Consider the following 57,671-nt stretch of genomic DNA (forward strand, 5'->3'; position numbering starts at 1 on the left):
AACTTTTATGAAAAGACTTTTACTTCGAGATAATATTTGCAAGGCATGTGCCAAAACATGTTTTTTTGCTTATTTATTAAGTATGACTTTTATCAATCTTTTAAATTCAATAGGTGTAAAGCATCCGGAGGTAGTGGATTGCTAATTTTGGTTAGGTGTTTTTGAGTTTATTGCAACAAAAAGCCCCTCACTTCTAAGGGGCTAATTATTCAACTTTTATGAAAAGACTTTTACTTCGAGATAATATTTGCAAGGCATGTGCCAAAGCATGTTTTTGGCTCATTTATTAAATATGACTTTTGTCAATCTTTTAATAATTAAGTTCTAACTAGTTTGAAATTAAGTCATTTGCAGTAATTCGGATAATATTTAGGATTAATGCAAAAAAAAGACCCCTCATTGCTAAGGGATCTTTGTTTAACTTTTATGAAAAACTTTTACTTCAATTTTATATTTACAATTGGTGTGCCAAATACACTAAGTCCTTATTTTTTAACTTTAATTCATGTTATAATTATTAAAGCGGCGCTAAAGCTTAAAATCTATATATACTAAGTAGAGAAGTCTAAGAGATGAAAATTTATCAAACTGTTAGACTATTTTTAATTAGAATTAATCACAACATATTTTTTATATTTGTACGGCAAAATTATAACTATGAAATATCAACGAGTATTACTAAAATTGAGTGGAGAAGCGCTCATGGGTTCAAGAGCATACGGAATAGATCCACAACAAATTGTTTCTTACTCCAAGCAAATAAAGGAAATTGTTGATATGGGTTGTGAGGTAGCGGTTGTGATTGGTGGTGGAAATATCTACCGCGGTATAGCAGGAGCGGCCAACGGAATGGATAGAGTGCAAGGAGACTACATGGGAATGTTGGCAACTATTATTAATGGTATGGCGCTACAACAAGGTCTAGAAGACGTTGGAATGGAGCCAAGATTGCAAACTGCTATTGAAATGGAGCAAATTGCTGAACCATATGTTAGACGTAGAGCTATTCGTCATTTAGAAAAGAAAAGAGTTGTTATCTTTAGTGGAGGTTTAGGAAATCCGTATTTTACAACAGATTCAGCGGCAGTTTTGAGAGCTATTGAAATCGAGGCTGATGTAATTCTAAAGGGAACACGTGTAGATGGTATTTATACGGCGGATCCAGAAAAAGATAGTAGCGCAGAAAAATTCTCGAACATTACTTTTAAAGATGTTTATCAAAAAGGATTGAAAGTAATGGATATGACGGCCTTTACTTTAAGTGAAGAAAATGAATTACCAATTATTGTATTTGATATGAATACAGAAGGTAATCTTAAGAAAATTATTTCGGGAGAAGATATTGGAACTTTAGTTAGTAAATAAATATTAAAAAAATATAAAATGGATATCGATAATATTGTAAAGGAAACGGAAACCGGGATGCAAGATGCAATTGCTCACCTTCAAAAAGCGTTTAACAACATTAGAGCAGGTAGAGCAAATCCAGCGATGGTTTCTATGGTGATGGTCGATTACTACGGAAACCCAACGCCGCTTAGTCAGGTGGCTAACGTGAGTGCTCCAGATGCGATGACTTTGAGTATTCAGCCTTGGGAAAGCGCAATGATTCAGCCTATCGAGAAAGCTATTATGGAGGCAAATCTTGGATTTAACCCTTCTAATAACGGAAATTCGGTTCTTATCAATGTTCCGCCATTAACAGAGGAAAGAAGAAGAGATTTGGTAAAGTTGGCAAAGTCTGAAGTTGAAAATGCTAAGATTAGTATTAGAACTTGGAGAAAAGACGCTAACCACGAAATCAAAAATTCAGATTTATCAGAAGATTTAAAAGCAAATCTTGAAAATGAAGTTCAAGCACTTACAGATAAATTTGTGAAATCAGCAGACGACCACTTTACGGCTAAGGAAGCTGACATTATGAAAGTTTAAATTTTTCAATACTATAATAAATCGTCCATTACTAGCGATGAGTAGCATTCTATCTTCGGTGAATGTGAACTATTGAAAGTAATGGACATTTTAATTTTAACCATAACCTAGATCTCTTTCCATTGAAAAATTCATTCCCATTATTTTTTCTGCTTTTCGCTAGTTATATTTTTGGTCAACAAACTTTTCTAATTAAAGATAAAGCTTCCGATCAAGCATTGGAACAGGTTAAGATTTATAATCAAAATCGAGAGGTTCTTTCCATTAGTAATGAGGATGGAGTATTTATGTTGAACGATAAGCAAGAGCTTATTTATGTTGAACATCCGGGATTTCCTTCACAGAGTTTTCAACTTCCCGTAGAGCAAAACATAATTTATCTAGATTCAGACTTAGTCAACTTAAGAGACATTCAGGTTGTTGCGAATGACGATAAATCATTGAAGTTGATTAAGAAAGTCATTGAAAATCAAAAGAGAAATAATCCTAAGTCCTTAGGAAATTTCAAGTATAAATCCTACACCAAGCTTTGGGCCGATGGACAGGGAGATTCGATTGCTTATATTCCTAACCCAAAAACATCTCAAGACTCTGCTCAAAATCAAGCTAAAAAACTATTAGAAAATAGTATGCTGTTCCTTAGCGAAAGAGCTATTAGTCATTATTATGACAAGAGAATGGGAATCAAAAATAAGGTAGAAGCCGCAAGGATTTCAGGTTTAAATACGCCTTTGTATGAACTAATTGCGCTACAACCTATTTCAACAGAGTTTAATGAAGATGAATTTAATTTTTTCTTCAGAAAGTTTACAAACCCCTTGTCTTTAGCTGGTTTGAAGGCTTATAACTATATTATAACAGATAGTATACAACAAGAAGGTAGAAACTTAGTTGAGGTTAGTTTTAACACTAAGAAAAAAGAGAAAAAATCCTTACAAGGTTATGCTTTGATAGATTTAGAATCTTTTGCCTTATCTAAGTTTTATGCTGAGAATAAAACCAAAGCTGGTTCTTATACTTATATCGAAATGATATATGAACCTTACAAAAATGTTTGGATTCCTTCAAGACAAGTGTTTAAAATTGATGCTGATAATCTAAGCTATTATGTGAAGAAGGATTCAATTAATGAGAAAGGAGAAAAGGTTGAATACAATTTAAATAAAACAGCTAGATCTTGGTTGAACTCACATACTACATTTTCGGATTTTGAGGCTCCAGTCGAATTAGATTCCAAAGTTTTTAAAGGATATGAAAGTGAAGTGAATAAAAAAGCTTTCACAGAGTTTAATGAAAAGATTGATTCTTTTAGAGAAAGCACATTAAATGAAAGAGAACTTAATACCTATGTTAAAATAGATAGTATTGGTAAAGCTCAGAATGTAGATCGAAATATTCAATTGCTTAGAGTTATTACTCAACAAGCTTGGTTAAACTTCGGAAACTTCGATGTGTATTTATTGGATTTATTGCAATTTAATGATTACGAGGATTATAGAGTAGGGTTGAACTTAAGGACAAGTCATAAATTTAGTCAAAAGTTTGGCTTAAACGCAAGAACATTTTACGGAACCACAGATAAAGTTGTGAAGTACGGATTAGGAGCATGGCTAAAGGTTAATCCTAATAATGATGCTGAGGTGTATGTGGATTACTCCGACGATATTGCATCTGCAGCTAGGTTTTCCCACCCAAATTTAAATTTACTAAACGCCATAAACGAAAGAACCGAAAAATCTTCTGATTATTTATTTATTGATAAAATAAATGCACAAGTAGGTTATCGTCAAGACTTTTTCAGAAACCTTAAACTCGATTTGAGTCTTAATATGGCAAAGGAGAGAAGTCTTTTCGAATATACTTATAAAGATAATTCAGAGGATAAAACTTATAAAAGTAATACACTTCGTGCTGCTTTCAGATTTGCTCCGAGAGAAGAAAGCATTCAGACGCCAATGGGTAAGTTCGCGATAAAAGGTGGGCTTCCGACTTATTATTTAAAGGTGGAAAAAGGATTAAATTTATTAGATGGAGAAACAGACTTTACGAGGTTAGAATTCTCAACCAATCAAAAATTAGATATTTTTAAGACATCTACTTTGGTAAACTTGAGAATGGGTAAGGTTTTTGGGGAGGTACCTATTTGGCATTATTTCGGTGGATTGGGTCGCGGCAGGGACAAAGAGCAATTTTGGCAACGTGCCCGAATGGGAGGTAGTCAGATTTTTGAAACCATGGCGCAAGGCGAATTCATCTCAGACCAATATGTTTTTGGTAGCATCAAACAACGTGTGTTGAATTTAAAATTAGTAAAAGATAAAAATATTCCGATTCATATGCTTTATAAGGCAGGTTATGGTAGCTTAGATAAAAAAGAAAATCATACCGGTTTAATCTATAATGAAATGGATCAGGTGTATCAAGAAGTTGGTCTTGAAATCAATAACTTGGTGATGAAAGTGTTTGGACTTGGACTATATTACCGTCTAGGTGCTTACAACACAGGAGAATTTAAAAATGACTTTAGCGTCAAGGCAGTATTTAATTTTGGTATTTAAGGATTATGTGGAAAAAGATAGCATCTCTCATTTTAAGGAATAGACTTACGATTTTAATCTCTTTGGTGGTTATAATCTTAGGTTTAGTTGGAATTACCCTGCAAAAGGGAGTGAGATTTACTACATCAAATGCGCAATTATTGCCGTCTAGTGATCAGACAATGATTGATTTCACTGATTTCCAAAACACCTTTGGAAGTGAGGACAATGTAATCGTAATTGGATATGATGATCAAAAAATGGCCAATCCGGTCTATCTCAAGAAATGGCAGCAGCTTACTAAGTCTATCACAGACTTACCAGGGATAGATGGGATTTTCTCGATGACAGAGGCGCAGAAAATGACGCGCGATACGCTGAATGGTGGTTTCAAAACAGAGAACCTAATCCCAGAAGAGCACTTGGATAGTTGGATTGATATGCGAACGGATATCAATAATTTCCCTTTCTACGAATCCATGCTATACAATAAGAATAGCGATGCTATGCAGGCGGTGATTTATATGAATCCTGCAATTGTAGATTCTAAACAGCGAATTCAGGATGTTTTAGAGATAAATAAAATGGTCAATCAATTCACAAAAGAAACAGGAATTAGCCTGTATCTTTCTGGAATGCCCGTGATTAGAACCATGAACTCGGAGCAAGTAAAAGGAGAGACTATTAGTTTTATTTTTGCTTCACTAGGAGTAACGTGTTTGATTTTCTTCCTGTTTTTTAGATCATTTAGAGCTACAGCTGTTGCCGTTTCTGTAGTGGTTTCGGCGGTAGTTTTATGCTTTGCGATGTTGAGTTTATTTGGTTATGAAATTACTTTATTGACCGCGCTAGTACCGCCTTTATTGATTGTAATTGGAATTCCAAATTGTATTTACTTAATTAATAAATATCAAGGTGAATATGCTATCCATAAGAATAAAATCAAAGCTTTGCAGCGAATGATTATGCACGTGGGTAATACCGCGATGTTGACCAATCTTACTACGGCCTTTGGATTCTTTACCTTTATATTTACTCAAAGCTCAACATTACAAGAATTTGGTACGATTGCTTCCCTCAATATTGTGGGTATTTTCGTGTTTTCACTTTTAATTATTCCTACGGCTTATAGTTATTTCCCAGAACCTAAGAAAAGACATTTAAAGCATCACGAGGAAAATTGGACCAGTAGTTTGCTGAAGTGGATGGAAAACGTGGTTTTAAATCACAGACCATGGGTTTATCGTACGACAGCAGTGGTGTTGTTAGCAGCAATTATCGGAATGTTCCAAATGACTCGAAGTGGAAACTTGTTGGATGATATGTCCAAAAATGCCAAGTTCTATCGAGATATTGCCTTCTTTGATGAAGAATTCGGAGGAGTTTTACCTTTAGAAATTGTAATCGATACCAAACAACCGAACGGCGTTACATCATTGAATACGCTAACTAGAATGGATCGGTTGAATCAATATATAGATTCTCTTGGGAGATCTTCTAAAACTTTATCCATTACAGAATTAATTAAATTCTCTAAACAAGCTTATTATAGCAATGATTCGGCGTTTTATAATCTGCCTACCAATCAGGAAAGAGCATTTATTTTAAATGAAATAAAGAAAACGCAAGGAGATGCTAACTTGGTGAATAACTATGTTGATTCTACGGGTAGAAAGGCTAGAATGACCACCTTGCTGAGCAATATGGACAGTAAGGATATGGAAGTCTTAATCGACAATGTAAAAGCAGCACTTGTTGATTACTTTCCAGAAGAACGCTATAACACCTATGTATCGGGGATGGCTTATGTCTTTATGAAAGGAACCGAATATTTAATTAAAAACTTATTGGTTTCGCTATCCTTGGCTATTCTTATGATTGCCATTTTTATGGCCTTTATGTTCCGTTCGCCACAAATGATATTAATTTCTTTGATTCCAAACTTAATTCCATTATTGGCAACAGCAGGATTAATGGGTTACATAGGTGTGCCAATTAAACCATCTACGATTTTGGTGTTTAGTATTGCATTTGGTATTGCTGTGGATGATACTATTCACTTTTTAGCGAAGTATAGACAAGACTTGCATCTGTACAAAGGAAATATTAAAAAATCTGTGAAACTTTCTATAGAAGAGGTTGGGAATAGTATGTTATACACATCTATTGTGTTATTTTCTGGGTTTGCGATTTTCTTATTCTCTGGTTTTATGGGGATTGTAGCTTTAGGGGGATTAATTTCATTTACCTTATTGATGGCGATGTTGAGTAACTTACTAGTTCTGCCATCTTTACTACTTACCTATGAGAGATTAACAACGAAAGACTTTACCGATCCAGATGTAGATTATTTTGATGAAAGTGATGAAGATGATGATATTGAAGAGATTAAGTTAGAAGCCTAATCTCTTCAAGTTCAACTTAATTTTTTAATCTTTCTTCCTACCCGTGAAGTGTTCCATGGTTTTATAAATACCTAAGACATCACCTGCAAACCAATCAAATAGTTTGATAGGCATAAGACCTTGTCCTATTCGTGTTAAGCGATAAATATAACCAGGAATAGTTACCATTTTTTTGTTTCTTTCAATGGCTTTAACGATTGTTAGGGAGGCCGCCTCTTCATCTAAAATTGGAATCTTGGAGCGAACGCCGTCAAACATTCCTGTGTTAATGTAATAGGGCATAATTGTCGTTACATGAATGTTTTTCTTCAACTGTTCCATTTCTAATCTTAAACTATCAGACCAGCCGATTAAAGACCATTTGCTCGCGGCATATACCGACATTTTTGGGTTAGAAACCAAACCTCCAGAAGAAGCGATATTACAAATATGACCAGCATTTTGTTTCATCATATCTTCTAAGAAGACATGAGTCATATGCATGGGAGCAGAAGCGTTAATATCCATGGTTCTGTCGATATCGCCTAAGCTATGTTCATGGAAGTATTTGCCTACAATTATTCCGGCGTTATTAATTAAAACGTCTACAACACCAATTTCCTGTTTAACTTTTTGTGCAGTTTCTTTAATTTGCTCAATATTAGAAACATCGACTTTGTATCCAAAAATATTGGGATTAGAAAGTTCGGATAAGGTAGCGTCAATATTTTCTTGACTAATATCCCAAATAATTACTTTGGCTTTTCGTTCTAACATCAAGCGCGACATGATTTTACCGATACCAGAACCTCCTCCGGTAATTAAAACAACTTTGTCTTGTAGGTTTCTCATAAATAGTTATTTAGAATTTTAATTAAATATCGTTTTTATTGTCTGTTTTGTTTAATAAACAAAGTTGGATCAACATATCCTTGAGTATCACTAGAATATCCACCCCCTAAAGGTAAGCCAACTTCATCTCTAATTTCCAAATGAAGATGAGCATAATATATGCCATTAACATTACCAATTGTAGCAATTTGTTCGCCTTTTTCTATATAATCACCCTCGTTTACAAGCATGGTATCACAATGTGCATATAAAGATTCAACTTCAGTGTTTTCATCGATATGATGAACGATTCTGATGACATTTCCCCAGCCGCCGCCTACGTCTTCAGCAAAAGTCACATAACCATTCGCGATATTGTAAATTGGATCACCTAAATCTGTATTTCCTCCACCAACACCATTCCAGTCATCTCCTAAATGGTTGTTTTCTGTGAATTTCTGAGCATTATAATAACCTTTAGCATCTGGTTTTCCTACAGGGAAATCAAATCCATCAGTGTAGATGATGTCTTTTTTTGTTTCTTCTTGAGCTTGGTTTTCATTTTGGCTGCATGCTATCATAGACATTAACATGCTGAAAATTAGAACGGTTTTTTTCATATAAGATTACATTTATTAATTATTGGATTTATTTAAGTTTAAAATCCGCTGCTATAAAGTTTTGAAGTTTATCGCAGCGGAGTAATTTGTTTTAAGGTTTAATTTTAAACCTTATTAAGATTTTTATTTTTTAATGATTTTGAAGCTTTGCTGATCGCCATACTCGTTAATTAATTTTATGATGTAAGCACCAGATTTAAGTTTTGAAATGTCAATTTGAATGTTTTTTCCTTCTGCATTTCTGGTTAATACTTTTTGACCTATTAAATTATAAACCTCAATAGATTTTAAGTTAGATTCAGACTTAATATGCAATAAATCCTTCGTTGGAACTGGGTATGCCGAATAAGAATTAATGGCGTAATCTTTCACTCTTAATGTTCCAATATTTAAAGTAAAATCAACGGCTTGACCATATCCTGCAAAAACTCCATAATCTAGTATTGACATTGAAATTGCACAAGGATCAACCACGGCAACCGAGTCGGTATCTGTATAAACTTTTGTGATTCTAATTCTAGTTTGGCCTGGTACAGCATCCGTAGGAACACTTATTTCCATACTTACACTGGTATCATCATTACCTGTTGAGTTACTAATGGTTCCGATTTCATAAATCTCATTTTCATCATCTAATACCCCATTTTGATTCCAATCGATGAAAGCAACTATATTATTGTCAAAATTGCCATAAGTATTTCCTTCGACAGAAAGCGTGTAAGTTTCTCCTGGCGTAACATCTGCTACTGTATCTGTGTGATCTACTAAAATTGAATCCGTGTTTAAGTTGGTAATAGTTGTTGTACCAAAATTAATAACACTAATCTCTTCAACTGTAGTGTCTGCGATATCGCAATAGGGTGCTGGAAATTCTGGAGTATCAACTTCAAGGTTTAAAGTAAAATCAACAGCTTGACCATATCCTGCAAAAACTCCATAATCTAAAATTGACATTGAAATTGCACAAGGATCAACCACAGCAACCGAGTCGGTATCCGTATAAACTTTTGTGATTCTAATTCTAGTTTGGCCTGGTACAACATCGGTAGGAACACTTATTTCCATACTTACACTGGTATCATCATTACCTGATGAATTGCTAATAGTTCCGATTTCATAAATCTCATTTTCGTCATCTAAGACACCATTTTGATTCCAATCAATGAAAGCAACTATATTATTGTCAAAATTGCCATAAGTATTTCCTTCAACAGATAGTGTGTAAGTTTCACCTGGCGTAACATCCGCTATTGTATCTGTGTGATCTACTAAAATTGAATCAGTGTTTAAGATGGTAATAGTTGTTGTACCAAAATTAATAACACTAATCTCTTCAACTGAAGTGTCTTCAATATCGCAATAAGGAGCTGGGAAGTTTTGAGCTTGCAACGTAAAACTTGCAAGCAAAAGAAGTAAACCTATCTTTTTCATAATCGATGAGTGTTAATTAATTAGCAAGATATGAAAATTATTGTTAAAATTATAGGTTATCTATCATAAACATAAGTCTATAATTCATATTCTTTAATAATGACTAAACTATTTTGGATAGAAAACTAAGTTGCCGTTAAAATCTTTCTTGTATTTCCCTAAAACATTACCATACTTATCCTTTTTTACAATGTCGCCGTTGTAATCTTTGGAAAGCGTATACTGAACATTTCCATAGGTATCTTTGACTACCTCGTTACCATTATAATCGGTAGATTGAATGGTCTTTCTATTTCCGTATTTATCTTTGGTAACCTTGTTTCCGTTGTAGTCGGTGGATTCTATTTCAATCACGTTTCCATATTTATCTTTCCAGACAAAATCGCCGTTATAATTGGTAGATCCCTTGGCAATTACATTTCCATATCGATCCTTTGCAACAGTATTTCCATTGTAGTCTTTAGAATAAGTTACTTCTTGGGCCTGAGCATATGTCCCCAAAAATAACAGGGATAAAATAAGAATAAGCGTTTTCATATAAATAGATTTTAAATGATTAGATGAGTGTTGTCTTAGACTTTAAAGTTAATAAATAAATATAAAACTTTAACTATCAATGTTCTAAAAGACTTAAAATTAAATAGCCTTAAAGTTTAACTGAAACGACTTTCCTGAGTTTCTTTAGATAAAATTTAGTTCTAAAAGGATAAGTTAACCCTCTTGAGTAGTCTTTCTTTTTATTCCAAGATTAAAAACCAACTTTTTATCCATTACCAAAGCTTTCCAATCAATAGCAAACATCGCAAGGAAAAATAAAATGCTTATTACGATGCTCATCAGAGATTTTAATGAAAATGAATCTTGAATGATGGTTTGAATACTTTCTTCGGCGAATGAACCCATATGAACTGCCAGCGCATTGGTAACAAGTCTACCAATAAAGAATGCTGGCAAAATGTAAAGAGGGTTAAGTTTAGATGCGCCAGCGCCTAAAAACAAAGGTGTTGTGGGCAATGGAAGAAGAGAATAGGTGAGAACCATTAATTGGCCTTTCCATTTGCTCTCTTTCATTTTTGCACCCAATAATTGAAAATCTTCACTTTTCTTAGGATCTAGATATTTACTGGCTAATCGTGACGATAACAACATCAAGGTGTATCTTCCTCCAACCGATCCTAAAACTCCAATTATTACGACCAACCAAATATTTAAATCGAAAATGATTTGGAGTAAGGTCATTATTGTATAGGCAGGTGGAAATGGAAATGGTACTACATCAAATAAAAAAGCACCCAGAAATACTAGAATATATTGCCACCACATAGGGAGAAAGAATTAAGCTGCAAAAGTAAGCTTTAAATTTGCAAGTCGTAAAAGATTCAAGGATTTAAGGTTTCATTTCCATATTGTTTCGGCTCCACTCGCTCCATGAACCTACATAAAGTTTTGGAATCTCTAATCCAGCATAGGCCATAGCTAAAATAGAATGACAGGCCGTAACTCCCGATCCACAATGGAAAACAGCATCTTTGCTTTTAGTTTTTTCTAATGCATTTAAATATTTCCGTTTTAAAGCTTCAGGCTCCAAGAATAACCCATTTTCATCTAAATTAGTTTCGTATGGAATGTTTATAGCTCCAGGAATATGACCTGCAATCAAGTCAATTGGCTCACTTTCTCCACGATATCTTTCTGGGCTTCTTACATCAATAACTTTAGAATCTTCTTGTTTTCTAAGTTGATCAACTTCTTCGATTTCAACGGTATTTAATTTCCAATCGCTAACCTCTTGAACTTTTGATTTTTCCAATTGAACAGCTTTATCATCCGTTGGGTAGCCAATTTCTTTAGCCATTTTAAATCCTCCATTCAAGACTTGAACTTTTTTATGCCCAAAAGCTTTAAGCATCCACCAAAACCTAGCGGCTGCATTGGCAGCAGAACTTCGGTCATAAACCACAACATGACTTTCAGGTTGAATCCCTAACTCAGAAACTAATTGAACAAATTTTTCAATCTTGGGCAACGGATGTCTTCCTCCTTTTGAAGCGTCATCTTTAATGTCAGAAAGCTGCGTATTTAAATCAACAAACTGTGCATTTGAAAGATGTTCTTTTTCGTAATCATCTCTATTACTTGCGTCAATAATGATTAAATCTTTGGAATCTTTAATTTTTAAAAGTTCATCCGCATTGATGATGGGAGATAAGTCAGACATGGTTTTTATTTTGAAGTGATTTGTTGAACTAATTTAAGCTATCTAATTTGTAAATAAAAGCTTTTCTAATATTATTGACTTGAATCTAGAATCCTAAATACCAAGATGCGATGGAGAAATAAATTAAAACTCCACAAATATCAGAAATTGAAGTAATTAAAGGTGCGCTAGCAGTAGCTGGATCTAATTTAAATTTAGTAAAAATAAAAGGCAATAGCATTCCTATAACACTGCCTGTCATTACAATTAATACCATTGTGGCAGCTACCACCATCACAATTTCTGGAGCTCTAAAACTTGCCACCAAGGATACTCCCAAAGCCATCGTAACCCCAAGAAGTAATGAAACTAATAATTCTTTGAAAATTAATTTATACCAGTCGGCTAGCTTTACGTCTCCCATAGCCAACGAACGAATCATGAGTGTGGCGGATTGGGCGCCCGCGTTTCCTCCACTATCAATCAAAAGTGGAAGAAAGAACACCAAAGAAACGGTCGCTTGCAAAACATCTTCGAAAGAGGCGATGGCAGTTCCAGAGAAAATATTCATGAAAACCAACGCCAATAACCATAAAATTCTTTGTTTATATAAATTAAAAATTCTTGCATTTAGAGGGTTAGAAACTGCTGATTGAAAAGCACCAAACTTGTGGAAATCCTCTGTAGATTCTTCCTCTTCAATGTCCATAATATCATCGAAGGTGGTAATACCAATCAGTCTACCACTTTCATCGATTACGGGTAGTGCAACTCTATCATAATCCTTGAAAATCTTAACAGCAATTTCTTGATCTTCTTTTGGGTTTAAGGCGATAAAACCCCTTTCCATGATTTCGCCAATGGTCTGTTCAGGTGAGGCGAGGAGGAGAGATTTAATTCTAACATCACCAATCAATTTCCAATCCTGGTCTACAGCATAAATTACATTGAGCGTTTCAGAATCTTTACCATTTTTACGAATATATAACAAGGTATCGGCAATGCTATCTTCCGCTTTCATGGCGATATATTCCGGAGTCATCAATCGTCCGATACTATCTTTAGGATAGCCTAGAAGTTTAACGGCTATTTCTCTTTCTTCCTCGGTTAAAAGCTGAAGAAGACTTTCGGTTACATCCTTTGGAAGCTCTTCAAAAAATGCAGTACGATCGTCTGGTTCAATATCATTGATGAGGTTCGAAAGTTTTAAGTCATTTTCAAGTAGACCTTTGATTACCTCTTTTTTCTTACTCGTAGATAAATGCTTGAAAACCTCTTTAGATAAACGCCTGTCCAAAAGACGGTACATGATTATTTCTTCCGTTGGAGACATTTCCTCAATAATCTTGGCTAATTGAACATTGTTCATTTGGTTCAGAGAAACCTTTAATGTTCTAAAATCCTTTTTCTTAATGAGTTCGCGAAAGTTGTTTTTATTTACCTCCATGATGCTAAATTATATATCCATGTCTAAGATATAAATTAAAAGCATCAAGCGCCTATAAGTAATTAACCTAAAGTGATTTTTAGGTGATTAAGTCAATTTAATATTTTGAAATATAAATCCAAGCCTCTTTTCCCGATGTGGTAGTTGATAAAACTCTTTTGTAATTTGTGCTCAGGAGTTGATCGAGTTTAATCAATTGATCACCCAAAACTTCGTAAAGATTACCTTCAATTTTGTCTTGTGTAGATTTTTTAGCAATCGCTTGATGTTGAACAGTAAAGTCTTTGTGAAAACCTTCTATTTTATGCTTAGAATTTTCTATGGATACACCAAAGTTATCCAATTTTTCATCGATAGCTTCTAGCATTCCGTAATCGAAAACTAAATGCTTTTTATTCTTTTCAAATTGAATAATATTAGCTTTAATTTGCTGTAAGACAAGGTCTTTTGCCTCGGCATAGGAAATGCCATAAACTCTTTCAATTTTGTTTAAATGATCAGGATATTTAGAAAGTAAACTATCATAATAATCATTTAATCCCGCTTGATTAGGTAAATCATACCTTAATCTCAATTGAAATCTTCTAAGCAATGCAGAGTCAATAATGTCTAAGTGGTTGGTAGCGCAGACAAGAATAGCATGATGAGATAAATTATCGATTTGTTGAATAAAAGTATTCACCAAGCGCTGCATTTCTCCGGAATCTTCGCTGTTGTAATCTCTAATTTTTCCTAAAAAGTCGAATTCATCAATAAATAGAATCGCACGATCATTAGAAGCCTGACGAAAGACTTCGGAAAGATTTTTACCAGTTTCTCCGAGACGAGAGGAAACAAAACCACCCAAATTTAAAACGACAACTTTTTTGTTTAAAGCCAATCCCAAAGCATGTGCTGTAGCTGTTTTACCACAACCTGTATGTCCATGCAATAGAATTTTATTATCAATCGGAATATCATATTCTTTTAAGGCTGACTGATAATTAAATTCCTCAATTAATTGATTTAATTTTGCTCGATTTTCCTCAGATAAATAAAGTTCATCTAGCGATAAAACCTTTGTTTTTGTCTTCAGTGTCGTTTTGTGAAAAGACATAAGCTTGAATTATGATTTACTTGTTTTTGAAGCCCCAGCCAAACGTCTTCTGATTTCCTTCATTTCTGCCGGCGTTAATTCTCTATATTTTCCTAATGGAACATCTAATTCAATATTCATAATGCGATAGCGCTCAAGCTTCACAACTTTATTTCCGCAATATTCAGTCATACGACGAATTTGGCGGTTTAATCCTTGCGTTAAAATTATTCTGAATTGCTTTTCGCCTAATTGCTCTACAAAACATTTTTTGGTAACGGTGTCTAAAATCGGAACTCCATTGGACATTTTATTGATGAAGTTTTGATTGATTGGTTCTTTGGTGTAAACCATATATTCCTTTTCGTTCTCATTATCCGAACGCAAAATTTGATTTACAATATCACCATCGCTCGTCATTAAAATCAAGCCTTGACTATCTTTGTCTAGTCTCCCGATCGGGAAAATTCTCTCAGGATAATTAATATAATCTACGATATTATTTTTCTCTCTGCGCGTGTCCGTCGTACAAACAATACCACGAGGTTTATTGAATGCTAAATAAACATGCTGAACTTCGTCGTTTGGCGTAATTAATTTTCCATCTAATCTAACTTCATCGTTCATCGAAACCTTGCTTCCCATTTCTGCCTTAACGCCATTAATGGTTACGCGTCCTTCTTGAACATATTTGTCTGCAGCTCTTCTAGATGAATGTCCTACCTCGCTGAAAAACTTATTAATTCGAACTAATTTCTTTTCTTCCATACCTGAAAAATTACGCTGTTATTTAACCTTTAAATATTGAATTTCTAGGTTAAAATATATTCGCCGAAGTTAAGAAAAAACCAGCTAGTAGAGAAAAACATAAGTTTTGGGTATTATTACTAATCAGTCTAATTCTTGAATATAATATAACTTCCTGAAATTCTTTATTTAATACTATATTTACTAACTATATTTTGAATGAATTTGCTTTAAAAAATGAGCAAGATTTATCAAACATTTTATCCTAACATGCAACCTAATCAAACTAACTTAAAACTTAATATTCCTAAGCCTCAAGAAATGGCTCCTGATCAAATGGCGTTCAGGCGAGGAGACGATTCAAGTTTAGCTATTGAGTATCTTGAAAAAGGCATTAGTATTTTAATTTTTGACTATTACCATGATGGGATTTTGCTTTTAAAAAGCATTCATGATTATCTGCAACAAAAGCTTCCTAATAAAAGTTTTAATGATCAAAGAATATATCGATCTAAATATCAGCAGTTATCAAATTTACTTTTGGTTGAGGTCAAAAACTCAAAATTAAACTTAAAGAAAGCTCCAGAAATAGGTTGGTTAAAAAGGTTTTACCCGAATCAATCAAGCTTTTTGCTTTCTTTTCCACAGGTGCAAGGCTTAAATAGTTCTTGGCAGTGGTATAAAAATGGTATTCAAATTCCTGTTTTAAAGAAAAGAATTCATCCGTTTTATGGTGTTTATTTTCCGACAAGATTTGAGCATTTAATTCTATTTGATGATTGGGTTAAAAACTATAAAGGTCCAAAGGAATCAGCCATAGATGTAGGTGTTGGTTGTGGGGTTTTATCCTTACAACTGCTTCAATCCGGTTTTGAAAAAGTATATGGTACAGATATTAATCCCAACGCGATTTATGGATTAGAAGAAGTGATTGAACGGCAAAATTTACATGGAAAGCTTCATTTAGATTTTGCTAATTTATTCGGGCAATGGGAAGAGCCCACAGAATTGATTGTTTTTAATCCACCTTGGTTGCCGGCGCCTTTTGATTTAGAAGGAATAGATGAAGCGATTTATTATGATCAAGATTTATTTCCAAACTTCTTTAGAGAAGCTAGAAAGCGTCTATTGCCGAATGGGAAATTACTTTTAATTTTCTCGAATTTGGCACAAATAACGAATGTTACTACATCGCATCCAATTTTAGAGGAAATAGAAAATGGAGGTAGATTTGAATTTGTTAAATGCTATACAAAAACCGTAAAGGCTGCTTCTAGCAAAACAAAACGAAATGCTCATTGGCGCGCTGCAGAAGAAGTTGAGCTTTGGGAATTAAAACCCATTTAACGACTAACTTTTCCTGGTTTTCCGGCTTGTAAGCCCATATAGAGTTTAACGAGTGCCACTATCATTAAAAATAGTAGCGGATAATTCCATGATTTGGTAAAGTCAAAAATACTTCCAATTAAAATCGGACCTGTAGCTGCAATGAAATACCCAACTGATTGCGCCATTCCAGAGAGTTCTGTTGCAGTTTCGGTGTCGCGAGCACGCAATACTAAGAATAAAAGAGCAAGTCCAAAGCATCCGCCTAAAACATAGCCAATCATCGAAATCCAAAGCCATTGTAACCCAAATTGAGGGAGTAACAAGCCAATGATGCTTAAAACTTCCATTGCAACTAGAAATATGACTAAAGATTGTTGATTCGACCTTTTTCCAGCAATGAAAGGAATGGTTAAAGATCCTAATATTCCGGTAGCTTGTGATAAAGAGAGCATCCATCCTGCCGACTCATGGTCGTAGCCACGACTAATCAATAAATCGGGTAGCCAAGCCAATATTACGTAAAAGGTAAAAGATTGTAAACCCATAAACATTGCAACATTCCAAGCAAGGCGTTGGCCTAACATGTTTTTAATGGCTTGAATAGGATTTCTATTGGATTTAACTCTTTTTAAACGCCAAAGTTGTGGTGTCCAAAGTAGTAAAGCTAGAAACGAAACAATCGCCCAAACTTGTAGAGAGCCTTGCCAATTGAGTTGGTAATCTCTTGCTAAGGGAACGCTAATACCTGCGGCTAGTGCAGCACCGATTCCCATCATTCCAGAGTATAAACTTGTGATTAAACCTGCGTTGTTGGGAAAGTTTTGTTTGGTAAGAGAGGGTAGGAGAACGTTACCAAAAGCTATCGCGATTCCTAATAAAAATGTTCCGATGTACAAAGCAGGAAGCCAATCCAATGAGCGGATTAAAATTCCAGTGGTTAGTAGAATTAAAGCAAGAAATAGAACGCGTCCTATGCCTAATTTTTTAGTGAAAAATGCCGCCGAAATAGAAACAAAACAAAACGCAGCCAATGGGAGCGTGGTCAATAAACCCAACATGAAATTACTCAATCCGGTAGCTTCTCTTATGTCATCTACTAATGGACCTAGACTTGCCAATGCAGGTCTAAGATTAAAGGCTATCAACAGAATTCCAGCGAGTAAAAGAGCTGTGTTTCTTTTATTTGATTTTATGTTTTGCTCCAATTTTAAAGTTTAAATAACTAGAAAAAATTAAACCATACCTTTTAAAGTATGGTTTAAATATATTTTTAAATCTTATTTATAATTAAGCCTCTTCAGCCCAATTCAAACGATCTGAATTGTTGAACTGCCATGGTGCTCCGTTATTTTCAACGTTTTGCATCATTAAGTTTAATTCCATTGGCGCTGCAGATTCTTCCATCACCAAATATCTACGAATATCCATAATGATTGATAATGGATCGATATTCACTGGACAAGCTTGAACACATGCATTACAAGAAGTACAAGCCCAAATTTCTTCTGCAGAAATGTAATCTCCAATTAATTTTTTACCATCGTCTACAAACTTTCCGTTGTTCTTGTCGATGTTAGCTCCAACATCTTCTAAACGATCTCTCGTATCCATCATAATCTTACGCGGAGAAAGTTTTTTACCTGTTAAGTTCGCAGGACATTCAGAAGTACAACGACCACATTCTGTACAAGTATAAGCGTTAAGTAACTGAACTTTATTTAAATCAAAGACGTCTTTAGCTCCGAAAGTTTCAGGCTCAGCCATTTCTGCTCCTGGTGCTGGCGCTGCAAAAGGATCAGCATTTGGATCCATCATTAACTTAACCTCAGAAGTAACACTTGCTAAGTTATCTAACTCACCCTTTGGTCGTAATTTTGCAAACCAAACATTCGGGAAAGCTGATAAAATATGGAAGTGTTTTGAATAGTATAAGTAGTTTAAGAAGAATAAAACTCCTAAAATATGCATCCACCAGAATACTCTTTCCATCACCTGAAGAGTTCCAATTCCGAAAGAATCAAAGAAGAAAAATAAATTCTTAGAAACAGGGAAAGCACCTGCTAGTGCAACATCTTGTTTAGCGTGTGCATAGTAATCTGCGGCATTCATCCCAAGGAATAAAACCATTAAAGCAAACTCGATGTATAGAATATAGTTCGCATCGTTTTTAGGCCAACCTTTCATTTCTGGTTTCCAAAAACGTTGAAGTTTGTGAATATTTCTTCTTACCCAGAATGCTCCAACCGCAATGATAACCAAGAGTGCTAAGATTTCGAAAGAACCGATTAAGAAATCATAGAATCCACCCAAAAATGAGAAAACACGATGTGTTCCGAATAAACCATCGATGATGATTTCTAACATTTCTAAGTTGATGATTATAAAACCAACGTAAACCAAAATATGTAAGAAACCAGCAATAGGTCTAACTACCATTTTGCTTTGTCCTAGAGCAACACGTGCCATTAGAGCCCATCTAGATTCAGGATCATCTGTTCTATCGATAGGTCGTCCGAGATTAATATTTCTAAAAATCTTTCTTACGTTATAAATAAAAAATCCAACACCGCTGATTAATGCGATGAGAAAAAACATTTGTGATAGATGGGTAAGACTTGTCATGGTTCTATTTCTACGTTAACTGAAGTTTCACTATTCTCTTCTTTAACCTCTACTTTTTTAGGTTCTTTGTATTTCTTGCCAAATACAGAAAATTGAACATATCGATCTGGGCGCTCTTTGAGATCGCTCATTAATATATTTAAATTTTCGGCTGTACTATTAAGATTATTATACAATTGAGGATCATTAATAATTTTATTTAATGTTCCTTCAGAAGATTCAAGTCGTTTTAAAGTTGAGCTAAGAGCTGTGGTTGCTTCATTAATCTCGTTCAACGTTTTTTCGATATTAGCTTCATTAATTTTATCTGCCACTTCACCATATTTCTTGATGGTGGAATTAGAAGTTCCAACTAATACACGCGTATCTTGAGTTAGACCTTCAATACTTTTATTGGCATTAGAGATTAATACATCGGTATTATCAGATGTTTCTTTCAGTGAATTAGCCGTTTGTCCCATGGCATAAATCGTAGCATCCAGTTGTCTTAAAACTGATTTCAAACTCTGGTTGGTTTCTTCATCTGCCATAGATCCAAAGCGATCTAATGCCGAATTTAGAGTAACTAATACACTGTCAATTCTACTTTGTGTAGGTGCTAACTTATTGGAAAGCATAGTCATTAAAGACTGATTGTTCGCTGAAACCAAGGTGTCACCACTTTTTGCTAATCTACCATCATAGCTGAGGTTTAATTTAATCATTTTACCAGCCATAAGCCCTGGCTCATAAATTTCAGCCACAGAATTTACGGTAAAATCTAGATCTTGTTCTATGACCATCTTCACGATAAAGTAAATACTGTCATTACCTTCTTTAATGATAATATCCTCTACACGTCCGACTTTTAAGCCATTCACGTTCACGGGTTTGGTGGGTAAAAGTCCATCCACATCGTGATAGGTAGCATATACCACCTTTCCAGAGGTGAACAAATTTTCACCTTGCAAAAATTTGAACAGCCAATAAAAGGCGACAATCGATAGAATCGCAACTACACCTATTTTAAGTTCTTTAGATATTTTCAAACGTTAGCTTTTATTCAAACAAATATAATTAATTTAATATGACTCAAGAACTATAATTTGAATAACTTGAGTATTAAACAGCAATTATACAATTTAGGCTCATTCAAAATAAATGACCAAACGTGTAAAAAATTGAGATGTAAATTTGGTTTTAAAGATTGAAAACGATTAAGTTATTCCTTTTTACCTTCTTTAAAACGTACAATAAACGCATCAGCGAATCCTCTTGTTTTAATGTTCGGAAGATCTTTTCTCGCTTCGTCTTCAGTTTTGTACCAACCATAGAAATACTTGTATAAACCGTTGTCAACGATTTTATCCACCGGCTTTACACCCTTCATCTGCGGAGCTTGAGCATCATAATTTCGCTGTGAAGTTAGTATTTGAATTCTATAACCTTCTGTGGGAGTTTTGTCTGCTTTATCAACTTTCTTTGCATTATCCTTTTTAGCCCCACCGTCGTTTTTGGTATCGATTTCTACCACAAAAGCGTCTGGGAATCCAGCTCTTTTTACCCTTTGTAGGTTTCGATCACGTTGAGAAGCAAATGAAGTTGGGCCAAAGTAATATTTATAAACCTTTCCATCTTTTAAGATTTCACTTGGCGTGATTCCTTTTAACTGTGGAGCAGTAGCTCTATACTTTCTAGAAGAAGTTAAGAATTGAATTTTAAACAATTTCCCAGGTACTGGTTTTTCAACTTCTTTTTTAGCAGTTTCTTTTTGTTTGGTTTGTTTTGGTGCTTTTTCACTAATAGGATTTCCACGTTTGATATCCCACTCTTTTTTATATTCTTTGAAAGCATTAAAGATAGATTCAGCTGTTTTTTTCTGACCATCTAAAGAAGCTAAATAAGTACCTTCTTCTGGGTTGGTAATAAAACCAAGTTCAATTAAAACAGATGGTGTTGCGGTTTGCCATAAAACCAAGAACCCTGCTTGTTTTACACCACGACTTTTTCTTTTGTCCTTATTGACAAAGTTTTTCTCAACTTTCTCTGCGAATTTTAAACTATTATCTAAGTAGATATTCTGCATTAAGGTTAGACCAATCACAGATTCTGGCGAAGTAGGGTCAAAACCTTCATATCGCTCCTCATGATTTTCCTCTAATAGAATTACGGAGTTTTCTTTTTTTACAATATTAAAATTAGCGCTTGATCTATGGTCTTCTGTTCCTAAAACAAAGGTTTCTGAACCATAAGCGCCAGGTCTTGCAGAATTACAATGAATAGAGATAAAAAAGTCAGCGTCTGCTTTGTTTGCAATATTTGCGCGCTCATGTAACTCCAAAAATCGGTCATCGCGACGAGTATAAATCACTTCAACTTCATTTTTGTAGTGATCTTCTATTAGTTTACCTAATCTTTGAGTAACTTCTAAGTTAATTACTTTCTCATTTTTTACTACACCTTTCGCCCCTGGGTCATGACCGCCATGCCCTGCATCTAATACCAATACAAACTTATCGGTCTTCTTTTGAGCATAGAAAGTTTGTTGCATTCCTATGAAAAATAAAAAGAAAATAATGAGTTTGATGTTAATATCCGTTATTCTATTCATTATGGGAGTAAATTTTTATTATTTTTGACGCTTCAATTATTGCAAAATTAAGCATTGTAATTTGGCATTTAACGATTTTAATATCAGCATTCGTATATTTTTTCTACTATTTTTCAACATTGTGCTTGCACAAGTTGAGACGATCGATACCTCTGTATCCAAAAATGATACCGTTACAATCATTCAACCTATAGTGAAAACCGATGTTGACGCTGCCAATGATACGGTAAAAAAAGAAAGATTGCAAGGCATTTTGGATTATGATTCTTATGATCAATACCACGATTATAAAAATCAGCATACTTACTTGGTAACGGATGCGATAGTTAAATACCTTGACATGGAAATCCAGGCAGATTATATTGATATCAATTGGAATACAGGTGATATCTATGCTGTTGGAAAAGAAGATTCCTTAGGAAACATAGTCGAACCAAGTAAGTTTAGACAAGGAAATAAGGAGATTGAATACAATAGTTTCAGCTTTAATATTAATACCAAAAGAGGAAAAGCCTTTAATGTAAGAACCGAAGAAAGTATGGGTTCTGATCAAGGAGTTATAATTGCTGGTGTGGTTAAACAATACAACGATTCGGTCTCTGGAATGCGAAAAGTGGCTTATACTACAGATACTTATTTTATTCAAAGAAAGGATTCTATTGCTGATTATCATATGGAGGCGGAAATCGCTAAGTATATGCAAGGCAAGGATAAGAAAGTGGTGACGGGTCCGATCGTAATGAAGATTTATGAAGTAACAACTCCTTTAGCTCTGCCATTTGCATTTTTACCTATGGGTGATAATCGAAGCGCGGGTATTTTGTTGCCAAGTTTTGGAGAAAGAGAAGAAGTAGGATTCTATTTACAAGGCGCTGGTTTCTATCTTCCGATTGGAGATTATATGGATATTTCTTTAACAGGAGATGTCTATACCAGAGGAAGTTTAGGACTTCATGCCATGTCTCAGTATTTAAAACGATATAGCTTCTCCGGTAATTTTAGTTTTGATTGGGAGAAAAGAGTTACAGGAATTAAAGGTTTAGATGATTATAATAAATCAACTAACTATAGATTAGCTTGGAGTCATCGTCAGGATCCGAAAGCGAATCCGAATTTAATTTTTAGTGCGAATGTAAACTTTATGAGTTCTAAATTCTATCGCGAAGGGATTAGTAATTATGGTATATCCTCTGGAAACTACCTTCAAAATAATGTTAACTCATCTATCTCGATAAATAAGAATTTCCCGAATTCACCATTTAGTGCGTCATTAACAGTTTCTCATAGCCAGAACACAAATAATAATTCTGATCAACAAGGAAACGCTACTTTTCAATTGCCGCAGTTAACAGTGAACATGAGTAATATTTATCCGTTTGCTCCAAAAACTGGTTCTAAGAAAGGTTTATGGCAAAGCATCGGGATGAATTATAATTTTAATTTACAAAACACACTGTACACCACAGAGGATGATTTGTTTAGCTCGCGCATGTTTGATAATGCTAAAAATGGAGCAAGACATAATTTTAGTTTTAATACAGGTACAACAATTTTTAAATATTTCCCATTAAGTTTTAATGCAGGCTACGAAGAAGTTTGGACTTTACACACCATTCGTAAGCAATACGATGATTTGACCAATAGCGTATTTGAGGAGCGTGTAAATGGATTCGATTCTTATAGAACTTTTAATTTAGGAACTGGAATTAGTACGACACTTTATGGTCAGGCTAACTTTGGGACCGCAGATGATGATAAAATGATTAAGGCGATCAGACATATGATTTCACCTCGTGTTAGTTTTAATTATCGTCCAGACTTTAGTACAGATGAATGGGGATATTATGATGCTTTCATTAATGGAGAAGGAGAGGAGATTCGCTATTCTTATTTTGATGGAGGTATATATGGTGCTCCATCGCAAGGTTTATCTCAAAGTTTGAGTATTGGGATTAACAATAACCTTGAGATGAAGATTAGAAGTAAATCAGACTCTACAGGAATTGAGAAAATTAAAATCTTTGAGAGTTTTAATATTTCAACTGGATATAACTTTGCAGCGGATAGTCTTAAATTAAGTCCTATTAGCATTAATGGTAGAACCAGCTTGTTTAAAAATAAAATGGGCATCAGCTTTAGAGCTACGGTTGATCCATATAAAAACTTAGTTAACGATGAATTTCCTAATGGTAAACGCATCGACGAATTAGGTAAATTTAGATTTACCACAATGGGGGTTAGGTTAAATTATAACTTAACAGAGGCATTGTTTGGAGAGCGTGAAATGGATTACGAAAAACGCGGTAGAATACGATATGAGGATTATTATTTTGATGATGATAACTATGCTCAATTTTTGACGCCATGGTCCTTAGCGGTGGATTTAACCCATACCAGAACGATGTCTCTAACAGATGAAGTTAGAAATACAACTTCCGTGGGATTACGTGGTAGTATATCTCCAACGCCTCATTGGGCGTTTAGCGGGAGAACATCTTTAGACGTTCAGAAGATGGATTTTGCAGGAACTTACTTTACTTTTTCGAGAGATCTCCGTAGTTTCGTGATAGATTTTAGTATGAATCCATTCGGACAATACAAAACCTGGAATTTCTTTATTGGTATTAAAGCAAACTTCTTGAGAGATGCTGTTAAGTACGAGGAAAGAGAGTTTAATTCAAGAACAAATACATTTTAAAAACATAAGATTATGAAACATATCAACACACCAAATGCGCCGGCAGCGATTGGTCCTTATAGCCACGCAGTAGTAGTAAACGGAATGGTTTATACTTCTGGACAGGTAGCTATGAATCCAGAAACAAAAGAACTAGTGACAAGTGGTGTTGCAGACGAGACTCATCAAGTAATGAAGAATTTAGAAGCTATCTTGAAAGAAGTTGGAACTTCATTCGACAAAGTAATTAAAGCCACTATCTTCTTGCAAAATATGGATGATTTTCCAACAGTAAATGAGATTTATGGATCTTACTTAACAGAAGGAAAATTCCCTGCACGTGAAACGGTTCAGGTTGCTAGATTACCTAGAAACGTGAATGTTGAAATATCAATGATTGCTTTAGTATAATGTGGGTTAGAAATACATTGGCCATATTAGCAGGATTAGCCGTAGCCATGACTCTCATTATGTTGGCGATTACAGCCAATAAAGTGTGGTTTGATGAGCTAGACAATATTGTTTTGTCTCAAAAAGGCGATGTCTTCTATTATTGGCAAAGAGTGATCAAACAAGCGCCTACCAACTTCTTCATAGCACTATTGGTCTCCTGTGGTGTTGGAGCAACGATTGGTGGTGTTGTGACTGCCTATTTAGTCGAAAATGCTAGACAAGCTTATGCTTTGTTTTTAGGTTTAATTTTATTCTTAATGGCGGTTGCTGACATTATCATCTTTACCGATCATCCAACATGGTATGAAATCGGATTGTTCATTATTTTCTTTCCGTTCTCTTGGTTAGGAGGTAAGATTGTAGATGAATTAATGAAGAATAAATTAATGCCCAACGATAAATAAAGGGGCTTTTAAAATATAGGTCTATTGAACTGCGATAGACTTTCGTTTATAGATTTTCACGCTCTTATCGGGCGTGAATTCTTTTTCTAGAGTAAAGTATTTCTCTAAACTATTTTTATAATAGTCGAATACAATAGAATCCCCACGCAATTGATTTCTATCCTCATCGACTATAATAAAGTTAGGTTTCTTAACTTCTAAAATATATTTGAGCTCACTCAATGGATCACTTTGAATGTTCTCTACATGTTCAAAAGTGGTTTCTCTCACTAGATTAGAAGGGTGCATTGTAATGGCCGTAGGAGACATGGTGTTTAAGATCCAATAGCCAATATGTTCATTGAGATAGAAAGAGTTTTTTGGAAGTTCAGTTCCGTAATGCTCCATTAAATAATGAGCTGTATTATAACCTTCGCCATTATATAATCTATCGTATTTTTTCTTAGAATCTACCACAGTGGCAATTTCTAAATAGGACTCCATAGGTAGCAAAATAAACAAAGCGATGATGAGTTTTGGAGCAATTTTATTAAACTTCTTAGGAAAAGGAATCTTAGAAATTAATCCAACAAAAATTATTAATAAAAATGGAAAAACCTGAATCAAATAATGTCCATTTACTTTTCCACTTATTAGGAACATAATGGCTTGTCCGAAAAGCATGCTGAGTAATAAGTAGAAATTAAATCGATTCTCTTTAGATCGAATAAATTTATATGCTAAACCACAAAGTAACGCAACTGCCAGAATAAGAGGTAGCGTTTTTAAAGTTTGTTTTGATGCGGCGCTATAAGCGATAGAAGCATCAATTACAGAGGTTTTAATTAACGCTAATTGATCGGTGAGGATGTAAGGAAGTAAACTTAAAATAACGGCTAGAATGCTTCCAATGCTTAAAAAGATACCTTTCTTAATTCCAGCTTTGTTTAATCCAGCATGTAGACAAACAAAAGCATTCACAAAGAAAATAGCATAAGCTAGATTAAGTCTAAAATTAATCGCTAAACCAAATAAAAAACCAGCTAAAATTAAGTTCTTAGTAGTGTGTTTTTTGGTTAAATATAGCATTCCTAGCACTAAGGGAAGGGCTGCTAAATGTTCTGACATTACGCCCTGCATGGCACCAAACAAACTCAATAAATAGATCGTTAATAAGCCAACAAAGAAGCTAGCTATTTTATCTAAATAAGCTCGACTTAATTTATATGAGTAAAATGCTGTGAGTGCAACCACTAAACTTCCGGCAGCGCGAATGGCTATCATACTTTTTCCGAAAACAGCTATGATTCCTGCGAAAAAGTAAAAAACCATAGGTGGTTTCAAATCCCAATATTTGGTATAAGGTAGATAACCATCAACCAAAGCTTGTCCCATTAATATAAAGGTGCTTTCGTCGTGGTCTACATAATCCCGAAAAAAGAATGGGAATCGAATTAAAAACGCTACAACAACAAAAATTAATAAAATTTGAAGCGGAGAAAGTTTAGATATTCTGCTCCACATATTTTATCGCGTAAATACTAATAAGTCGTCGGTAGAAAGATTGTCGTCGTAAGCATAGCCCATTCCGTCAAATTTCTTTAAGTCATCTAATGAATTAGCTTTCGTTTTAGCACAATATAAAGCCATTTCACCTCTCGCTTTTTTGAAGTAAACCGTGATTTGTTTTAACTCTCCATTTCTGAAGTCTTTAAACTTAACATCAATCCATTTTCCTTTCATTTTATCTCTATCTAAAACAGAAATATATTCTTTGCTCGAAAGGTCTAATAGAAGTTCATCTTCTGCAATCTGATCATTCACATAAGACGTGATTTTATCCGTCCAAAATTCATATAGATTGTTGTGTTTACCAACTTTTAGGTCAGTTCCCATTTCTAATCGATAGGGCATTACAGCATCTGTGATTCTTAAGGCGCCATACAAACCTGATAAGATAATTAGGTTTTCCTGGAAATACTTAATTTCTTCTTTGTTAAGTTGGCTATCTCTCAAGCCTCTATAGACCTCGCCGTCGAACATCCAAGCGGCAGGATAAACATTATCTCCTTTAGTTTGAGCCTTCCATGAGTGATTTCTTTCGTAGTTTAAAGCAGCTAAATCGCTCGATATTTTTTGTAAATTTTGAAGTTTACGAGGAGATTTCTTGCTCAAACTCTCCATGACAATTTTTGCATCTTCTAAGAACTTAGGCGTGCTAAGTTCGGTTGGAATTTCATACTCTTTTTCATTCAATCGCTTCGCTGGTGAAAGAAATATTTTCATGGTTTCAATTTTGGTTAAAGATAATCAACATCAAGCCTCAAAGCAAACTTATTCGATCATCTTGTGTTATATATAAATCTAGTTTGTAGATGTTTTAATGGAATGAGATTAAATTTAAAACAATAAAAAACCGCAACTCATAAAATTGCGGTTTTTATTATAATCAATCACTAATTAAACGTTATACATTTTCTCGTAATAATCATGTGCCATTCTATCAGAATCGAAGAAAGGTACAACCTCGGTCATAGCGTCCATAACTTTCTTATACCATCCTTTTGAATCATCATAATATAATGGAATGATTTCGTTTTCTAATACTTTATATAAGTTATCTAAATCTTGTTGATCTTGCTCAAAAATAGGAAGCGTATGATCTACAATTGGTAAAACAAATGAACAATCAGGGCTCATTTCGTGGAATTCTCTAATCCAACCATCATTTGTAGATAGGTTTAAAGATCCATTCATAGCTGCTGTCATACCACTCGTTCCAGAAGCCTCTCTGGTAACTCGTGGGTTGTTTAACCAAATATCTGAACCGTCTTTTAATAACTTAGAAAGTGCTAATTCATATCCAGCTAAAACAGCCATGTTTTTAAGCCCGAAGCTCATCTCAACTAATGAATCATACTGTCTGATGGCATTATAATCCATTGGATAAGGCTTACCAGCAAAAATAATTTGAACTGGTTTTTCAGTATTGTTTAATAACTTTTCAAAACGAGCATAATCTCTTGTGATTAAATCAGCGCGCTTATAACCCGCAAATCTTCTTGCCCAAACAATCGTTAAAACGTCTTCGTCAAACCATTTACCTGTTTGATCCGCAACTTCTTTAAATAATTCTCTTTTTAGTTCTTTTTTGCGAGTAACTAAGTTTTTAGCATTCTTTTTAGCTCTAGCTTGTTCCAATCTATCATCTGCCCAATACAATTTGTTTTGAGAATTGGTAACATGATCGATTTCGCAAATACCTTCGTATTTCCCCCACATACCACGAGAAACTTCACCGTGTAATTTAGAAACCCCATTAGCTTTTCTAGCTAAACGTAACGCAACTAATGAATGGTTGAATTCATCGTCGTGGATACCAGAAACAGCTCTCACGTCTTCTAATGACATTCCATTGAAGAAGCCCATTTGGTCTAAATCATGGATATTGTGTTTTTCGTTTCCAGCCTCTTCTGGAGTATGTGTAGTGAAAACTAATTTTTCTCTTAATTTTTCCTGTCCCATTTTTGGTAACCAGTGGAAAACAGCGGATAATGCATGAGCTTCATTGAAGTGGTAAACTTCTGGATCGTAATTTAACTCATCTAATAATTTAGCTCCACCGATTCCTAACACCATACTTTGTGCAATTTTGGCTTTAGGGTCAGAATCATACAATTTAAATGTAGTAGATCTTGCCAAGAAGTCATTTTCAGGAACATCTGTACTTAATAAGAATAAAGGCACAGTACCGAATTGTTTAGGATCTAAGTAATAAGCTTTCACCCAAACTGGATGTCCTGCAATATTAATCGTGAACTTAATGTCGGTGTCTTGTAAGAAATGATAAATCTTTTCTTGGAACAAAGCACCCATTTTTCTGTCCTCTTTTTTAAATTGGTCATAATAACCATACTTCCATAAGATACCAATTCCAATTAAGTTTTGTTTCGTATCATAAGCAGATCTCATGTGAGAACCCGCTAGGAAACCTAAACCTCCAGAATAAATCTTTAAACTTTGGTCGATACCGTATTCCATACAGAAATAAACAGCAGACTTTTTATATTTAGCGTCGAATTTATACGGATGTTGAAATGCTTTAGGCAATTTACTCATGTTAATTGTATTAAAATATGCCGACAAAAGTAAGCTTTATTTACCTAAAATAAAAACTAAGTGTATAAATAACACTTATTGATATAATGTTTTGTTAAAGTTATGCTTAGTCATATAAATCAAGCACTTAAAATGCTTTTTATCATATCTGCTTTTTAAGGTTTAGATGCTTTAATTTTGTAGTTTTGTCCTATGACACAAGTATTAACTTCAAAGGATTTTGTATCTGATCAAGACATCAAATGGTGTCCCGGTTGTGGAGACTATTCCATCCTAAAACAGATGCAAAGCGTTTTGCCTGAATTAGGCTTAGATAAAGAAGATATTGTATTTATTTCAGGAATCGGATGTTCATCTCGTTTCCCTTATTATATGGATACCTATGGAATGCACAGTATTCACGGTAGGGCTCCAGCTGTGGCTTCGGGGACGAAAATCGCTAATCCAGACCTACATGTTTGGGTGATTACAGGAGATGGTGATAGTTTATCGATTGGTGGAAATCACTTTATACATGCCTTCCGTAGAAATATGGATTTCAATATTTTATTGTTTAACAATGAGATTTATGGTTTAACCAAGGGGCAGTATTCTCCTACATCTACTCAAGGTCTTAAGACAAAATCTTCACCTTATGGTTCAGTGGATTATCCATTTAATCCTTTAGGTGTAGCCTTAGGAGCCGATGCTACATTTGTGGCTCGTTCTATGGATAGAGATCCTGTGCACTTAAGAGAAATGATGCGTCGTACGGCAGAGCATAAAGGAACTTCGCTTTTAGAGGTTTATCAGAACTGTCCGATTTTCAACGACGGAATTTTTGAGGAATTCACCGACAAAAAGAAAAGATCGGCCAATGCTATTTATATAGAACATGGGCAACCTATGATATTTGGAGCAGAGGAGGAGTTAGGTTTAGTATTAGACGGAACCACGCCTCGAGTTGTTAAATATAAGGAGTTGGGCATGAGTGCTGATGATTTATGGATTCATGATGAACAAGATATTACCAAAGCTCAAATTTTGAGTCATTTGTTTGATGATCCAAAAGAAACTGAATTCCCAAGACCTTTTGGTGTACTATATTCTATCGAAAGAAAAACCTATGAAGAGTTGTTGTTTGAGCAATTAAATCATGTAATGGAATCGAATCCATCGCCTAAATTAGATGATATTCTTGCTGGAAAGAACACTTGGGTGGTGAATTAAAATAGTTTTTAATTATGCTTAGTTCTTATTTTTGAGCTAAGAAACATGTTAAGATACTCAATTTATAAGAGTCTTAATTTTTTTTTAATCATTGCTTCATTAGATTTGTATAAATTCTACAATCCAATGAAGCAATATTTTTATTTAGCGGTCGTGTTCGTGACCGTTTTCGCATGTAAAAAGGAAACTGAACAAAAACCAATAGAAGAAATTTCGATGCCAGCTGGTATCAATGTGTCCTTAATGGATACAACTGTTCGTCCACAAGATGATTTCTACAATTTTGTGAACGGAAATTGGATGAAAAACACGGAAATTCCTTCTGATAGAGGTAGATGGGGAAGTTTTGATCAATTAAGAGAGTATACGGACTCTATTTCTTTAAAATTATTGAATAAAACCCTAACCGAAACCCATGAAGCTGGTACGGACAGTCAAAAGGTAGCGGATTTGTTTAATTCAATTATGGATACGGTTGCTCGTGATAATGCTGGAATCGATCCACTTAAGAAAGATTTAGATGCCATCGAGAAAATTGCTAGTTTAGATGATGTTCAAACTTATTTAGAGAAGCAAACGGCTAAAGGACAAAATCCACTTTATTCTTTTTATGTAAGACCTCACACAAAAAACAGTAATAAAAATGCTGTTTATTTAGGGGGTCCAAGTTTAGGGATGAGTAGAGATTATTATCATAAAAATGATAAGGAATCAACAGCTAAATTAATGGCGTACCAAAATTATTTGAAAAACATCTTTGGTTATATTGGCGACGAAAATGCGGAGAAATCAGCGCAGGAAACTTTAGAATTAGAGAAAAAATTAGCTAGTGAAATTTGGAAGTTTGAGCAGTTAAGAGATGCTAACTTACAGTATAATCCTGTTGCAACTGCAGATTTAGCCAATCTTACTAATGCAGTAGATTTTAATAAATACTTTGACTTCTTAGGAGTTAAGACAGATACTGTAATTATCCGTGAGATTAATTATTACAAAAACTTATCTAAGGTCTTAACAGAACAAAATTTAGATAAAATTAAAAAATACCTAAAAGCTGACTTAGTAAATGGAAATGCTCAATATTTAAATAGTGATTTAGAGCAAATGCATTTTGATTTCTATGAGAAAGAATTAAAAGGTATTGACGAAATGCGTGCAAGAGATAAACGTGCATTAGGTACGGTTAACTCAACCATAGGTCAAGCTTTTGGGAAAGTATATGTTGCTGAGTATTTCCCTGCTGAGGCAAAAGAAAAAGCAGAGGAAATGGTGAGATATGTTAGAAAGGCATTTCAGGATCATATCAATAGCAATACTTGGATGACTGACTCTACGAAGGTAAAAGCATTGGCTAAATTAGAGAAGTTCAATGTCAAAATTGGATATCCAGATCAGTGGAAAGATTATTCAGGTTTAACTATTAAGAGTCCAAAAGATGGTGGGTCTTTCTATGAGAACATGAAGAATATTGCAGCTTGGCAATTTCAAGAGAATTTAGACAAGATTGGAAAAGATGTGGATAAATCAGAATGGTTTATGCCACCTCAAATGGTAAATGCATACTACAGTCCATCATTTAATGAGATTGTATTCCCAGCAGCGATTTTACAACCACCTTTCTATAACTTTAAAGCAGATGCAGCAGTAAACTTCGGAGGAATGGGAGCTGTGATTGGTCATGAGATTTCACACGGTTTTGATGACAGTGGAGCTAAATTCGATGGAGATGGAAACTTAAACAACTGGTGGTCTGATACAGATAAGGAGCAATTCTCAGTTTTAGGAGATGCATTGGTAGAGCAATATAACTTATACGAACCTTTAGAAGGTGTATTCGTTAATGGTAGATCTACATTAGGAGAAAACATTGCCGATTTAGGTGGAGTAAATGTGGCTTATGATGGTTTACAATTATATTTAAAAGATAAAGGTAGTCCAGATAATATGGACGGATTTACACCAGACCAGAGATTCTTTATATCTTGGGCAACTATTTGGAGAACTAAGTCAAAAGATGAGGCATTAAGAAATCAAGTTAAAACAGATTTCCACTCTCCAGGTTATTTCCGAGCTATTGGGCCATTAGAAAATATCGACGCTTTCTATAATGCATTCCATGTGAAAGAAGCAGATAAAATGTATAAGCCAGAAGATCAACGAATCAAGATTTGGTAATATGCTAATCCCCAGATTATTTGGTTGGTTTTCTCGAAAAAAGAAGAAAAACGGTCCGGTTAAAAACACTTTTGATGCATTGAGGCATGATGATACATTATATGTAGATGTTAGTTTGGATTACTCTCTTACTGGTGAAACCTATGAAGATAGCGTTAAACTAAATCGAGAAAATTTAGCTGAATTTGAGGCTAAGCATAATAAAGATTTACCCATAATATTATTCGGGAACAACAAAAGCCAGTTGAACAAAATGCACGACGAATTAGAGCATAGAGGATTCACCAAGGTTTTTAATGTTGGGCGTTTAGAGGATCTTAAAAAAGTTAAACAAGAATTAGAATGATAAGAATAAAGTATTTTGTCTTCCTATTAGCAATGATAGGAATGTTGGCATGCAACTCTAAAAAGGAGTCTGCTGTTTCTGATGAAAAACCAGTTGAGGTAGTTGAAAGCTCAGCGAGTGAGGTACCTAATTTTAGTAATCCAGAGTTTCAAAAATATGTAGATGTTTTTGATGAATATGTTGATGAGGGGATTGCTAAATACGAAAACAATGAGTTTTCTACAGATGAGGGTAAAAAGGCTTTAGCGAAATATCAGAAAAACATTAATAAGTATATCCACAAGCTTGAAATAGAAAAGGAAAAAAAGGACGAAAAAGAGCAAATGATGCTTACTGAATATCTTGAAGCTAAAAAGCAAGAGATAGAAGAGAAGGCTAAAGTTCTTTTGGGAGAGTAAAAATTTAATAATAATTAATGGAAGGCTTTGATTAATAGAAATCAATTCATATCTTTGCCGTCCAATTTTTAAAAGAAAATCATGTACGCAATTGTAGAGATAGCAGGGCTTCAGTACAAAGTAAAGAAAGACCAACAGTTGTATGTTAATCGTTTACAGGGTAATGCAGGTGATTCAGTATCATTTGACAAAGTATTACTAACTGACAACGGAAGCATCACGGTAGGCGCCCCAGTTATAGAAGGTGCAGCAGTAGAAGTTAAAATTCTAGAGCACTTAAAAGGAGATAAAGTAGTTGTCTTCAAGAAGAAAAGAAGAAAAGGATACCGTAAGAAAAATGGTTTTAGACCATCTTTAACTAAGGTTGAGGTATTATCTATCCCAGGATCAGATTCTTCTAAATCAGCAGCTAAGTCTGAAAAGAAAGCCGAGCCAAAAGCAAAAGCTTCTTCTAAAAAGGACAAATTAACAGTAGTTGAAGGTATTGGACCAAAAGTTCAAGAGCTTTTAAACGAAAACGGAATTGTTACTTTTAGAGATTTAGCAAACACTTCAGTAGATGCAATCAAAGCTATCTTGGAGCCAAAAGGTGGAATTTATGCATCAATGGACCCAGGTACATGGCCAGCACAAGCTGAAATGGCAGCAGATGGTAAAATGGACGAGCTAAAAGCTTGGCAAGATGAACTAGACGCTGGTAAATAATTAATTAATACTAAAAACTTAAAACAATGGCACATAAGAAAGGAGTCGGTAGTTCGAAAAACGGTCGTGATTCATTATCCAAGCGCCTTGGCGTAAAAATGTTCGGTGGTGAGATCTGTAAAGCAGGTAACATTATCGTAAGACAAAGAGGAACAAAGCACCATCCAGGTGAGAATGTAGGAATGGGGAAAGACCATACTTTATTCGCTTTAACTGATGGAAGAATCGTTTTCACTAAAAAAGGAGAAAACAGATCATTTGTTTCAATTGAACCAGTTAACTAAGAATTAATTTCATAGTAGATATATCAACCGTTTCAGAAATGAAACGGTTTTTTTATGCCCTAAATTCTCATAGCAAGGATTATTGCGCTAATTTGTAACATTTCTTTCAAAAGTACTACCAATACAACGTGAGCGAAGAATCAAAGAAAATAGAATTCACCAAGCTGATAGAGGAGAATCAAGGAATTGTCCACAAGGTTTGTAGGATTTATACAGATGACGCAATGGCGCACAATGATCTCTTTCAGGAGATTGTTCTGCAATTGTGGAAATCTTATGATTCGTTCAAAGGAGATTCTAAGTTTAGCACTTGGATGTATCGTGTGGGAATTAATACAGCTATCACTTTATATCGCAAAAAGAGTAGAAAACCTAGAATCGACAGATTAGATGACCATCATTTCCATATTCAATCAGAGGAAAGAGATGAGAATGTTGAGTTTCAAATTAAAATGCTTAAAAAGGCCATTAATCAGCTCAACGACATCGAACGAGCGCTTGTGCTTCTATATCTAGAAGAGTTGCCGTATAAAGAGATTGCCCAAACTATGGGGATAACAGAGGTGAATGCTCGTGTAAAGATGAACCGTATAAAGAAAAAATTGAAGACCATGTTAAATCCATATAGACCATGAGCAAGGAATTTGACCTAGATAGCCTAAAGGATGCTTGGAAAAGTCAAGTGGATGAGAAAAAGTTTACCTCTGATGAGATATTTGCTATGCTGAAAAGAAAATCTAGCTCTTCGGTGAAATGGATTTTTATGATCAGTTTGGCAGAACTTATCTTAGGAATTGTGATGTACATTTTTATGTTCTCTAATTTCTCAGTTAGTGATTATCATAACCATCTTTTAGAGCAAATGGGATATTGGGCTATTATATATGAAATCATAACTTTCATTTTCTATGGTGCAACATTCTTATTTATTTATATCTTTTTCAGAAGCTATAGACGAATCCATGTGCAAGACAGTATTAGGGAATTAACTAATGACATCATCAACTTTAGAAAAGTTGTGAATTACTTCATTTACTTTAATTTAATTGTCGTTTTCGTGCTATTATGGATTTTCTTAATTCCTATGATTTCTCAGAATCCGGAGTTAATGGATATGGATTGGACATCTGCAACTGGTATAGGGTTTATAGTTGGCGTTTTACTATCATTCTCATTGGTCTTAGCTGTCTTCTGGTTGTACTATTACTTGGTGTATGGAACATTCCAAAGACGTCTTAAACGTAACCTAAAAGAGTTAGACGCATTAGATTAAATGGTATTTTAAAGTAGCACATGAATAAGCTTGGGATTATTGGATATGGTTGGTTGGGATCTAGAATTGCAGATTATCTATCAAGTCAATTTGAAATTTATACCACCACCACAAGTCCCGAAAAATTAGCTGATTTAAAATCCAAATCTATTCAAGTAGAGCTTGTTGAGTTCCCCGACGAAAATAAAGCTCATCAAATTACTGCTTGGGATGTGATTTCTAGCTTAGATGCAATTATAATAACTATTCCATTTTCATCGCGACAATCTTGCGCTAGCTCGTTATTTAATAAAATTCAAAATATTTCAGCCTTTTTAGGAGATTATACGGGACAGCTTTTTATGATGAATTCCACTGGTGTTTATGATAAAGAGGAAAAAGTATATACCGAAGCCGATCAAGCAATTGATAAGGTAAGCAGCGAAAGATTATTTAAGACTAAATTCCCGCAAATCAATATTCTTAGATTAGCTGGTTTAATGGGGGATGACAGATTGTTGAAGAATTATAACGTATCTAATATAGAGGCTCCCGTAAACCATGTGCATTACCAAGATATTGCCCGTGTAGTTCAATTGATGATAGAGCTTGAGCAGCATGCTAAGCTTTATAATGTTGTTGCTCCTATACATCCTTCTAAACAAGATGTAATCAACGCTCAAAATAATGTAGTATATGATGCAGAAAAAGAGGCAAAAGGTAGAATTATTTCTTCAGTAAAATTAATCGAAGAGTTAGATTTTACTTTTAATTATCCTGACCCAAGGTATTTTCATATATAAAATAATTTTCTTTTAAAATCATTCCTTTTAGCATTTTCTGATTCAAATTTTGTCTTGTTTGAATCTTAAGTTTTCTCTTTTCTTACACTCAGTTAACTCGATAATTTTTATAAAATTATTGAAGTCAATTTGCAGAGTTAAATCCAGAAATAAACATAATAAAATTAAAGTTTGACATTAATTTTTAGTGAATCTCCCTAAAATCTCATGATTTTGAGTTGTTTTAAATGGTTTCAAATGTTAAAGTTTTAAATATTTCTTACTTTTTAAAAACTTGATATTCATCGACTCTTTTTTGGACAAAATTCACGCTTTCATTGATTATCAGGTTTATGTGTATTCTCTACACATTTTTTAATTTTATTGAATTATTCTTATTAAATACTATTTATGAATATCAAAAGTTTTGATTTCTTTTAAAATCATTGAATTTTAAGTAATTTATTTATATATATTTGTCAGCATTAATAAATTAAATTTTTTAATGTATGACAAAGTATTACTTTATTTTGCTTGCCTTTATTGGTTTGGCAAGTATGCAATCTCAAGAACTGTTGCGACCCGTAGAGTTGGTCCATAGTGCTGTTAAAGAAACAGACCCAGTTAAGGTTAAATTATTTAAGAAAGCTGAAAAGCAAACATCAGAGCTAAAAGGAGTCTTAACCGACTTTATGGAAGTTGCTTATGATATGGATGGTAAAAAGCAGATCAAAGAAATTCAACCTGAATTTATAGAGGTTGACGTTCCGCTTTCTCCAAGTGAAACAATATCTCTGCAATTAGTTAAAGTTGACATTTACGATGGGAGTAGACAAGTACAAGTTTTCCCAGAAAACAAAATGGTAGATGTTGAAGTTGGTGTGCACTATAGGGGTATTGTTAAAGGAAAGCCGGAAACCATTGCAGCTTTATCTGTTTTTGAAGATGAGTTAATTGGACTTGCTTCTGGAATCTATGGTTCTAACGTTGTAATAGGAAAACTAGAAGGAAGAACTAATCATGTGATTTACATTGATCAACAGATTGCTAAGCATCAAAAATTTGAATGTGCAGTTCCTGATGACAATGTTGCTTATTCAGACGAAGATTTAAAAATTAGTACAGATACAGAAAGTAGAGCAACTTCTAATTGCGTTAGATTCTATATCGAAACAAATTATGATATCTACCGAAATAAAGGAAGCGAAAGCGCTGTATCAAATTTTGCTACGGCTGTTTTAAACCAAGTGATGACTTTATATGCTAATGATAACATTAGTACTAAGTTAATGCCATTAGGAATTTGGACACAACCTTCTCCTTATACAGCTTCTGGAACATTAGATTTAATGAGACAATTCCAGAATTATAGAACTAACTGGAATGGTGATTTAGCACAGCTTTTAGGATTTTCTGGAGGTGGTGGAATTGCCAATGGATTTAATGGAATTTGTAATCCAAACAGATGGGAAAGTATGTCTTACTCTGGAATTAATGCTTACTATAATATCGTTCCAACTTATAGCTGGACTGTACAGGTGATTGCTCACGAGTATGGTCACATAATGGGTTCTCGTCACACACACGCTTGTGTATGGAACGGAAATGGAACGGCTATCGATAGTTGTTCTGGCTTTACAGAAGGAAATTGTTATTTACCAGGAGTTCCTTCAGGTGGTGGAACAATCATGAGTTATTGTCACCAAACAAGTGCTGGAATGAACCTAAGTTTAGGTTTTGGTGTACAACCAGGAAATGTTCTTAGAAATAGAGTCAATAATGGTTCTTGCTTAAGTAGTTGTGGTGGTGTAGAACCTGATCCAGACCCAGATCCAGTGCCTTCATGTATTGATACTTCAGTTGTTTTCAAAACTGATAATTATCCAGGAGAAACATCTTTTAATTTAAAGAATGACAGAGGCGAAATTGTAGCTTATGGTTATAATATTCAATGGTCAAATTATAGATACACAGTTAGTCAGTGTTTGCCTCCAGGATGCTATACACTTACTTTCTATGATACTTATGGAGATGGATTCTGCTGTAGTTATGGAAATGGATATATGCAGTTTTATGAAGGAAACACCATAAGATATAATAGATGGGCGAATTTCGGAAGAAGTATCTCTACTAGAATTTGTATAGATAATACTTCTAAGTCAGTTCAAGATATTGAATATAAAGATGAGATTCCTCCATTTACTACAGAATTTGCAGCGATTTCACCATTTAGTGAGTCTTTAGTTATAAAATTTGAAGAGACTAAAGAGGTTGTAAATGTTAAAAACATGAAGGTTTATGACTTGAAAGGAAACGAAGTTTATTCTCAAGACAATGTTTCATCTAAAGACTTGATTTCTATTAATTCATCTAAATGGATGCCAGGTGTTTATATTGTAAATATGAATAATGATGGTCAACAAAAGTCTATCAAAGTGATTAAAAAATAAAGTGTTTTTAAATTAAGTATTAAAAGGAAAAATCCTCATGGAATTAAGTTTCTATGAGGATTTTGTTTTTTAAGCACTTCAGGTTTTTTTAGTAAAATTCTTTATTGATTTTTCTTTGTTCCAAGGGAAATCTTGAAAATATCGTATCCTATTCCCATTCCGAACCAAAGGTTTCCATTGGATTCCCATCGATATTCACTTTGATTGTTTATGTGATCAACACCCACGTACATTCCTGCATTAACTCTATGGTACTCTAACATGATACCGGTGAAAAAATTAAGCGAAGAAATTGTTTGCGCTTTATCATCACTGATTCCTGACGCATTACTAGAATTTAAATTTACATTGCCTATACCAGATCCAATTTGCACATTTAGTTTAGCCCTATAAACTCTAATTAGACTCCAATTTAATGTAGTGCTTAAGTTAAAGTTTGTGTCAAAGGTAAAATCACCTTGTGGTCGAGCTTTGAATGGTAATGTCAAAATTCCTATAGAAAGCTTATCATCGTGTTTATACTCTTCATGACTTTCATTAAACTCTTTTCTAGCGACTGTGTAAATCTTGTCATTGTAATGAACTTGTTTAGTAGAGTCATTTTTAAAATGTAATGCTTTTAGGTAAATTTTGGTACTATCAACCTTATTAATATTATACAATAAATAAGGCTCTAAATATTGAACTGAATCCTTATTTTCTCCGATAATATTATCAAAGCTTTTGACTTTTAAGTGAGAGATTAACCTAACTGTTTCTCCTACTTTCTGTGCCGATGAATAATTGGAAATTAAGATAATACTAAGTAAATAAAATAGATTTTTAAACTTTTTCATAATAATTGAATTTTGTTTAATAAATCTATGATAAATTTAACTTAAATTAATTATAATTTAATTAAAATAACATATAATTACTAATTTTGTTTTTAATGGTTTGTTTTAGGATAGAATAAATAATTTAAAGCATTGAATATTTAAAATAAACTTATTTTAAATTATTAAGTTTAACTTCTTATGAATTATGTAGATGATAAGCGTCAATTAACTATAATATTTAATGAATCTTTGATAAAATTGAATTGTATGTAAGTTAAATAGGTTAAAAGCCTTAAATGCATATAGTTTTACATATAAGGCTTTACTGTTATTAATAAACTTTTATTCTTATAGAATAATTATTCCACTACAATAGGAAAAAGTGCCATCATATCGGTAGCGCCACCAACGGAACTTCCAAAGTTGTTATTGGCTTGATCATTTACCTCAGTAGGTTGATGTTTTAACTCAATCTGAAGGTTTCCTGTACTGCTAGCTAAAGCTGTGATTCTAGTTTTAACGCCAATTTTGGTACCATCATTTCGTGTAGATTCAGCATCGTCGGTTCTTTCAAAATCAATATTTAAAGAATTTGATTTAGCGTACAAAAAGAAATGTTCCTCTACAGCTTCAAGTGTTTCATGCAGAATATTATGCTCATCTCCTTCATGGTCCTCGTGGTCGTCATGCTCTTCCTGGTCTTCGTTATGTTCATGGTTGTCTTGACCATTCAATGCAATAATCTCGAAATTGTAGATTTTTCCGCTAGTTAAATAGATAGTTTCACCTAAATTATTCCCTGCAATGAATTCGTATTGAACTGGATTTTCTCCATTTAGGTCGGTTCTTTCAATCACAAGCTCGTGAATTCCCTCGTGATCATGGATATGTTCGGGAATGTCATCATTGCTACAAGATGTAAATAAAAATGTAATTAATAATATGCTAAGTATGTTGTATGGTATTGATTTCATGATATTAAAGTCTTAAAAATTGTAAATAAATTGTAATTGAAACTGTCTTCCCATCTCATCTGCGTAGTATCTAAAACGATTTAAATAATTACGATAAGATGTATTGGAAATGTTGTTGATTTTTCCATTGATTTGCAATGGATGATTAAAAAGGTTAATCGAAACTCCGGCTTTTAGGCTCATTAAGAAATAGGAAGAAGGCGGTGTGCTGATATCAACCAACTTGCTCACTTGTTCGCCATTTTCTAAAATATTGATGGTGAAATTATAATCTGCAAAGCGATTTTGCTCTGCTACCCATTGTGAACTAAATGAAATATAAGGTTCAAGCTTGCTATTCCATGCATAGCTTAATTCTTGACTCCATTCAAAAGGCGGCATCTGAATCAATGCTAAATTATTGGTTTTATCATTCGCATAAACATAAGAAAGCTGATGACTCCACGATAAAGCTTGATTAATATCTAAATCGATATCCAAATCAATCCCCGAAATTTCGGCATCTATTTGTTTGAACTTCCACACAGGAAACGCTCCACGAATGGTGTATTCAGCACCTGAAGGAATTTGATAAATATAATCTTGAATGTAATTATGATATGCTAAAACGTTTAAGTTAAGCCCATTTAAAAACGCTACATTTTGAATATAATTAAGAGTAATTTTATGCGCCTTTTCTGGGTTTAAACTTACATCTCCTAGTTCAATAGAAACAGCCGAATGATGTAATCCTTCACTAAACAATTCTGCCGGATTAGGCGGGCGATTGGCATAGGCATAATTCATAGATATCTCACTGTCATTGTTGGGAGCAAAGCTAGCACCCAAGCTTGCTGAAATATTGTGATAATCTAGCTTAAAGTGAGTTAACCATTCATTCCCAAAATCTCCTATGATGTTATTTGCATATAATTCATTGTAGTTCATGGAATTCCAATAACGTTTAAAATAATACTTTTTGGTATCCATATGCATAAAATCATATCTCAAACCTGTATTAAATTTCCACTGAAAATTAGGACGAAAATTCGCCGAAACAAAAGCACCGGTTTTCCATTTATTAAAATCAGGAATTAAGCGCTTATTCTGAGTTTTAGGATCAGAATAATTATGCTGAAAATTAAAATCTACGCCCGTCTCAAGATTAAAATGATCTAAATTATCAATCGATAAATAGGCCTCCACTGAATGTGTACTCAACTCAACGTCCATGGATGGAATATCTGTTACTTCGCCAATCCTAACATCATATTCTTGACGTTTATTAAATTGAAAAGAATATTGTGTTTCTAATTTTCCGAAATTCTGAAACCTCTTCTCATATTTTAATTTAGCCAAGTGATGTTGAACATTTTGAAAAGGTTTATCAATTCTATAAGTAAAATCGTCTTTTACAGTAGGTTCGGTTGCATTTATTGCGTCGGCTAAATCACTTAAATTCCCTAAGTGAGAAGCCTTCATAATGCCTAAATCTGTATCAAAATAGCTATAAGATAAACTTATCTTACGTTTAAAATCGCCATAAGTTAATTCTGTAACAAAGGCTTTTTGCTCACTGCCACTATTGCTCAAATAGTAATCAGGAGCTTTAAAATCTCCATGCTTTTTATAAGAAGCTTGAGCTTGAAATGCCCAATGAGAGTTAAAACCTTTTTGAATAGCTGCATTCAGATTTCCTCCTCTACCATTAGAAATCCCCGTCATAGAAACGACTCCTTTTAGCGTATCTCTTTTAGGTAGCTTTGGAAGTTCGGTGATAACAATACCACCAATCGCGTCACCTCCGTAGCGTAGGGCAGAAGCTCCCTTCAAGATTCGAATGTCTTCAAAGGCATTTAAATCTATATTGGGCGCATGTTCGGCACCCCATTCCATATCTTCTTGTCGCACTCCCTGGTTCATCATGATAATTCTGCTACTATGCATACCATGAATCATAGGTTTTATAATGTTGTTTCCTGTTTCTAATCCCGAAACTCCACTTACTGATTTAAGTAAATATCCAATCGTTTCTACGCTATTCTTATTGATTTCTTCTTGGTGAATATGCGTTTCAGATTGAGTATCAACGGCTCGTTTTTGAAATCCTTTAGCTTCAATACTTTCTAGTTGAATGATATGATGTTCTAAGAACCAAGATACAGTTTCATTTTGGTTTAAGGTAAGCATCTCTTGTAAGGGTTCGCATTCTTCGTGTGTAACCAATACTTCATAATCACCTTGACATAAATTCTCAAAGGAGAAATATCCATTCTCGTCGGTGAGTTGATTTAAATTTAAAGCTGGAATACTAACTAATGCTTCGTCTAAAGTTTGATTATCGTGAAAGTCGATGATATGACCTTCAAACTTTAAGTCACAATTTTGTGCATTCACCAATGCTATGGCACTCATAGCCAAGCAGGTTAAATATATTTTCATTAAATTATTTTTGAATTGTAAATGTCAGACTATTAGAGGTTTAATGCCTGTTGAATTAATGATATAAGTTGAATTCAAAGATGAATATAGCGAATGGCTATAAGCATTGAATTAACTTAAGAAATTTGATATGTACAATTCAAATAAGGTGGTGCCCTAAGATTAAAGTGAAAGGCTAAATAAGATGAAACTAATTTATTCTTAGTTTCAATTATCTCTCTAGAAATATATTCTTCGCCTAAGGAATTAGAAAGTTCAACCGATTCTGGGTTTAAGAAATTACCTTGCCCAAAACTCAGAAGATTGATGTAAGTACAATCATCTAAAGCATTTTTAGTCGACTCTTGATGATCTAAACTATGTGCATAGAAGTGTACCGGAGTGATACTCAAAAAGTAAAACCCGATAAAAACACTCAGTAAGATTGTTTTTAAAAATTGCACGCCGTAAAATTAGAAAATCTTACTTAGTAGAAAACTTATTTCTATAATTTTCGAAATTATTTAACAGCTCCTTTTCTTTGGATTTAGGCATTCTCCTATAAACTTCTCCTTTTTCCTCTAAGGCTGGAAATTCAGATTTTTCTTTTATCAATTCAATGGCTTGTAAGAGCATATCAATCTCTAAACGATATTGTCTGTAAGCTAGCGAATGAAAAGTGTCGTTATCATAAATAGGAACCAATTTACGATCGATCATAAAACCTGCATCGGCTTGTTCATTTACAAAGTGAGATGTGACACCAATAGGTTTATCATTAAAAATAGCCCATTTTAGAGCATCTAAACCACGAACTTCTGGCAAATAAGCCGGGTGTGAGTTGATCAATTTATGATTCAAAACCAATTCTGCCGGTAGAATTCCTGCGCCTGCAATTAAGATTGCGTCGGGTTTGGATTCATTAAATATTTCAAACAAGTCAGTAACTTCAACTTTCTGAAATTGATAATTAAAGTTAGCAGCTAATTGCTCTGGGTAAATATCGTGACAATCACTCGGACGATGAGAATAAATCGGTTTAAAAGGGTTTTCTCTTTTTACAAATGGCAAAGCATAAAGCTTCACATCCTGATATCCTTTGGCTTTTAATCCGAAAACTACATCTTGTGTTTTTCTGTGGGGATGGTCATAAGTAATGACCGCAATTTTATCCTTATTCATTATTTAGACTGACCGATAATTATAGTTGAATGAGCTGGAATTTCTAATCCTTTTTCAGAAACAATATTGTCTGAAGAATCAATTAAATTGGTTTTAATATTCAATCCATTTAATGAGATTTCTGAAACATATTGAGGATGCTTAGAGTAGTTCTGTAATACTGCAATTAAGTCATCGTTTTTCTTAATAATAAAATGTAGACCTTGATTTTCAGCTTTTAAAACTTCATATTCAGCTCTCTCTCCGTTGTTCCAAAGTGCAGGATTGTTTTTATAAACTGAGATTAAATTCTTGAAATAATCAGCATATTCATAATTACCCCAATCGATTGGATCTTTTTCAAAAAACTCTAATTGCTTTTTAAATCCAGCTTCCTGACCACTGTAAATTAATGGCATTCCGCCCATTACGTAAGTTAAAGCATTATAATTCTTTAAGTTCAATCCAAACTTATCACTTTCTAAATAATTCCAAGAGTTCTCATCATGATTAGTTGTAAAGTACATGATGATATCATCGGCTTTATACTTATTGTTTCTTTCTTGAACATAGTCGATCACTGCGTTAAAACTTTTGTTGTTATCAGCGATATCTATCATAATATCTTTTAGTGGCCAACCATATGTCATGTTAAATGCTTGGTGTAATTCTGGTTCTGCACCTTCAGCTAACATAAAAACAGGCTTAATTTCATCTAATTTTTTTCTCGTATCAATCCAGAAATCCATTGGAACCATTTCTGCTACATCACATCTAAATCCATCGATGTTTGCTTCTTTAACCCAAAACATCATGGCGTCTTGCATAGCTGCACGCATGTCTTGGTTATCATAATTTAGGTCAGCTACGTCCAACCAATCTGTTCCAACTGTAGGAATAGGAGCATTGCCTAAACTATCTTTGGTATAATAATCTAAATTATCTTTAATCCAAACATTGTCTGGCGAAGAGTGGTTAGCAACCCAATCAATTATCACTTTCATTTCTAAGCCATGTGCCTTATCAACCAAAGCTTTGAAATCATCCATATTTCCGAACTCAGGGTTAACTGCTTTATAATCCTTAACGGCATAATAGCTACCCAAACTTCCTTTTCTGTTTTTCTCTCCAATCGGATGGATAGGCATCAACCAAATAATGTCGATTCCCATATCTTTCAAACGCTGTAAATCTTCAGTTACAGCCTTAAAATTACCTTCCTCTGAATACTGACGGATATTTACCTCGTAAATCACAGCGTTTTTAGCCCAATCAGGTTGTTTAATTTCTAGATTTTCTACCATGGTTGAATCTTTTGCTTGATCCTGCACTTTAACTTCGGCTTCTTGTTTCTGACAAGAAGTAAATAGCGTTGTAAAAGAGAATAATGAAAGAATGAGTGCCTGTTTGAACATTATATTGGAGATTTGTTTTTGATTGGTCACAAAGATAGCAGAAACCCTGCCTAATATCAAATGGAGAAAAATTAATTTTTTAATCTAAAGAGTGTTCTTTTTGCTTATAAAACTTGGGCATGGTCCTCCATAAATAAACATCTAACAAACATTTAACCCTCGCTAAATATTCTCTAAAATGTGTTTTCATGGAGTTTTTAATTTTAACAGCTTGTGCGTTGTATCCCGTTGCATTCATACCATGGTGATTCGCTATAAATACAGCTCGTTCATTATGAAATGGTTGAGAGACAATTATGATTTCATTTTGCCCAAAAACTTCTTTGGCTCTGATAACAGAATCTAAGGTGCTAAAACCAGCAAAGTCTTCAACAATCGCTGCTTCTGGAACGCCCAATTGAATGAGATAATTTTTCATATCTCGTGTTTCATTGTATTCCATCAAACTATTATCACCAGAAACGATGATAAATTTAACCTTATCTTCATCATAAAGCCTTTTTACGGCTTCCATTCTGTATTTAAAAAATCGATTAATGCCACCGCCGACTACGTATTTAGATGTTCCAAGCACAAGTGCCGTCTTGGTGGGCTCAATCTCTTGAATATTATTCGTGATTTGATCTCTAGTAGATTGGCTAATCCACTCATAGCTACCAAATAAAATTAGGAATAGCACAGCCAAAGCAGTAAAGAAAGTTATGCTCAAGTATTTCAGAATAGCTTTAATCTTCTTCCTCATTATCTAAATCAACGTGTTTTAGAATGTTTTCGTCTATCTGTTTACTTGCTTTTGCGCCTAATTTCTTAAGTTTTTGAATATTCTTGAATAAATTTCTATTTCCAGTGAGTTTCTTCATTGCAGAATCATATGAACCTTTAGCGGTATCCATTTGATTACCAACTTTCACTAACTCATTTAATAAGTTGGCGAAGGTGTCATATAATAATCCTGCCTGGGTTGCAATATCAATGGCATTTTTCTTTTGTTTTTCATTTTGCCATAAAGTATCAATTGTTCTTAAAACTGCTAATAGCGTAGTAGGAGTAACTAATATAATATTCTTCTCAAAAGCATCTCGATAGAGAGAGGGCGAAGTTTGAGAGGCCAGCGCAAATGCACTTTCTATTGGAATAAACAGCATCACAAAATCTAATGAGTCCATTTCATAGAGTTTGTGGTAGTTTTTACTGCTCAATTGATCTATATGCCGCTCAATTGATCTATAATGCATTTTCTGCCACTGTGCTCGCTCGTCATTTTCACTTGAATTGACATATTTTTCATAGGCTGTCAATGAAACTTTTGAGTCAATAATAATTTTCTTATTTCCAGGGAGGTGTATAATTACATCCGGCAACAATCTTCTTCCATCTTCTGTCTGAAAGGATTGTTGAACAAAGTATTCTTGATCTTTTTGTAAACCAGATTTCTCCAATACAGATTCAAGGATCATCTCTCCCCAGTTTCCTTGAGTTTTAGATTCACCTTTCAACGCACGTGTCAAATTATTTGCCTCTTTAGACATTTGCTCGTTGAGTTCTTTGAGACCAATAATTTGTTGACGAAGTTTTGCGCCGTGTTCAATACTTTCCTTGTGCGTATTTTCAACTCGTTTTTCAAATCCTTGAATTCTTTCTTGCAAAGGATTTAAAAGAACGCTTAAGTTTTCTTGGTTTTGTTTGGCGAATTTCTCTGATTTCTCATCTAATATCCTTTGAGCTAAATTTTCAAACTCTGTACTGAATTTTTTATTTAATTCTTCTAACTGGGCTCGCTCTTCATTTAATCTATTAATTAAATTTTCGTTTTCTGAATTAGCTTTAGTCAATGAAATTTGTAAATCATTCCTTAATAATTCTGTATCGTAGAGTTGCTTGTTAAGCTTTGTAATATCAATTTTAAATTCATCAATTCTGTTTTCCAGGCTTTCTTTTAGGGTAGACAAAGAAGTGATGTCCTGCGCCATCAACGAATTGTCCTGTTGCAATCTTTCTATTTTAGCATTTAAGTTTAATAATTGTTCCTCTGTTGTCTGCTTATAATCATTGAATGTTTCTCTTAACAAAGCTTCTCTATCTGTAATTTGATTTAATCTTGAAGCATACTGATTCTTCAAGAAAATGTAAACTAAATAGATAACAACAATTAGTAAAAGGATAACAATCAAGAGCATCCAAAAGGTATCGGCAAGATTCGGCATAAAAATTGTTAAAATAATGTAAAAATCAATCTAATTTACGACTATAATATGGATTTTATAATAGAAAACGGACAAATGCTCATAGCTTTTTTCCTTGGAATTGGGCTAGCCGCTTCGGCGGGCTTTCGTGTGTTTCTACCTCTTTTTGCGCTGAGTTTGGCTGCTAAATTTGGATTTGACTTAAACGAAGAATGGGCTTGGGTAGGTAGCTGGACGGCTATCATCACTTTGGGTGTAGCGACTTTGGTGGAAATCGGAGCTTATTTTATCCCTTGGATAGATAACTTGTTAGATTCTATCGCAGTTCCTTTGGCAGGAATTGCTGGAACGATGTTAATGGCTTTATCACTTGGTGATGCAAGTTCAGAGGTAATTCAATGGGGATTGGCCATAATTGCGGGTGGAGGAACAGCCGCTGCTGTTAAAGGTACGGCAGCGAGTGCACGGATGGCTTCTACAGCTACTACGGGAGGTACTGGGAACTTTATCGTATCTTCCACAGAAACGGCTGCAGCCGGTATTTTGAGTGTCACTGCGATCGTATTCCCAATTTTAGCTTTTGTATTGGTTTTAGTAGTTTTCTACTATATCTACAAAGGCTGGAAATATATAAATAATAAAAGAAAAAGAGCTTCAAGTTAGTTTTAAGGCTCAATGAAAAATATAAACTCCGTATTGATTACGGAGTTTTTTTTATGGATGAGATTTTTAATTTTAAACTAATTAATCGTGAATAAATTCTTCTTTGTTGTATTTCACTCCTGCCGGTATTCTAATGTCTAATCGATTTTCTGATGGAACTATAGGGCAACTATAATCGTAGTAATTATAGGCACAATATGGTTGGTAGGCTTTATTAAAATCGATAATAATCTTATCAGAGTTTGTTCTGCTTAAATCAATATATCTTCCTCCAGCATAGGTTTCTACATCATTTGTTTCATCATAAAAAGGTAAAAACAAATGATCTTTATATTCTTCCATATCTTTTAGAGTCTGATTTTGATAAATCGTTAGACTATGATTTTTTCCATCTAATTTAAAGTTTGCTTTAGCATAAGCTAAATAAGTTTGAGTCTTACCCGATGAGGTAGGCATTTGAAATGGCTGAGCATCTGTAATTCTCTCGAAATCTGCTTCAACTTTATATTCGGGATTAATAGGGAAGAAGGGATGTTGTTTGAAATTTTCATAAAACTTACCTCGCAAAGGTGTTTCCTCTTTATTCAAATACTCCTTATTCAATTCTGCCTGAAATTCTTTGATTTCTTGCTTATGCGCCTCATTATTCATAGGCTTACAGCTGGATATGAGAATTAAAATGATAATAAGATATTTCATTGAAACTTGAATTAAGGTTTAAAGGTATCAATTAGATGAATAAGAATTAAAAATTTAGCATAAAAAAAATGCCCAATAATTTGGGCATTTATATTTTGTCTTAATTAAAGGAATTATTTCTTAAAGAAACCTCCTAATAACTTAGATCCAAGGTCCATAGCTTCGTCCATAATGCTACCATCTCCATTAGAATCTAACATTTTTTCAATCATGCTCAATTCATTTCCGTTGGTTTGTTGCATTCCACCTAAAAGTCCTCCTAACAACCCTGAAATACCATTTTGATCGATATTGTTAGATTGTTTTTGTTTGCCTAAGAAGCCCATAACGATAGGAGCTAAAGTAGCAAGAATTTGTAATACGTTACCCGTTGATAATCCTGATTGTTTACCAATGTTTTGTGCTACTTGATTTTGTTTATCTCCAAAAACATGTCCTAGGATACCTAATCCATCAGCCATATTTCCGCTGTTTAATAAACCATCAATATTGTTCAAAACAGAACCTGGATGATCCTTTAATGCTTTATCTAAGTTCGCTGCACCCTCTGGTGTCGAAGCGTTCTTGTTCATTTGACTTAAAAGGAAAGGTAAAGCTAAAGAAACTGCAGACGAAACACTTGAATCGCTTGCACCTGTTTGTTTGCTTAATCCTCCAATTAATTGTTGTCCTACAGGACCTGATACTAAATCTAATAAATTCATAATAAATATTTTTAGGTTGTTATTTTATAGAAGTTTTTTCTTCCAGTACTTCTAAATTTTCTGGGTCAAGGAGTAGATTTATATCTGCTCTCATCACTCTTTTTTCGTAGCACTTACCTTGCAGCTTTATACTGGCGGCAATACCATCTTTTGTTAATTTATATTGTCTTTTTGAAAACTGAGTATTATAACTTTGTGGACATTTGCTTATTAGATGATTTTCAATAACTGGCTTTATAAAAGATTGAAAAACCCTAGCTTTAATATGTTTTCCTTCTATACTTCTATAGCCTGGAAACAAACTGTCTAACTTTACTCTATCTACTCGATAAAACGGGTTGATCATCGTAAAACCATTTTGTTTCATCAATTGTCCAAAGTAGACATAATCTAAATCCTCGTTTACAATATACCAATCCTTTGAAAGCTGACTTTCAAGTTCACTTTCCATACGACGATCGAAAAAAGTGTTGGTAGAAACCTTTCTAGATCTTTCTAGAAACATTCCTCGTTCTGCATCTTTTAATGAGATATATCCACCTTTATTACAAGATGTGGCTACAAGCATTAGAAGTATAGGGATTAAGAGATATCTCATAAGGAGTTGGCAGAAATAAATTCATTCACACGGTCAATGAAATTCATTTCTTGTTCATTAATAACTTTATCACTGTTTGCCAATTCATTCAATAAAGTCTGAAAATATTCTAATTTTTCAGGTGATAATGACTTAACAGCCTTTATGGCGTCCTCTTTTTTGAAGTTTTCTAATTTATCTAGAAAACCAGTATCCCAATCAAATTCCTCAACAATTGCTTCTAAAAACTCAACTTCTTTTTCGTGTATGTCATTGTCTGAACGAATTAACTCGTCCATGGCTTTAAGCATCGAAATTTTTTCTTCTTCTGTAAATATCATGTATTAAAATCTAAAGGTTTTCAAAACTAACAATTTAAATCGCAAAATACAATTTATTGGCTTCTATTAAGTTTGAACATTGACCTTACACTACTTTTCAAATTTTGTTCCAAGAGTGTATATTTGTAAAAACTATCAAGTTATGAGGAATCTTTTGTTTGCTTTATTGTTATTAGTGGTTGGCCTAGCGGTTTTGCCTCTCTTTTTACCTAAATCTATGTATGTAGAAGAGGAGTATATTCTAGATGCGCCAGTAGAAAAAGTGTATAGCCACTTTAATGATTTACAAAAATTCACCAAATTCGATGCTTGGGTACAGAAAGATTCTGCTATTGTTTTGGAGTTTTCATCTCCTTCCTATGGCGAGGAAGCTTCTTTTTCTTGGAAAAGTGAAGACAGCGATTTAGGCAATGGAAGTATGACAATTACCGAAACTAAGCTTAATGAGTTTATTTATTATGATGTGAGCTTTGGCGATAGAGAAGGGAATTTAACAGAGGTAATCTTCCAGCGCATGGAAGATGATAAAACCCGAGTGATATGGTCTTTTGATAGTGGAGAAGTAGGATATCCGTTTCAAGTGTATAATATTTTAATGAAAGGTTCTGTAAAAGCTAACTTGAGAAAAGGATTAGAGAATTTAAATGCAATATTAAATAAACCTGTAGAACTTGATTATAAAAACCAAGATGTAGAAAAGGGAGGATTTCAGATTGTAGAGCAAGATCCGAAAAAATTGTTTGGTGTTATTCAACAAACAAGTATTGCTGGTGAAGAAATGAATATGGCTATGACCGAAACTTTTGGTCTTGTAAAGAGTTATTTGATGGATGCCAATAATCTGAGCGTAGAGCAAATTGGAAATCCAGTAGTTCTGTGGAAACAATTTAATATAGAGGCAGATAATGCTTTGTTCTATTGTGGATATATTTTTAATGAAGAAGTTCCGGAAATAGATGATTTAGAATATGCTGACATTCCAGGAGGTAAGTTTTTGACCACTTTCCATAATGGTTCCTATGACTCATTGTATGTGACTTATAATAGAATGCGTAAGTTCGCAAGTGTTCAACTGTTTGAATTATCGAATGATACTTACAATGTTTATTTAAACAATCCTGAAGAAACGGCAGAAGATGAACTTAAAACTCAGGTTTTTATTCCTATTATAGAGTAGTTCATTTTAAATAACTCAACTTTTACTAAACACTTTTATTTGCTTTTCAATGACTAACTACTACAATATACTGGGCTTAGAGTCGGATGCAGATATAAGTGAGATTAAAACTAATTACAGAAAGTTATCTAAAAAGTTTCATCCAGATTTAAATCCAAATGATGACTTTTTTGGTAAAATGTTTCTTCAGATTCAGGAAGCTTATGAAGTTTTGTCAGATGAAGAGACTAGGAGGCGTTATGATCAAAAATTAAAGACGAATTATAGTCCATATTCGAATAAACCTACGCATCAACCGATGAATGATTATATGCCGGTAATTGAAAACTTCTCTGTTGATAAGGATTCCGTGGCACGTCTTGAGGAATTTACGGTTACATGGAAGGTTAAAAATGCTGACTTTATTCAAATCAGACCTTTAGGAATTTTTAAAGAAGAAGGATTTGAGAAGTTTAAATTTAGCAAATTAAAAGGACGATCTGTCAATTTAGTTTTAATTGCCACCAATACTGACACAGGTCTGTCAGTTCGTAAGCATATCGAAATCTATAATAAACGATGGAGGCCGAGAATTTCTGAAAATGAGAATATAATGGATGCGATTATTTTAATCCTCAGAATTTTGATGATAGCTATAGTCGTTATATTCATATTAATGATGATTTTTATGGGTGTTAGAGTGGTTGAACCAGTTCAACCCTAAGTATATAAACAAAAAAAAGCCATTGATTGCTCAATGACTTTAATTTTTCTTTTATGAAAAGACTTTTACTTCAACTACTATAATGCAATACCTGTGCCAAACTCTAATATAATTCTTTTTCTGATTTAAATTTAAGAAATAAAAAAACCTCCGACGAATCGGAGGCTAAACTCAACTTTTATGAAAAGATTTACTTCTCGTGGAAAGTATTTGCAATACATGTGCCAATGCTAATGTGTCATATGTTAAAGTTATTGTTAAAATTACACTTATGTTGCTGCTCTAGAAGTTTTCACCTTTCATCCCAAAAACTTAAGCATTTAAAGCTCATTTAATATTGGTCAAAAACCACTGTTGACTTTATCCTTTATGAATTAAAATTAAACTTTCAGAAGAGACCAAAAAATGAAAAACCCTCCACAATTTCTCATGGAGGGTTAATTCAACTTTTATGAAAAGACTTTTACTTCGGTGCAAATATAAGCGAGATTATTAAATACTATGCTTGAATAAGAATCCTTAACATTAATTTAATCTCATTTTATGATTTGCTTAAAGCGAATAAGCATTTTCGTTAATAAATTTCTCTGCAATTTCAGTTTTTAATTGAACGATGTTAGGAAATTCATTATAACGAGTAAATCTCTTTAAACCACTCAACATCATACGTTGCATGTCACCTTCAGCGAATGAAATAATCCCTTCGGTAGCATTAGCTTTAATCTTCTCTACAGAATTAAATAACTGAACCTTTGCCATTTTTTCAACTAATTCAGCATGGCTAGAATTTTCATGAGCTAATTTCTCTGCACGTAAGATTACACTCTCTGCCATATAAATCTCAATTAAGATTTCAGATGCAGCTAAGATTAATTGTTGTTGGTGCTCTAATTCGGTTCCGTATTTCTGTAACGCAGCCCCAGAAACCATAAAGAATACTTTCTTAAGGTTTTCTAAGATCTCTTTTTCTTGTGCTAATGTTTCAGAATAATCAGGAATATCAAAAGATGGAATACTCATTAATTCATCTTGAATATTCATTGCTGGTGTCATCAAATCGATTTTACCTTTGAATGCACGTCTGATTAACATGTCTACAGACAATAGACGATTGATCTCGTTGGTACCTTCGTAGATTCTAGCGATTCTAGCATCACGCCAAGCTGCCTCCATCGGAACATCTTTAGAATAACCCATTCCACCAAAGATTTGGATTCCTTCGTCTGAACAATCTTGCGCTGCCTCAGAAGCCCAAACCTTAAGAATAGAACATTCAATAGCGTATTCTTCTACTCCTTTTAATTCAGCTTCTTGGTCAGCTAATCCGCTAGCTTTTAATTCTTCAATTTTATCTTGAATATCTTTTGCTGCACGATAAGATCCAGTTTCAGAAGTGAAAGCTGCAATAGCACGCTCAGCAATTTTCTTTTGAATTGCTCCAAATGAAGAAATAGCTACATCAAATTGCTTTCTTTCGTTAGCATATTCAATAGATTTAGTTAAGATTCTTCTTTGAGCGTCTAAACAAGCAGCTGCTAACTTAATACGACCAATGTTTAGAGCATTCATAGCGATTTTGAAACCACCATTTCTTTCTCCCAATAAATTCTCAACAGGAACTTTTACATCGCTTAAGAAAATTTGACGAGTAGAAGAGGAGTGAATACCTAATTTTGGTTCTTCTTCACCTAACTTAAATCCTTCTCCAGCTTCATCTTTTTCTACGATAAAAGCAGTAATATTTTTATCATCTTCAATTCTGGCAAAAACAATGAATACCTTAGCAAAACCAGCGTTGGTAATCCACATTTTTTGACCATTCAAGATGTAGTGTTTACCGTCTTCTGTAAGAGTCGCTGTAGTTTTACCTGAATTAGCATCAGATCCAGCTCCAGGCTCAGTTAAGGCATAAGAACCAAACCATTCACCAGTAGCTAACTTAGGTAAATACTTTTTCTTTTGATCTTCTGTACCATAAAGCACGATTGGCATTGTACCGATTCCAGTGTGTGCACCATAAGCAGTAGCCAATGATCCAGTTGCACCCGAAACATAATCACACGCAAGCATGGTATCTACGAATCCCATTCCCATTCCATCATATTCTGTTGGAACGCTAATGCTCAAGATTCCCATTTCGCCTAATTGCGTCATAATATTTTCGATTAACTTGTAATCTTTCTCTTCGATTTGAGGTTTTTTAGGCCATACTTCGCGATCGATAAATTCCTTGATGCTATCGCGCATCATTTTTTGTTCCTCACTGAAATCCTCTGGCGTGAAAATTTCATTAAATGGAGTTTCCTTCACTAAGAAAGACCCACCGATTAGTTTTGATTTATTATCTGACATTTTCTTATTATTTTAAATTTAATTGAAGTCTAAATTTTAGACAATTGAGCTTTTTTAACTCTCTATTCTAGCTTATAGTCTCTCAAAAATACTTGCGGCTCCTTGTCCTGTACCTACGCACATAGTTACCATTCCGTATTTTTTATCTCGTTTTTTAAGTTCGTCTAAGATTTGTACTGTCAATTTGGTTCCTGTACATCCAAGTGGGTGACCTAAAGCGATAGCTCCACCATTAACGTTCACGATTTCTTGGTTTAAATCAAGTCCTCTAATTACGGCTAATGATTGAGAAGCGAATGCCTCGTTTAATTCAATTAAATCCATGTCACTTTGCTTAAGTCCGGCTTGCTCTAAAGCTTTTGGAATTGCATACAATGGTCCGATTCCCATGATTCTAGGTGGAACTCCTACGGTAGCATAAGAAACTAATCTTGCAACTGGCTCAAGGTTTAACTCTTTCACCATTTCTTCTGACATTACTAAAACAAATGCAGCTCCATCACTCATTTGTGAAGAGTTACCTGCAGTAACGCTTCCGCCATTTGCGAAAACTGGTCTTAGTTTGGCTAAAACTTCTTTAGAAGTATCTGCACGAGGACCTTCGTCTGTATCGAATGTATATTTCTTAGTTTGAACTTTCTCCTTAGCATCTAAAAAGTTATGTTCAACTTCTAAAGGAACGATTTGATCCTTAAATAATCCTTCTGCATTAGCTTTTAAAGCCTTTTGGTGAGAGTTATATGCAAACTCATCTTGGTCTTCACGGTTTACTTTGAACTCATTGGCAACCGCCTCAGCAGTTAGACCCATTCCCCAATAATAATCGGCGTGAGCTTTAGAAATATCCGTTTCAGGAATTGGTTTATATCCTCCCATTGGAATATAAGACATAGACTCTGCACCACCTGCAATAATACAATCCGCCATCCCTGTACGGATTTTAGCTGCTGCCAAAGCAATAGATTCAGAACCAGATGCACAGTATCTATTAACTGTAACTCCAGGAACTTTATCAGTGTCTAATCCCATTAAAGAGATTAAACGCGCCATGTTTAAACCTTGTTCTGCTTCAGGCATTGCACAACCTACAATAAGATCGTCAACACGCGTTGGATCCAAATTAGGAACCTGTTTCATTAAATGTTTTAATACCGATGCTGCCATGTCATCAGGACGAGTAAAGCGTAAACTTCCTTTCGGGGCTTTACCTACAGCGGTTCGATATCCTGTTACTATATATGCTTGTTTCATTGTTTAATTTTTTAAATAAGTAGATGAATTAAATTCTCGTACTAATCTTAGTTTCTAAGAGGTTTTCCTTTTGTTAACATGTGCTGAATTCTTTCTAAAGTCTTGCGTTCACCACAAAGTGATAAGAAAGCTTCGCGCTCTAAATCAAGCAAATACTGCTCTGACACTAATGATTCTTCAGACAGATTACCTCCAGACATTACATAACCTAATTTGTTAGCAATTAATTGATCGTGTTCCGAAATGTAATTTCCAGCCGCCATTTGGTCAGATCCAACATAGAACATTCCCATAGCGTTATTACCTAATACTTTTACTTTTTCTTGAACTGGTTTTGTATAACCTGCATCCGACATTAAAATTACATGCTTCTTAGCTTCTGCAATTTGTCTGTCTTTGTTCATTACAATCACATCCTGATCTCTTAAGAAACCTAGATTTTTAGCCTCGTGAGCAGAAGTAGCCACTTTAGCCATTGCTATATTTAAGTATGCTTCTCTTAGGTGATTTGTTTTAACATCATCCTTTAGTAAATGTAATCCAGCTCGGCGAACCATTTCTTTGGTTCCACCACCACCAGGAATTACACCCACACCAACTTCTACTAATCCCATATAAGTTTCGGCAGCAGCTACGATTTTGTCTGCATGAAGTGAAATTTCACAACCTCCACCTAAAGACATTCCGTGAGGTGCAACTACAACAGGAATACTACTATAGCGAACTTTCATCATAGTATCTTGGAAAGTTTTAATCGCCATATTTAATTCAAACCAATCTTGCTCTGCAGCCATCATCATAATCATAGCTAAGTTGGCTCCAACAGAGAAGTTATCAGCTTGGTTACCGATTACTAAACCTTTGTAATCTTTTTCTGCTAAATCGATTGCTTTTTGAATTCCTTGGATAACACCACCACCAATAGAGTTCATTTTTGAACGGAACTCTAAGTTGATAACGCCATCGCCTAAATCCTCAATAACAGCTTCGGCATTCTTCCAAACTTCTTTTGTTTTTCTGATATTATCTAAGATAATGAATGCTCCTTGTCCAGGGATTTCTTTGTACGCTTTGCTTTCAATATCATAGAATTCTTTGTTGCCTTGATCGTTTACTTGATAGAATGAAGTAACGCCTGCAGCAAGCATATCTTTTACCCAATCAGCAACTTTATAGCCTTCGCTTTCAATAAGTTCAACACCTTTCTCAACGCCTACCATGTTCCAAGTTTCGAATGGACCATATTTCCATGCGTAACCTGTTCTCATTCCATCATCT

Annotated in this window: 52 protein-coding genes (1 of these 52 running past the window's edge); 21 read left to right on the top strand and 31 right to left on the bottom strand. The window is 34.2% G+C overall.

Translation table 11 applies throughout. The annotated features are described in order from the left end of the window. The first annotated feature begins 657 nt into the window (after positions 1-657). From pyrH to NLM59_RS08805, 4 genes are all read left to right on the top strand, one after another. The gene (gene pyrH, locus NLM59_RS08790) at positions 658-1,365 is read left to right on the top strand and encodes a UMP kinase (RefSeq protein WP_304417404.1); all 708 of its coding nucleotides are present in this window, start codon (positions 658-660) and stop codon (positions 1,363-1,365) included. 18 nt (positions 1,366-1,383) lie between these two features. After that, positions 1,384-1,932 carry a ribosome recycling factor gene (gene frr / locus NLM59_RS08795; protein WP_304417405.1) on the top strand — a complete coding sequence of 183 codons (549 nt, stop codon included), beginning with the start codon at positions 1,384-1,386 and terminating at the stop codon, positions 1,930-1,932. 122 nt (positions 1,933-2,054) lie between these two features. Further along, on the top strand, positions 2,055-4,490 hold the full coding sequence (locus NLM59_RS08800; RefSeq protein WP_304417406.1) for a DUF5686 family protein: 2,436 nt from the start codon (positions 2,055-2,057) through the stop codon (positions 4,488-4,490). 5 nt (positions 4,491-4,495) lie between these two features. Next, positions 4,496-6,874, top strand: coding sequence for an efflux RND transporter permease subunit (locus NLM59_RS08805; protein WP_304417407.1), 2,379 nt, complete (start codon positions 4,496-4,498; stop codon positions 6,872-6,874). A gap of 24 nt (positions 6,875-6,898) precedes the next feature. On the opposite strand, the gene NLM59_RS08810 is transcribed toward NLM59_RS08805, so the two are convergent. The 9 genes from NLM59_RS08810 to NLM59_RS08850 form a co-directional block, all read right to left on the bottom strand. Further along, positions 6,899-7,705, bottom strand: coding sequence for an SDR family oxidoreductase (locus tag NLM59_RS08810; RefSeq protein ID WP_304417408.1), 807 nt, complete (start codon positions 7,703-7,705; stop codon positions 6,899-6,901). Between the two features lie 35 nt (positions 7,706-7,740). After that, the gene (locus NLM59_RS08815) at positions 7,741-8,304 is read right to left on the bottom strand and encodes a M23 family metallopeptidase (RefSeq protein ID WP_304417409.1); all 564 of its coding nucleotides are present in this window, start codon (positions 8,302-8,304) and stop codon (positions 7,741-7,743) included. Positions 8,305-8,427: 123 nt separating this feature from the next. Further along, positions 8,428-9,735: a GEVED domain-containing protein gene (locus NLM59_RS08820; RefSeq protein WP_304417410.1), complete on the bottom strand. Its 1,308-nt coding sequence runs from the start codon at positions 9,733-9,735 to the stop codon at positions 8,428-8,430. A gap of 108 nt (positions 9,736-9,843) precedes the next feature. Then, the gene (locus tag NLM59_RS08825; RefSeq protein WP_304417411.1) at positions 9,844-10,272 is read right to left on the bottom strand and encodes a hypothetical protein; all 429 of its coding nucleotides are present in this window, start codon (positions 10,270-10,272) and stop codon (positions 9,844-9,846) included. A 174-nt stretch (positions 10,273-10,446) separates the two neighbouring features. Continuing rightward, complete coding sequence (locus NLM59_RS08830; protein WP_304417412.1) at positions 10,447-11,058, bottom strand: hypothetical protein; 612 nt, start codon at positions 11,056-11,058, stop codon at positions 10,447-10,449. Between the two features lie 64 nt (positions 11,059-11,122). Continuing rightward, a complete protein-coding gene (locus NLM59_RS08835) occupies positions 11,123-11,953 on the bottom strand; it encodes a sulfurtransferase (protein WP_304417413.1) in 831 nt (276 codons plus the stop codon). Between the two features lie 85 nt (positions 11,954-12,038). Next, a complete protein-coding gene (mgtE, locus tag NLM59_RS08840; RefSeq protein ID WP_304417414.1) occupies positions 12,039-13,379 on the bottom strand; it encodes a magnesium transporter in 1,341 nt (446 codons plus the stop codon). 97 nt (positions 13,380-13,476) lie between these two features. Beyond that, the gene (locus tag NLM59_RS08845) at positions 13,477-14,475 is read right to left on the bottom strand and encodes an AAA family ATPase (protein ID WP_304417415.1); all 999 of its coding nucleotides are present in this window, start codon (positions 14,473-14,475) and stop codon (positions 13,477-13,479) included. A gap of 9 nt (positions 14,476-14,484) precedes the next feature. Then, on the bottom strand, positions 14,485-15,222 hold the full coding sequence (locus tag NLM59_RS08850; protein WP_304417416.1) for a pseudouridine synthase: 738 nt from the start codon (positions 15,220-15,222) through the stop codon (positions 14,485-14,487). A 216-nt stretch (positions 15,223-15,438) separates the two neighbouring features. Here NLM59_RS08850 and NLM59_RS08855 point away from each other — a divergent pair, with 216 nt between their 5' ends. Further along, positions 15,439-16,548: a methyltransferase gene (locus tag NLM59_RS08855; protein WP_304417417.1), complete on the top strand. Its 1,110-nt coding sequence runs from the start codon at positions 15,439-15,441 to the stop codon at positions 16,546-16,548. Here the strand turns inward: NLM59_RS08855 and NLM59_RS08860 are convergent. The 4 genes from NLM59_RS08860 to NLM59_RS08875 form a co-directional block, all read right to left on the bottom strand. Then, a complete protein-coding gene (locus NLM59_RS08860) occupies positions 16,545-17,735 on the bottom strand; it encodes a CynX/NimT family MFS transporter (RefSeq protein WP_304417418.1) in 1,191 nt (396 codons plus the stop codon). The two genes, NLM59_RS08855 and NLM59_RS08860, sit on opposite strands and share 4 nt — an antisense overlap. An 82-nt stretch (positions 17,736-17,817) precedes the next feature. Next, the gene (locus tag NLM59_RS08865) at positions 17,818-19,152 is read right to left on the bottom strand and encodes a (Fe-S)-binding protein (protein ID WP_304417419.1); all 1,335 of its coding nucleotides are present in this window, start codon (positions 19,150-19,152) and stop codon (positions 17,818-17,820) included. Continuing rightward, positions 19,149-20,180: an MlaD family protein gene (locus NLM59_RS08870; RefSeq protein ID WP_304417420.1), complete on the bottom strand. Its 1,032-nt coding sequence runs from the start codon at positions 20,178-20,180 to the stop codon at positions 19,149-19,151. The genes NLM59_RS08865 and NLM59_RS08870 overlap by 4 nt, the downstream gene beginning before the upstream one ends. A gap of 173 nt (positions 20,181-20,353) precedes the next feature. Continuing rightward, positions 20,354-21,742, bottom strand: coding sequence for an N-acetylmuramoyl-L-alanine amidase (locus NLM59_RS08875; protein WP_304417421.1), 1,389 nt, complete (start codon positions 21,740-21,742; stop codon positions 20,354-20,356). 61 nt (positions 21,743-21,803) lie between these two features. On the opposite strand from NLM59_RS08875, the gene NLM59_RS08880 reads away from it, so the two are divergent. Genes NLM59_RS08880 through NLM59_RS08890 form a run of 3 tightly spaced genes read left to right on the top strand, consistent with a single transcriptional unit; the run spans position 21,804 to position 25,276 of the window. Further along, positions 21,804-24,440 (top strand): putative LPS assembly protein LptD, encoded by a 2,637-nt coding sequence (locus tag NLM59_RS08880; RefSeq protein WP_304417422.1) that lies wholly within the window; start codon positions 21,804-21,806, stop codon positions 24,438-24,440. Between the two features lie 12 nt (positions 24,441-24,452). Continuing rightward, positions 24,453-24,830, top strand: a complete 378-nt coding sequence (locus NLM59_RS08885; protein WP_304417423.1) for a RidA family protein — start codon at positions 24,453-24,455, stop codon at positions 24,828-24,830. Next, a complete protein-coding gene (locus tag NLM59_RS08890; RefSeq protein ID WP_304417424.1) occupies positions 24,830-25,276 on the top strand; it encodes a hypothetical protein in 447 nt (148 codons plus the stop codon). The genes NLM59_RS08885 and NLM59_RS08890 overlap by 1 nt, the downstream gene beginning before the upstream one ends. Positions 25,277-25,297: 21 nt before the next feature. Here NLM59_RS08890 and NLM59_RS08895 read toward each other — a convergent pair whose 3' ends face one another. From NLM59_RS08895 to glgP, 3 genes are all read right to left on the bottom strand, one after another. After that, the gene (locus NLM59_RS08895; RefSeq protein WP_304417425.1) at positions 25,298-26,779 is read right to left on the bottom strand and encodes an ArnT family glycosyltransferase; all 1,482 of its coding nucleotides are present in this window, start codon (positions 26,777-26,779) and stop codon (positions 25,298-25,300) included. 3 nt (positions 26,780-26,782) lie between these two features. Next, the gene (locus tag NLM59_RS08900) at positions 26,783-27,541 is read right to left on the bottom strand and encodes a YaaA family protein (RefSeq protein ID WP_304417426.1); all 759 of its coding nucleotides are present in this window, start codon (positions 27,539-27,541) and stop codon (positions 26,783-26,785) included. A gap of 174 nt (positions 27,542-27,715) precedes the next feature. Then, complete coding sequence (gene glgP / locus NLM59_RS08905) at positions 27,716-29,374, bottom strand: alpha-glucan family phosphorylase (RefSeq protein ID WP_304417427.1); 1,659 nt, start codon at positions 29,372-29,374, stop codon at positions 27,716-27,718. A gap of 192 nt (positions 29,375-29,566) precedes the next feature. On the opposite strand from glgP, the gene NLM59_RS08910 reads away from it, so the two are divergent. From NLM59_RS08910 to NLM59_RS08955, 10 genes are all read left to right on the top strand, one after another. After that, a complete protein-coding gene (locus NLM59_RS08910; protein ID WP_304417428.1) occupies positions 29,567-30,583 on the top strand; it encodes a 2-oxoacid:ferredoxin oxidoreductase subunit beta in 1,017 nt (338 codons plus the stop codon). 126 nt (positions 30,584-30,709) lie between these two features. After that, a complete protein-coding gene (locus NLM59_RS08915) occupies positions 30,710-32,758 on the top strand; it encodes a M13 family metallopeptidase (protein ID WP_304417429.1) in 2,049 nt (682 codons plus the stop codon). Position 32,759: 1 nt separating this feature from the next. Then, entirely contained in the window at positions 32,760-33,104 is a 345-nt protein-coding gene (locus tag NLM59_RS08920; RefSeq protein ID WP_304417430.1) for a hypothetical protein, read from the top strand. Then, positions 33,101-33,502, top strand: a complete 402-nt coding sequence (locus NLM59_RS08925; RefSeq protein ID WP_304417431.1) for a hypothetical protein — start codon at positions 33,101-33,103, stop codon at positions 33,500-33,502. Before NLM59_RS08920 ends, NLM59_RS08925 begins: the two co-directional genes overlap by 4 nt. A gap of 81 nt (positions 33,503-33,583) precedes the next feature. Further along, positions 33,584-34,207 carry a 50S ribosomal protein L21 gene (gene rplU / locus NLM59_RS08930; RefSeq protein ID WP_304417432.1) on the top strand — a complete coding sequence of 208 codons (624 nt, stop codon included), beginning with the start codon at positions 33,584-33,586 and terminating at the stop codon, positions 34,205-34,207. A gap of 26 nt (positions 34,208-34,233) precedes the next feature. After that, positions 34,234-34,491, top strand: coding sequence for a 50S ribosomal protein L27 (rpmA, locus tag NLM59_RS08935; protein WP_304417433.1), 258 nt, complete (start codon positions 34,234-34,236; stop codon positions 34,489-34,491). 128 nt (positions 34,492-34,619) lie between these two features. Beyond that, positions 34,620-35,126 carry an RNA polymerase sigma factor gene (locus NLM59_RS08940; protein WP_304417434.1) on the top strand — a complete coding sequence of 169 codons (507 nt, stop codon included), beginning with the start codon at positions 34,620-34,622 and terminating at the stop codon, positions 35,124-35,126. Continuing rightward, entirely contained in the window at positions 35,123-35,764 is a 642-nt protein-coding gene (locus tag NLM59_RS08945; RefSeq protein WP_304417435.1) for a hypothetical protein, read from the top strand. The genes NLM59_RS08940 and NLM59_RS08945 overlap by 4 nt, the downstream gene beginning before the upstream one ends. A gap of 20 nt (positions 35,765-35,784) precedes the next feature. Beyond that, on the top strand, positions 35,785-36,546 hold the full coding sequence (locus NLM59_RS08950) for a Rossmann-fold NAD(P)-binding domain-containing protein (protein ID WP_304417436.1): 762 nt from the start codon (positions 35,785-35,787) through the stop codon (positions 36,544-36,546). 488 nt (positions 36,547-37,034) lie between these two features. Continuing rightward, entirely contained in the window at positions 37,035-38,975 is a 1,941-nt protein-coding gene (locus tag NLM59_RS08955) for a zinc-dependent metalloprotease (RefSeq protein ID WP_304417437.1), read from the top strand. A gap of 101 nt (positions 38,976-39,076) precedes the next feature. Here the strand turns inward: NLM59_RS08955 and NLM59_RS08960 are convergent, their stop codons facing one another. The 8 genes from NLM59_RS08960 to rmuC all read right to left on the bottom strand — a co-directional run bounded on the left by NLM59_RS08960 (position 39,077) and on the right by rmuC (position 47,947). Further along, positions 39,077-39,811 (bottom strand): hypothetical protein, encoded by a 735-nt coding sequence (locus NLM59_RS08960; RefSeq protein ID WP_304417438.1) that lies wholly within the window; start codon positions 39,809-39,811, stop codon positions 39,077-39,079. 341 nt (positions 39,812-40,152) lie between these two features. Continuing rightward, a complete protein-coding gene (locus NLM59_RS08965) occupies positions 40,153-40,767 on the bottom strand; it encodes a hypothetical protein (RefSeq protein ID WP_304417439.1) in 615 nt (204 codons plus the stop codon). Positions 40,768-40,779: 12 nt separating this feature from the next. Then, entirely contained in the window at positions 40,780-43,188 is a 2,409-nt protein-coding gene (locus tag NLM59_RS08970) for a TonB-dependent receptor (protein ID WP_304417440.1), read from the bottom strand. A 116-nt stretch (positions 43,189-43,304) separates the two neighbouring features. Further along, positions 43,305-43,580, bottom strand: a complete 276-nt coding sequence (locus NLM59_RS08975; protein ID WP_304417441.1) for a hypothetical protein — start codon at positions 43,578-43,580, stop codon at positions 43,305-43,307. 70 nt (positions 43,581-43,650) lie between these two features. Beyond that, positions 43,651-44,349: a formyltransferase family protein gene (locus NLM59_RS08980; protein WP_304417442.1), complete on the bottom strand. Its 699-nt coding sequence runs from the start codon at positions 44,347-44,349 to the stop codon at positions 43,651-43,653. Then, a complete protein-coding gene (locus tag NLM59_RS08985; protein WP_304417443.1) occupies positions 44,349-45,743 on the bottom strand; it encodes an alpha-amylase family glycosyl hydrolase in 1,395 nt (464 codons plus the stop codon). Before NLM59_RS08985 ends, NLM59_RS08980 begins: the two co-directional genes overlap by 1 nt. Positions 45,744-45,822: 79 nt before the next feature. Continuing rightward, on the bottom strand, positions 45,823-46,485 hold the full coding sequence (locus NLM59_RS08990) for a SanA/YdcF family protein (protein WP_304417444.1): 663 nt from the start codon (positions 46,483-46,485) through the stop codon (positions 45,823-45,825). After that, positions 46,469-47,947, bottom strand: coding sequence for a DNA recombination protein RmuC (gene rmuC, locus NLM59_RS08995; protein WP_304417445.1), 1,479 nt, complete (start codon positions 47,945-47,947; stop codon positions 46,469-46,471). Before rmuC ends, NLM59_RS08990 begins: the two co-directional genes overlap by 17 nt. Before the next feature lie 48 nt (positions 47,948-47,995). Between rmuC and NLM59_RS09000 the strand changes: the two genes are divergently transcribed. After that, positions 47,996-48,589 (top strand): DUF4126 domain-containing protein, encoded by a 594-nt coding sequence (locus tag NLM59_RS09000; protein WP_304417446.1) that lies wholly within the window; start codon positions 47,996-47,998, stop codon positions 48,587-48,589. Positions 48,590-48,670: 81 nt separating this feature from the next. Here NLM59_RS09000 and NLM59_RS09005 read toward each other — a convergent pair whose 3' ends face one another. The 4 genes from NLM59_RS09005 to NLM59_RS09020 all read right to left on the bottom strand — a co-directional run bounded on the left by NLM59_RS09005 (position 48,671) and on the right by NLM59_RS09020 (position 50,910). Next, positions 48,671-49,288 (bottom strand): DUF1684 domain-containing protein, encoded by a 618-nt coding sequence (locus NLM59_RS09005; protein WP_304417447.1) that lies wholly within the window; start codon positions 49,286-49,288, stop codon positions 48,671-48,673. 113 nt (positions 49,289-49,401) lie between these two features. After that, the gene (locus NLM59_RS09010) at positions 49,402-49,992 is read right to left on the bottom strand and encodes a DUF937 domain-containing protein (RefSeq protein ID WP_304417448.1); all 591 of its coding nucleotides are present in this window, start codon (positions 49,990-49,992) and stop codon (positions 49,402-49,404) included. 19 nt (positions 49,993-50,011) lie between these two features. Next, positions 50,012-50,590 carry a hypothetical protein gene (locus NLM59_RS09015; RefSeq protein WP_304417449.1) on the bottom strand — a complete coding sequence of 193 codons (579 nt, stop codon included), beginning with the start codon at positions 50,588-50,590 and terminating at the stop codon, positions 50,012-50,014. Next, a complete protein-coding gene (locus tag NLM59_RS09020) occupies positions 50,587-50,910 on the bottom strand; it encodes a hypothetical protein (protein WP_304417450.1) in 324 nt (107 codons plus the stop codon). Before NLM59_RS09020 ends, NLM59_RS09015 begins: the two co-directional genes overlap by 4 nt. A 142-nt stretch (positions 50,911-51,052) precedes the next feature. Here NLM59_RS09020 and NLM59_RS09025 point away from each other — a divergent pair, with 142 nt between their 5' ends. Then, positions 51,053-52,087: a GyrI-like domain-containing protein gene (locus NLM59_RS09025; RefSeq protein WP_304417451.1), complete on the top strand. Its 1,035-nt coding sequence runs from the start codon at positions 51,053-51,055 to the stop codon at positions 52,085-52,087. Between the two features lie 49 nt (positions 52,088-52,136). Further along, positions 52,137-52,790 (top strand): J domain-containing protein, encoded by a 654-nt coding sequence (locus tag NLM59_RS09030; protein WP_304417452.1) that lies wholly within the window; start codon positions 52,137-52,139, stop codon positions 52,788-52,790. Positions 52,791-53,342: 552 nt separating this feature from the next. Here NLM59_RS09030 and NLM59_RS09035 read toward each other — a convergent pair. From NLM59_RS09035 to NLM59_RS09045, 3 genes are all read right to left on the bottom strand, one after another. Beyond that, positions 53,343-55,142 (bottom strand): acyl-CoA dehydrogenase family protein, encoded by a 1,800-nt coding sequence (locus NLM59_RS09035; protein WP_304417453.1) that lies wholly within the window; start codon positions 55,140-55,142, stop codon positions 53,343-53,345. 72 nt (positions 55,143-55,214) lie between these two features. Then, a complete protein-coding gene (locus tag NLM59_RS09040; RefSeq protein ID WP_304417454.1) occupies positions 55,215-56,393 on the bottom strand; it encodes an acetyl-CoA C-acyltransferase in 1,179 nt (392 codons plus the stop codon). A gap of 47 nt (positions 56,394-56,440) precedes the next feature. Beyond that, on the bottom strand, positions 56,441-57,671 hold the 3' portion of the coding sequence (locus NLM59_RS09045; protein ID WP_304417455.1) for a 3-hydroxyacyl-CoA dehydrogenase/enoyl-CoA hydratase family protein. It continues 1,175 nt past the right edge of the window; 1,231 of the gene's 2,406 nt are visible here — the last part of the coding sequence; its start codon lies beyond the right edge, outside the window; the stop codon is at positions 56,441-56,443.

It is taken from the genome of Profundicola chukchiensis (assembly GCF_029664245.1).
Classification (GTDB): domain Bacteria; phylum Bacteroidota; class Bacteroidia; order Flavobacteriales; family Weeksellaceae; genus Profundicola; species Profundicola chukchiensis.

What these genes read in the sequence shown, in the direction of transcription:
- NLM59_RS08945 (WP_304417435.1), top strand. Translation starts at nt 35,123, where the DNA reads ATGAGCAAGGAATTTGACCTAGATAGCCTAAAGGATGCTTGGAAAAGT.
- NLM59_RS09035 (WP_304417453.1), bottom strand. Translation starts at nt 55,142, where the DNA reads ATGTCAGATAATAAATCAAAACTAATCGGTGGGTCTTTCTTAGTGAAG.
- NLM59_RS08875 (WP_304417421.1), bottom strand. Translation starts at nt 21,742, where the DNA reads ATGAATAGAATAACGGATATTAACATCAAACTCATTATTTTCTTTTTA.
- NLM59_RS08960 (WP_304417438.1), bottom strand. Translation starts at nt 39,811, where the DNA reads ATGAAAAAGTTTAAAAATCTATTTTATTTACTTAGTATTATCTTAATT.
- NLM59_RS09040 (WP_304417454.1), bottom strand. Translation starts at nt 56,393, where the DNA reads ATGAAACAAGCATATATAGTAACAGGATATCGAACCGCTGTAGGTAAA.
- NLM59_RS09025 (WP_304417451.1), top strand. Translation starts at nt 51,053, where the DNA reads ATGAGGAATCTTTTGTTTGCTTTATTGTTATTAGTGGTTGGCCTAGCG.
- NLM59_RS08810 (WP_304417408.1), bottom strand. Translation starts at nt 7,705, where the DNA reads ATGAGAAACCTACAAGACAAAGTTGTTTTAATTACCGGAGGAGGTTCT.
- NLM59_RS08835 (WP_304417413.1), bottom strand. Translation starts at nt 11,953, where the DNA reads ATGTCTGACTTATCTCCCATCATCAATGCGGATGAACTTTTAAAAATT.
- mgtE (WP_304417414.1), bottom strand. Translation starts at nt 13,379, where the DNA reads ATGGAGGTAAATAAAAACAACTTTCGCGAACTCATTAAGAAAAAGGAT.
- NLM59_RS08830 (WP_304417412.1), bottom strand. Translation starts at nt 11,058, where the DNA reads ATGTGGTGGCAATATATTCTAGTATTTCTGGGTGCTTTTTTATTTGAT.
- NLM59_RS08915 (WP_304417429.1), top strand. Translation starts at nt 30,710, where the DNA reads ATGAAGCAATATTTTTATTTAGCGGTCGTGTTCGTGACCGTTTTCGCA.
- NLM59_RS08855 (WP_304417417.1), top strand. Translation starts at nt 15,439, where the DNA reads ATGAGCAAGATTTATCAAACATTTTATCCTAACATGCAACCTAATCAA.
- NLM59_RS09020 (WP_304417450.1), bottom strand. Translation starts at nt 50,910, where the DNA reads ATGATATTTACAGAAGAAGAAAAAATTTCGATGCTTAAAGCCATGGAC.
- NLM59_RS08910 (WP_304417428.1), top strand. Translation starts at nt 29,567, where the DNA reads ATGACACAAGTATTAACTTCAAAGGATTTTGTATCTGATCAAGACATC.
- NLM59_RS08820 (WP_304417410.1), bottom strand. Translation starts at nt 9,735, where the DNA reads ATGAAAAAGATAGGTTTACTTCTTTTGCTTGCAAGTTTTACGTTGCAA.
- glgP (WP_304417427.1), bottom strand. Translation starts at nt 29,374, where the DNA reads ATGAGTAAATTGCCTAAAGCATTTCAACATCCGTATAAATTCGACGCT.
- NLM59_RS08885 (WP_304417423.1), top strand. Translation starts at nt 24,453, where the DNA reads ATGAAACATATCAACACACCAAATGCGCCGGCAGCGATTGGTCCTTAT.
- NLM59_RS09000 (WP_304417446.1), top strand. Translation starts at nt 47,996, where the DNA reads ATGGATTTTATAATAGAAAACGGACAAATGCTCATAGCTTTTTTCCTT.
- NLM59_RS08980 (WP_304417442.1), bottom strand. Translation starts at nt 44,349, where the DNA reads ATGAATAAGGATAAAATTGCGGTCATTACTTATGACCATCCCCACAGA.
- NLM59_RS08965 (WP_304417439.1), bottom strand. Translation starts at nt 40,767, where the DNA reads ATGAAATCAATACCATACAACATACTTAGCATATTATTAATTACATTT.
- NLM59_RS08890 (WP_304417424.1), top strand. Translation starts at nt 24,830, where the DNA reads ATGTGGGTTAGAAATACATTGGCCATATTAGCAGGATTAGCCGTAGCC.
- NLM59_RS08955 (WP_304417437.1), top strand. Translation starts at nt 37,035, where the DNA reads ATGACAAAGTATTACTTTATTTTGCTTGCCTTTATTGGTTTGGCAAGT.
- NLM59_RS08815 (WP_304417409.1), bottom strand. Translation starts at nt 8,304, where the DNA reads ATGAAAAAAACCGTTCTAATTTTCAGCATGTTAATGTCTATGATAGCA.
- NLM59_RS08805 (WP_304417407.1), top strand. Translation starts at nt 4,496, where the DNA reads ATGTGGAAAAAGATAGCATCTCTCATTTTAAGGAATAGACTTACGATT.
- frr (WP_304417405.1), top strand. Translation starts at nt 1,384, where the DNA reads ATGGATATCGATAATATTGTAAAGGAAACGGAAACCGGGATGCAAGAT.
- NLM59_RS09030 (WP_304417452.1), top strand. Translation starts at nt 52,137, where the DNA reads ATGACTAACTACTACAATATACTGGGCTTAGAGTCGGATGCAGATATA.
- rpmA (WP_304417433.1), top strand. Translation starts at nt 34,234, where the DNA reads ATGGCACATAAGAAAGGAGTCGGTAGTTCGAAAAACGGTCGTGATTCA.
- NLM59_RS09015 (WP_304417449.1), bottom strand. Translation starts at nt 50,590, where the DNA reads ATGAGATATCTCTTAATCCCTATACTTCTAATGCTTGTAGCCACATCT.
- NLM59_RS08985 (WP_304417443.1), bottom strand. Translation starts at nt 45,743, where the DNA reads ATGTTCAAACAGGCACTCATTCTTTCATTATTCTCTTTTACAACGCTA.
- NLM59_RS08950 (WP_304417436.1), top strand. Translation starts at nt 35,785, where the DNA reads ATGAATAAGCTTGGGATTATTGGATATGGTTGGTTGGGATCTAGAATT.
- NLM59_RS09005 (WP_304417447.1), bottom strand. Translation starts at nt 49,288, where the DNA reads ATGAAATATCTTATTATCATTTTAATTCTCATATCCAGCTGTAAGCCT.
- NLM59_RS08920 (WP_304417430.1), top strand. Translation starts at nt 32,760, where the DNA reads ATGCTAATCCCCAGATTATTTGGTTGGTTTTCTCGAAAAAAGAAGAAA.
- NLM59_RS08990 (WP_304417444.1), bottom strand. Translation starts at nt 46,485, where the DNA reads ATGAGGAAGAAGATTAAAGCTATTCTGAAATACTTGAGCATAACTTTC.
- rmuC (WP_304417445.1), bottom strand. Translation starts at nt 47,947, where the DNA reads ATGCCGAATCTTGCCGATACCTTTTGGATGCTCTTGATTGTTATCCTT.
- NLM59_RS08900 (WP_304417426.1), bottom strand. Translation starts at nt 27,541, where the DNA reads ATGAAAATATTTCTTTCACCAGCGAAGCGATTGAATGAAAAAGAGTAT.
- NLM59_RS08895 (WP_304417425.1), bottom strand. Translation starts at nt 26,779, where the DNA reads ATGTGGAGCAGAATATCTAAACTTTCTCCGCTTCAAATTTTATTAATT.
- rplU (WP_304417432.1), top strand. Translation starts at nt 33,584, where the DNA reads ATGTACGCAATTGTAGAGATAGCAGGGCTTCAGTACAAAGTAAAGAAA.
- NLM59_RS08925 (WP_304417431.1), top strand. Translation starts at nt 33,101, where the DNA reads ATGATAAGAATAAAGTATTTTGTCTTCCTATTAGCAATGATAGGAATG.
- pyrH (WP_304417404.1), top strand. Translation starts at nt 658, where the DNA reads ATGAAATATCAACGAGTATTACTAAAATTGAGTGGAGAAGCGCTCATG.
- NLM59_RS08845 (WP_304417415.1), bottom strand. Translation starts at nt 14,475, where the DNA reads ATGTCTTTTCACAAAACGACACTGAAGACAAAAACAAAGGTTTTATCG.
- NLM59_RS08865 (WP_304417419.1), bottom strand. Translation starts at nt 19,152, where the DNA reads ATGACAAGTCTTACCCATCTATCACAAATGTTTTTTCTCATCGCATTA.
- NLM59_RS08970 (WP_304417440.1), bottom strand. Translation starts at nt 43,188, where the DNA reads ATGAAAATATATTTAACCTGCTTGGCTATGAGTGCCATAGCATTGGTG.
- NLM59_RS09010 (WP_304417448.1), bottom strand. Translation starts at nt 49,992, where the DNA reads ATGAATTTATTAGATTTAGTATCAGGTCCTGTAGGACAACAATTAATT.
- NLM59_RS08850 (WP_304417416.1), bottom strand. Translation starts at nt 15,222, where the DNA reads ATGGAAGAAAAGAAATTAGTTCGAATTAATAAGTTTTTCAGCGAGGTA.
- NLM59_RS08825 (WP_304417411.1), bottom strand. Translation starts at nt 10,272, where the DNA reads ATGAAAACGCTTATTCTTATTTTATCCCTGTTATTTTTGGGGACATAT.